This window comes from Staphylococcus sp. GDX7P312P (genome assembly GCF_008385775.1).
Classification (GTDB): Bacteria; Bacillota; Bacilli; order Staphylococcales; family Staphylococcaceae; genus Staphylococcus; species Staphylococcus haemolyticus.
Genome location: NZ_VUKI01000023.1, coordinates 1 through 57671, shown reverse-complemented (window position 1 = coordinate 57671; position 57671 = coordinate 1). Strand labels below are relative to the sequence as shown.

The window sequence follows — 57671 nt, the reverse complement described above, 5'->3', positions numbered from 1 at the left end:
CAGATCATGGTCATTGTGGTGTTATTGATGATCATACTCATGATGTAGATAATGATAAATCATTACCTTTACTTGTTAAAACAGCTATCTCACAAGTTGAAGCGGGAGCAGATATTATCGCACCAAGTAATATGATGGACGGTTTTGTTGCAGAAATTCGTCAAGGTCTAGATGATGCCGGTTATTACAATATTCCAATTATGAGTTATGGTATCAAATATGCATCAAGTTTCTTTGGTCCATTTAGAGATGCAGCTGATTCTGCACCCTCTTTTGGTGACAGAAAGACTTACCAAATGGACCCAGCGAATCGTTTAGAAGCATTTCGTGAACTTGAAAGTGACTTAAAAGAGGGCGCAGATATGATGATAGTAAAACCTGCGCTAAGTTATTTAGATATTGTAAGAGACGTTAAAAACAATACAAATATTCCTGTTATTGCTTATAACGTAAGTGGTGAGTATGCAATGACAAAAGCAGCAGCACAAAATGGTTGGATAGATGAAGAACGTGTCGTTATGGAACAAATGGTTTCAATGAAACGTGCAGGTGCAGATATGATTATTACTTACTTTGCGAAAGATATTTGTCATTACTTAGATAAATAATTAATTTTAGGAGGATTTTGATATGGGTTACGAGAAATCGATTGAAGCGATGAAAATCGCTGAAAATTTAATGCCAGGTGGCGTTAATAGTCCTGTAAGAGCATTTAAATCTGTAGATACACCAGCGATTTTTATGGATCATGCAAAAGGATCAAGAATTTATGATATCGATGGTAACGAGTATATTGATTATGTATTAAGCTGGGGACCTTTAATACTAGGACATAAAAACGAACAAGTTATAAAAAAATTACATGAGGCTGTTGATAGAGGAACAAGCTTCGGAGCATCTACCTTAGAAGAAAACAAACTTGCAGAATTAGTAATCGAACGCGTACCATCAATTGAAAAAGTGCGTATGGTTTCATCAGGAACTGAGGCAACGTTAGCAGCGTTAAGATTGGCTCGTGGTTATACTGGAAGAAACAAGATTATAAAATTTGAAGGATGCTATCACGGTCATAGTGATTCCTTATTAATTAAAGCGGGTTCTGGTGTTGCAACACTAGGATTACCAGACTCACCTGGTGTCCCAGAAGGTACTGCTAAGAATACGATTACAGTTCCGTATAATGATTTAGAAGCAATTAAAATTGCTTTCGAAAATTATGGAGATGATATCGCTGGAATTATCGTAGAACCAGTTGCTGGTAATATGGGCGTTGTACCTCCTAAAGATGGCTTCCTACAAGGGTTACGTGAGATTACAAATGACTATGGTGCGCTATTAATATTCGATGAAGTCATGACAGGTTTCCGAGTAGGGTACAATTGTGCGCAAGGTTACTTTGGTGTTACACCAGATCTTACATGTTTAGGTAAAGTTATTGGTGGTGGATTACCAGTAGGTGCGTTTGGTGGTAAAAAAGAGATTATGGACAAAGTTGCTCCAGTTGGAAATATTTATCAAGCTGGAACATTATCCGGGAATCCATTAGCAATGACGAGTGGTTACGAAACTCTAAGTCAATTAACACCTGAATCTTATGAGTATTTCCAAGAATTAGGTGATATCTTAGAAGAAGGACTTAAAAAAGTATTTAGCAAACATAATGTCCCAATTACTATAAATCGAGCTGGTTCTATGATTGGATATTTCTTAAATGAAGGACCAGTAACTAACTTTGACGAAGCAAATAAAAGTAATTTAGAATTGTTCAGTCAAATGTATCGTGAAATGGCTAAAGAAGGTGTATTCCTACCACCTTCTCAATTTGAGGGAACATTCTTATCTACAGCACATAGTAAAGAAGACATTGAAAAAACAATCCAAGCATTTGATACTGCTTTAAGTCGTATTGTATAATGTTATGAAATAGAATGAGGTTAGGACTTTCAACTCGATGACGTCTTAACCTCATTTTTAATGAAAGAAGTGGCTGCATAATGAAAAATGTATGGATCAATAACTTTATTCTATTAGTAACTGCTATTGTTATAAGTTTGTTATTACATGTTGCGCACGTTCTTTTACCATTTATGTTCGGTCCGATTATTGCATCGATAATCGTCATTAAAGTATTTAAATTAAAGGTTAAATGGCCATTTTGGCTTAGTCAAATTGGATTGATTCTATTAGGGGTGCAAATTGGATCAACATTTACGTCTGAAGTGTTGCATGATATTAAAAATGATTGGTTGATAATTGTTGTTATTACACTATTACTAATAGTTTTATCTCTATTGATCGCCTTCTTTTTCAAAAAAATTGCAAGAGTAAACACTGAGACAGCTATATTAAGTGTCATTCCAGGTGCTTTAAGTCAAATGCTAATTATGGCAGAGGAAAATAAAAAGGCAAATATTCTTGTAGTGAGTTTAACTCAAACGTCTCGCGTTATATTCGTCGTGATATTAGTACCCTTAATTTCTTATTTCTTTAGTAGTGATAGTGGAAATGAAACAACTTCTATTAAATCACCTCCATTAACGGAAGTACTAAACTTATCGCAAGTAATACTATTAATGTGTTGTATTGCAATCATTTATAGTCTTATGGCTAAAATCAATTTTCCAACTAAGCAATTATTGGCTCCTATTGTCGTGTTAGTGATATGGAATTTAACTACACATCACACATTTACATTAGATAATTATATTCTTGCTTCTGCACAAGTGATTTATATGATTAGAATTGGATTGCAGATTGCCAATTTACTTTCCGATTTAAAAGGTCGAATTGCCGTTGCAATTATTTATCAAAATGTCTTTCTAATCATTGGTTCATTTATCATGGTATATATTGTGCACATATTTACAAATAATAATATTAATGAGTTGTTTTTGGGTGGAGCGCCAGGAGGAATGAGTCAAATTGTTTTAGTTGCTATGGCAACTGGGGCAGATGTGGCTATGATTTCTAGTTTCCACATATTTAGAATCTTTTTTATTTTATTTGTAGTAGCGCCTATCATTGGCTTTTTCTTACGTGGCGGTATATCAAAATTTAATCAAAAAAGATAGGTTGTGTCATGTAAAGTTTAAGCGTTAGTAACTTTAATATTAAAGAGGGTTGATAAAACCTTCTACTTACAATTACTTTTCGACTTATTTCTTAAATTGCACTCTATGACACAACCTATATAAATTTTTATGAAGGTTTAGATGGACATCCTTTCAAATGGGCATCATATAAACCTGCCGCTTCTAAAAACGAAAAAACAGTTACTGGTCCTAAAAATTTAAAACCATATTTTTTTAAGTCTTTAGATAATTGTTTAGCACGATCATCAACAGTAATTCTTTCTGAGGCAGTCATATAGTTCAAATCTATAGGTTGAGGATTAACATGGGACCAAAGGAAATTACTAAAACTACCAAAGTCCTTTTCTATTTCAAAATAACCTTGTGCTTGTGATACAATCGCTTCTAACTTTTTACGATTATGAACAATGTTAGGAAATTCCATTAAATCATCAATATCTTTCGAAGACATCTGAGCAATTTTGCTTGGCTCAAAGTTGTGAAATGCTTGTTCATAAGATTGTTTCTTTTTTAAAATGGTTAGCCAAGATAACCCAGCATGTTGAGATTCTAAAGCCATTAATTTAAATAAGGCTTTGCTATCATATATAGGTTGACCCCAAACATTGTCATGATAATCTAAGTAAGTCGGGTCTTTTGTGCTAAATGCACATTCATTCATAAATATACCTCCAAGAGATTGACTTATCACGATTTCCATTATAATATAATTAAGTAATGAAATATATTATTGGGAAGAGTAAGTTTGAATGATAGCACAGAGAGCATATGGTCGGTGTAAATATGTATAACATTCAATCTGAAGGTAGCCCACTTGAACTTTTATTGAACCATTTATTAGTAGATAAAAGCGTGTTTGAGCGTTAATCAAATTAAGTGCAAGTATATTAATTTATACTTGAATTTAGGTGGTACCACGGAACATCCGTCCTATATTATTTAGGAGGATGTTTTTTTAATTATTAGGAGGTTTTAATCGATGAATATGGAGCCTAAGTATAATCCACGCGAAGTTGAGGCTGGGCGTTATGAAGAATGGGTAAAGAATGATTATTTCAAACCCTCAGAAGACAAATCAAAAGAGACATATACAATTGTAATTCCACCACCCAATGTGACAGGGAAATTACACCTTGGACATGCGTGGGATACAACTTTACAAGATATTATTACGCGTATGAAACGTATGCAAGGGTATGACACACTATATCTACCTGGTATGGACCATGCAGGTATTGCTACTCAAGCAAAAGTAGATGCTAAATTAAAAGAACAAGGCATTTCTCGTCATGATATCGGACGTGAGAAGTTCCTAGAACACGCTTGGTCATGGAAAGAAGAATATGCGTCATTTATACGCCAACAATGGGCTAAATTAGGTTTGGGTCTAGATTATAGCAGAGAGCGTTTTACTTTAGATGATGGGTTAAGTAAAGCAGTAAGAAAAGTCTTCGTTGACTTATACAATAAAGGCATTATTTATCGTGGTGAACGTATTATTAACTGGGATCCTGAAGCTAGAACGGCTTTATCAGATATTGAAGTTATTCATGAGGATGTGCAAGGTCATTTCTATCATTTTAAGTATCCTTACGTTGATGGTGATGGCTATATAGAAATTGCGACAACAAGACCTGAGACAATGTTAGGAGATACTGCCATAGTTGTTAATCCTAATGATGATCGCTATAAAGATGTAATTGGTAAGAAAGTTATATTACCAATTGTTGGTCGAGAGTTACCGATATTAGCTGATGAGTATGTTGATATTGATTTTGGTAGTGGTGCTATGAAAGTAACGCCTGCACACGATCCAAATGATTTTGAGATTGGTCAACGACATAGTTTAGAGAACATTATTGTCATGGATGAAAATGGTAAAATGAACGATAAAGCTGATAAATATGCTGGATTAGATCGATTTGAATGTCGTAAACAATTGGTTGAAGATTTAAAAGCGCAAGATCTAGTCATTAAGATTGAAGAGCATGTTCATTCAGTTGGTCATTCTGAACGCTCAGGTGCTGTTGTTGAACCTTACTTATCAACGCAATGGTTTGTAAAAATGAAACCGTTAGCGCAACGTTCACTTGATAATCAAAAAACTGATGATCGTATCGATTTTTATCCACCACGTTTTGAGAACACTTTCAATCGTTGGATGGAAGAAATTAGAGACTGGACAATTTCTAGACAATTATGGTGGGGTCATCAAATACCTGCTTGGTACCATAAAGAAACTGGTAAAATTTATGTTGGTGAAGAAGCGCCTAAAGATATTGATAATTGGGTGCAAGATGAAGATGTTCTAGATACTTGGTTCTCTAGTGCATTGTGGCCATTTTCAACTTTAGGTTGGCCGAATATCGATGCAGATGATTTTAAACGTTACTATCCAACTAATGCACTTGTAACTGGATATGACATTATTTTCTTCTGGGTTGCAAGAATGATATTCCAAGGTCTTGAATTCACTGACAGAAGACCATTCAATGATGTTTTACTTCATGGTTTAGTTCGAGCTGAAGACGGTCGAAAAATGAGTAAATCTTTAGGTAATGGTGTAGATCCTATGGATGTAATTGAAGAATATGGAGCAGATAGCTTAAGATATTTCTTGGCAACAGGATCATCACCTGGTCATGACTTACGTTATTCTACTGAGAAAGTAGAGTCTGTTTGGAATTTCATTAATAAAATTTGGAACGGTGCGCGTTTTAGCTTAATGAATATAGGTGATGAATTTAAATTTGAGGATATCGATCTAACTGGAAACCTTTCATTAGCGGATAAATGGATCTTAACTCGTTTAAATGAGACGATTGAAACAGTTACTAATTTAAGTGAAAAGTATGAGTTTGGAGAAGTTGGCCGTGCGCTATATAATTTCATTTGGGACGAGTTCTGTGATTGGTATATTGAAATGAGTAAAATACCAATGAATGGTGAAGATGAAGCACAAAAACAAACAACACGTTCTGTTTTAAGTTATACACTAGATCAAATTATGAGAATGTTACATCCGTTTATGCCTTTTGTTACTGAGAAGATATGGCAAAGTCTTCCACATGAAGGCGATACGATTGTGAAAGCATCATGGCCAAAGGTTAGGGAAGAGCTTGTATTTGAAGAAAGTAAGCAAACGATGCAACAATTAGTTGAAATTATCAAATCTGTAAGACAATCTCGTGTTGAAGTAAATACGCCACTTTCTAAAGCTATACCTATTTACATTCAAGCCAAAGATGAAAATATTAAAGCAACACTAATTGAAAATGAAGATTATATTCATAAATTCTGTAATCCTAGTGAATTAACGATTGATACACATATTGATATTCCTGAAAAAGCAATGACTGCAGTAGTAGTCGCTGGTAAAGTTATATTACCTTTAGAAGGTCTAATTGATATGGATAAAGAAATTGCACGCTTAGAAAAAGAATTAGATAAATTACAAAAAGAACTTGATCGTGTTGATAAAAAATTATCTAATGAAAATTTTGTTAATAAAGCGCCTGAAAAAGTTATCAACGAAGAAAAAGAAAAACAACTACGTTATCAAGAAAAATATGATGGTGTGAAAAACAGAATTGAACAATTAAAAGCATAGGAGAATCGCCAATGAATTACCTAGAGAGTTTGTATTGGATACATGAGAGAACCAAATTTGGTATCAAACCTGGTGTAAAACGTATGGAGTGGATGCTAGATCGTTTGAATAACCCTCAATTAAATATTAGAGGCATACATGTTGGTGGTACAAATGGTAAAGGCTCAACTGTAGCTTACATTAGAGCCGCTTTAGTGGAAAATGGTTATGAGGTAGGAACGTTTACTTCTCCATTTATTGAAACTTTTAATGAAAGAATTAGCCTTAATGGACTTCCAATTACAAATGACGAGATTGTTGAATTAGTCGAAATAGTTAAACCTATTAGTGAAGCTTTAGAGCAGGAAACAGAACTAGGTGGTGCTACTGAGTTTGAAATCATTACAACAATGATGTTTGTATACTTTGGACAAATTCACCCCGTTGATTTTGTTGTAGTTGAAGCGGGGTTAGGTATAAAAAATGACTCCACTAATGTGTTTAACCCAATTCTCTCAGTACTTACAAGTATTGGATTAGATCATACTGATATTTTAGGTAACACTTATTTAGATATTGCAAAAGACAAAGGTGCCATTATTAAACCTAATATACCTGTGATTTATGCTGTTAAAAATGAGGAAGCATTAAAATATATTAGAGACCTAGCTGAAAGTAGTGAGGCTAAACCAATTGAATTAGACCGTGAGATTGTGGTTGTTTCACAAGACGATGAATTTACTTATCGTTATAAGGACTATGAGCTGGAAACAATTATTTTAAACATGCTTGGTGAACATCAAAAAGAAAATGCAGCGCTTGCAATCACTGCATTGATTGAGCTATATGAACAAGAAATTATTACGTTAGATTTTAATAAGATGATTGATGCTATTGAGAGTGTTAGTTGGACTGGTCGTATTGAACAAATAAAAGAGAATCCATTAATCATTATAGATGGAGCCCACAATAACGAAAGTATTGAAGCTTTAATTGATACGATTAAGAATTATTATGATAACGAAAAAATGGACGTTCTTTTCTCGGCAATAAAAGGTAAACCAGTGCATGGCATGCTTAATAAACTTGAAGAGATCTCAAATCACCTATATTTCACTGAATTCGATTTCCCTAAAGCATTGACTAAAGATGAGTTGTCAGAACAAGTAAATTTAGAGCATATTGAATTTATTGATGATTATGTTTCTTTTATAAAAAATTATGAAGGCAATGGGTTATTAATTACAGGTAGTTTATATTTTATAAGTGAAGTAAAAAGTAAAACTGAATTTTAAATTTGAAATAGTATATCCCCGAGTCATTTAGGCTAACGTTGTACCTAAATGACTCGGGGATATTTGATTATCACTAAATTTTAGTTATTGATAATGAGAATAACAATTTTCTTAAATACTATTATATATTTATAAAATAAATAATATAACTCATTTACTTTCAAGGTGAAATAGTTATAATTAGTTTAGGTGATGCTAGTGTTATTAATATCTTATGTTTGTAGTGTTTTGTTTAGTTTTTTATACCATCTTACCAATACGAACAGTTTGAATTTGAATTATCTGGTTAGGCGTTCCAAGTGTGATCATTGCGGTCGTAAATTAGGTTGGTTCGAATTAATACCTATATTTAGCTTTTTTATTTTAAAAGGAAAATCTCATTGTTGTAGTCGAAAGTTAAAACGTCATTATATTTTTGGGGAATGCTTAGCCTTCTTAACTATCCCTTTAATAATTAATTTTGATACTAATGTACACTTCTCTCTGTTTATTACTACTTATTTATTCCTTCTTACAATGGCATTATATGACCTTCAAACGTTAACAATTAATATAGTCATGATAATTCTATATACTATTGTATGTGCAAAAATCACGATAATTTATTTTTCAACTTTTATATTCTTCACTTTAATATTTCATCTATACTATTTTCTTTTTCCAAGACAAATAGGATATGGTGATATATTACTTTTAAGTATCTTATCTTGTTTTTTCCCTTATCACTTTTATTTGATATTTCTCCTATATACGCTATTAATCGCTATTATAGTTTCTTCAATTTTATTAATAATGAAACAGCAAACTTATATTCCATTTGTACCATTCATGTTTATTGGTTTTATGATGACAAATTATTTATACCAGAACACGCTATTATACATTTAGAAAGGTTGATCTAGTTTGAGAATTAAAAGTATGGCAAAGTCTGAATTACCTAGAGAGCGTCTTATTCACAATGGAGAAAAAAGTTTATCCAATAGTGAGTTATTAGCAATTCTTATAAATACAGGAAGACACGGTTTTTCAAGTTTAGATATTGCTAATGAATTAATGATTAGCTTTAATGGTTTGAAAGAACTAAAACATTTATCAATTAATGATTTAACTACAATTAAAGGAATTGGACTCTATAAAGCAGTCATCCTTAAAGCTGCTTTTGAATTAGGTGAAAGAATGTATGCTAGAGATTTTAATGAAAAAGTTAAGATAACATCACCAAGTGATGTATCTAATATTATGATGTCAAAAATGAAAGATTTGACGCAAGAACATTTTGTAGTACTTCTATTAAACTCTAAAAATATTGTGATAAAAGAAGAAACAATTTATAAAGGGACATTAAATTCTTCAGTAATACATCCACGTGAAGTTTTCAAAGCAGCTATTAGAGCATCTAGTAATTCGATTATAGTTTTACATAATCATCCTTCTGGCGATGTCACACCTTCTAAAGAAGATATAGAAACAACAATTAGGTTAAAGGAATGTGGTGAATTACTAGGAATTCAAGTCCTTGATCATATAATTATTGGTGATCAAAAATATGCTAGTTTAGTTGAAGAAGGTTACTTTGACTTGAGTAATTGAGGGTATTATTTGTTTAAAATATTAGTAATCTTGTATAATTATGGTTGAAAAATTTTATAGAGGTGTATTATGACATTATTTTTAATAATAGGAATTTTGATACCAGTAGTTTATGTTCTAAGACTTACAATTAAAGAACATACGATTGGACTCAAAGAAATGTTCACGACAATTTTATTATCTATGATGGGGATTGTTATATTTACTGTGATAGGTGTACTGATTAGCAGTCAAAATATTAATATAGCATCATTAATTTTTGCCTCGCTAATTACAGGGGTAATATGGGGACTATTATTATCTGGTGTATATAAATTATTTAACTATCTGACACATACATTTAAAAAATAAAACTAGCCATTGCAATATCAATCCTACAAGAATTGAGACTTGGCTAGTTTAATAATTTATTGAATATAGGCTGAAAGTACTTGGAAATTTTCCATAATCCAAAGTATGCCTTGATATCCTAAATATAATCCTAATACTATTAAGGCTGCAGATATTATAAATCTAAGAATTGCAAACCCAACTCTAAATAACAATATCACAAGTAATGCAATTAAAATGATACTTACAATACTCATTATCAACACTCCTCATGAATATCCATAAACGATAATATAACCTTATTATAAAGCATCCAGGATTAATTTGGAATCATACTTTAGTACAGAGCATTATCATGCTAAAGACTGATGTTGATAAAATGTTGTTCTATTATAATGATAAAGATTACTATTGGAGGGTATTTAATGCGGTTTTTTCTTAGTATTATAAAAAATATTATTGCAGTTATAGCTATTATTTGTATTATATATTTTGCATTAAAATACGCACCATTTCTAAGGGACCAAGATTGGAATCCGATAAATCATTCTATAAACAATGAGCAGTTGAATAAATCACCAAACAATTTAGATCGTCCTCATAACATATCAACAAATGGTAAGCGATATGTGCTTGAGGATAATGATATTTTACAAAATATCCCGGCAAGTCAAACAAGAAATGTATTTAAATACATAGATAAGAAAGAGTTTATGGCGGTATCAGGCTTAGGAAGAATGGGATATAATGACAATTACATTGCTGGACAACGTAATGACGAATTCATTATTTATAAATTTGGTAGTGATCAGATAAAAGTATATCGAACTGAAATAGAAATGGAACAAGATTTAAATGCACTTGGTCAATATATTGAATTAAAGCCTTTTGATGCATATTAATTAAGTTTTCATAATTGAACTAGTTTATTTTCTACGTTATGGTTAAGTTATAAACTATATTTCAAAGGTTGGTGTGATACATGTCTGAACAATCTAAAGAAAAACAAGCAAATGAGCAAGCTAAAGCACAAAATCTTTTCGCTAAATGGAGAAAAGATGAAAAACTTTATAGTGACGATGATAAAAAGGATAAAGATAAATAACTAAATTGAGTTCATACTGAGTTTATTAAGATTAGGTACCACTAGCTATTTGACGCATTGCGTAATAGTTGTGCTATCTAATCTCTTTTTTATTCAAAGATGTTGATATAGAATGAACTTAGTGCTTTATTTCAAACAACGAGTAATATAAAATAATAAAGGATGATTTAAATTAGAATTTGTAGAGGTGTTATGAGTGCAAAAGTTTTTTAAAAATAACAAATTAATTGTTGTTTTTTGTGCTGTTATAATTTTTATTGCACTGATTGGTTTGTCCATAAGGTCACATACACAATCACCTCCTGAACAATATGTGGGGGATTCTGTTTCTCTTGGGCAAAGAGTCGTGAGCTATCCTGTCAATTTTGTTACTGGAGCGATAAATAATCTTTTTAGCTCAAATAAAACAACTGACAACAAGAAAATAAAACAACTAGAGGCTAAAAATGAAAAGTTAGAAGCGGAAAATAAAGATTTAAAAAAAGAATTAGATATGACTGATATTTCTAAATATGATCCAATTTCTGGTGCTGTAATCGCTAGAAATGCTGACCAATGGATGAATACAGTAATCATTGATAAAGGAAATAAAGACGGTGTTAAATCAAATATGGCTGTTATGACAGCTGAAGGTTTAGTTGGAAGAGTAACGAAAGTTAACCAATTTTCAGCACAAGTAGACTTATTATCTACTAACACTAGAACAGGTAAATTGTCTGTTAACATCCAACATGATTCTAAAAATGTATTTGGCTTAATCGACCACTATGATAAAAAGAATCAAGAACTAGTCATCGGCAATATCAATAATAAAGATAAGATTTCAAAAGGCGATAAGGTTGTAACTAGTGGGTTAGCCGATCAATTACCAAGTGATTTATACATAGGTGAAGTGACCAAAGTTGAAAATGATGAGTACGGATTAGCAAAAGAAGTTAGAGTTAAAACAGGCGCTAATTTATCCGATATTAGCCATATATATATCGCCAAAAAAGATCCTGACAACGCTACCGATGAAAGCAGGGACAATTGATGAGAGTATTTTTGTACTTAATTGTTGGTGTAGTACTGTTTTACATTGACAGTATCATTGGACTTCTAATCCCAATGCATCTTGGTCATTTCGAGTTTAATTTTATTCCTCACTTAATTTTGTTGTATATATTGTTGATAACGATTTATCGTGGCTTTGGAATCGGATTAATATTCGCAATTCTGTTTGGAATCGTAACTGATATATATGTCGGCAGTGTCTATGGATTATATATGTTTGGTTACTTAGCACTTGTCGTTATATTTGATAAATTTCTTAAAGTTTTTTATCGAGACTATACAATGATTTGTATTTTGAGTATTTTTAGTATTATTGTTTTCGAAATTTACGTAGCAATTATTTATGGTGTGATTGGATTCGCTAATGTTGATATAATCAATTTCATTTTATTAAGAATGATCCCAACTATTATATTAAATGTCATTTTACTTATTATACTTTTCCCAGTTTTTATAAAATTTATGAAAAAAACTCATATACAAGATTGACACCGGTATTTAGTAATGGTAAGATGCAATAGTTGAGTAGTTTTATAGCTACATACAACCGCTCAAATATAGGTTTAAGAACATTTATAATGTCACCTATATATGGCGTGACTTATTAATATAGGAGGTGCAAAGTATGTTTGCTATTATCGAAACAGGCGGTAAACAAATTAAAGTAGAAGAAGGTCAAGAAATCTTCGTTGAAAAATTAGATGTTAATGAAGGTGACTCATTCACATTTGATAAAGTATTATTTGTAGGTGGCGATTCAGTTAAAGTTGGTGCCCCAACTGTTGAAGGTGCTACTGTTACTGCTACAGTTAACAAACAAGGTCGCGGTAAAAAAATCACTGTATTTACGTATAAACGTCGTAAAGACTCTAAACGTAAAAAAGGCCATCGTCAACCATATACTAAATTAACTATTGATAAAATCAACGCTTAATTTATGATTACAGTCGACATCACTATTAATGATAGTGGAAAAGTAACAGACGTTATTATGGATGGTCATGCTAATCATGGTGAATATGGACATGACATTGTTTGTGCAGGTGCGTCAGCGGTTTTATTTGGAAGCGTTAATGCAATTCTAGGTTTAACTTCTGAGAAACCAGACATTGACTATGAGGATGATGGAGGTCATTTTCATATTAGAAGTGTAGATACAAACAATGAACAAGCGCAATTAATTCTTCAAGCAATGTTAGTTTCTTTACAAACGATTGAAGATGAATATAATGAAAATATCAGATTAAATTACAAGTGAGGTGTATCCCGATGTTAAAATTAAACTTACAGTTCTTCGCATCTAAAAAAGGGGTAAGTTCTACTAAAAACGGTCGTGACTCAGAATCAAAACGTTTAGGTGCTAAACGTGCTGATGGTCAATACGTTACAGGCGGCTCTATTTTATACCGTCAACGTGGTACTAAAATTTATCCTGGTGAAAATGTAGGTCGTGGTGGCGATGATACATTATTCGCTAAAATCGACGGCGTTGTTCGTTTCGAACGTAAAGGTCGCGACAAAAAACAAGTTTCTGTATACGCAGTAGCTGAATAATTTTGTCTAGTTAACACCAGAAGTGAATGCTTCTGGTGTTTTATTTTGTTTTAATATAAAAGTAGTAACTTTATAGTGTTAATTTTTCATGCTTTAATGGATAATGATATAATGTTGTCATTAAAGAACAAATCGTAAAAGAGGTGAGATATATGTTTGTCGATCAAGTTACAATATCTCTTAAAGCTGGTGATGGTGGTAATGGTATCACTGCCTATAGAAGAGAGAAATATGTTCCATTTGGAGGACCAGCTGGTGGCGACGGTGGTAAGGGCGCATCAGTTGTTTTTGAAGTAGATGAGGGATTAAGAACATTATTAGATTTTAGATACCAACGTCATTTTAAAGCTAAAAAGGGCGAAAATGGGCAAAGTAGTAATATGCATGGTAGAGGTGCAGACGATTTAGTGTTAAAAGTACCTCCTGGTACAATAATCAAAAGTGTGGAAACTGATGAAGTATTAGCTGACCTTGTTGAAGATGGCCAACGTGCTGTCGTAGCTCGTGGTGGACGTGGTGGACGAGGTAATTCTCGTTTTGCTACACCTAGAAACCCAGCACCAGACTTTAGTGAAAATGGTGAGCCAGGTGAAGAATTAGATGTAACATTAGAGCTTAAATTATTAGCAGATGTTGGATTAGTTGGATTCCCTAGTGTTGGTAAATCAACATTATTGTCAATAGTTTCAAAAGCAAAGCCTAAGATTGGTGCGTATCATTTTACTACAATTAAGCCAAATTTAGGTGTCGTTTCAACACCTGACAATAGAAGTTTTGTTATGGCCGATTTACCAGGTTTAATTGAAGGCGCTTCAGATGGTGTTGGATTAGGACATCAGTTTTTAAGACATGTTGAACGTACAAAAGTGATTGTTCATATGATAGATATGAGTGGGTCAGAAGGTAGAGATCCATTTGATGATTACCAAATTATAAATAAAGAATTAGTAAATTATAAACAACGATTAGAGGATAGACCTCAAATTGTGGTCGCTAATAAAATGGATATGCCCGATGCACAAGATAATTTAACTTTATTTAAAGAACAAGTTGATGATAGCGTTACGATAATTCCTGTTTCTACAATTACAAGAGATAATATTGAACAGTTATTATACGCTATAGCAGATAAATTAGATGAAGTTAAAGATATTGACTTTAGCGTTGATAACGATGAAGAAATAGGTGTTAACCGTGTACTTTATAAACACACGCCTTCTCAAGATAAATTCACTATCACTAGAGACGACGATGGTGCGTATGTAGTAAGTGGTAATGCAATTGAGAGAATGTTCAAAATGACAGACTTTAATAGTGACCCAGCAGTAAGAAGGTTTGCTAGACAAATGCGTTCAATGGGTATAGATGATGCACTGAGAGAACGTGGCTGTAGTAATGGAGACATCGTTAGAATTTTAGGTGGAGAATTTGAATTTGTAGAATAGGAGTGCTAACAGTGGACAACAAAGATTATAAAAAGTTTTACTTGATACGTGAAGATGTCTTACCTGAATCAGTGGTAAAAACATTAAAAATTAAAGATGCTTTAAAAAATAATCCAGAATTGTCCATTTATGAAGCTGTTAAATTATTTGATCTTTCACGTAGTGCATTTTATAAATATAGAGAAACAATCTTCCCTGTAGATGAAAAAATGTTAGATCATCGTGAATTTACGCTTATTCTTTATGTTAATGATATTGTTGGGATGTTAGCGCAAGTACTTAATACGGTTTCTAAATTGCAATTATCTGTTCTTACTATACATCAAAGTGTACCAATGGAAGAGAAAGCTACGATAACATTATCACTTAGCGCAAAAGATACCACCATTTCAATTGATGAAATTATAAAGGCATTAAGAAATATTGAACATGTTTCTAAAGTTGAATTAATAAGTATGAGTATGTAAGGAAGGTAACGAATGTACGCTTATATTAGAGGTAAATTGACGCAATTATTTCCAACGCATGTAGTTGTTGAATCAACTAATGGTGTTGGATATGAAATTCAGACTCCAAATTCCTATCGATTTCAAAAATATTTGGAGAAAGAATTAGTAATTTATACATCTTTAATTGTTAGAGAAGATGCTCAGTTACTTTATGGATTTATTAATGAAGAAGAAAAAGATATGTTCCTAAGTTTAATCAAAGTTACAGGTATAGGTCCAAAGTCTGCATTAGCAATTTTAGCTACTAGTACACCAAATGAAGTTAAAATGGCAATTGAAAATGAGAATGATGCATATTTGACTAAGTTTCCAGGTATTGGTAAGAAAACTGCACGTCAAATTGTGTTGGATCTAAAGGGCAAAGTTCAAATTACAAATGAAACAACTGAGACACTTTTAAGCATCAATGAAGAAAATTCAAATAACGAAAAACTAGTTAAAGAAGCATTACTCGCCCTAGAGGCTTTAGGTTACTCAAAACGAGAAATTTCTAAAGTTGAAAAAGTACTCAACAAATCAACATTTGATTCTGTTGATGAAGCAGTAAAACTAGGACTAAAAACTCTTGTGTCTTAAATTTGAAAAATCATATTATTTACAACTACTAATGTAACTGGGGGGAGAAATTATGGATGACAGAATGGTTGATCAATCTTTGCATAGTGAAGAAACTTCTTTCGAATTATCACTTAGACCAACAATGTTAAAACAATATATTGGGCAATCATCAATAAAGAACAACTTAGAAGTATTCATTAAAGCAGCTAAACTACGTGAAGAGCCATTAGATCATGTACTTCTATTCGGTCCACCAGGGTTAGGTAAAACAACACTATCAAATATTATCGCAAATGAAATGAACGTTAATATAAGAACTGTCTCAGGTCCGTCATTAGATAGACCAGGTGACTTAGCAGCAATACTATCTGGTTTGCAACCTGGGGATGTACTATTCATTGACGAAATTCATCGTTTAAGCAGCACCGTTGAAGAAGTTTTATATTCAGCGATGGAAGATTTCTTCATTGATATTATCATTGGAAAAGGTGATGAAGCTCGTAGTATTAGAATAGATTTGCCTCCATTTACGCTAGTAGGTGCGACTACACGGGCTGGAAGCTTAACTGGTCCACTAAGAGATAGATTTGGTGTTCATCTGAGATTAGAATATTATAATGAGAATGATTTAAAAGAAATTATAATTCGAACAGCAGAAGTGTTAAACACAAAAATTGATGATGAAAGTGCAACTGAGTTAGCTAAACGTTCACGAGGAACGCCTCGAGTCGCAAATCGTTTATTGAAACGCGTTAGAGATTTTCAACAAGTCAATGAAGATGAACAAATTTATATTGAGACTACGAAACAAGCTTTACAATTGCTTCAAGTAGATGCAGAAGGTTTAGACTACATTGATCATAAAATGATGAGATGCATCATTAATCAATATGATGGTGGTCCGGTGGGTCTTGATACTATAGCTGTTTCTATCGGTGAGGAGCGTATAACAATTGAAGATGTCTATGAGCCTTTTTTAATTCAAAAAGGATTTATAGAGCGTACACCAAGAGGTAGAAAAGCTACTGCATTTGCATACGAACATTTCAAAAATTTTAATAAATGAGGGATATAAAAAATGAATGTTGAGGAATTTGATTATGACTTGCCTGAATCATTAATTGCTCAGACCCCATTAAAAGATAGAGACCAAAGTAGATTGTTAGTGTTAGGTAGAAACAGTGGTAACATTGAACATAAACATTTTAAAGATGTCATTGATTACTTGGAAACTGGTGATACACTTGTCTTAAATGATACACGTGTTATGCCTGCACGATTATTTGGTTTAAAAGAAGAGACTGGTGCAAAAGTTGAAATGCTTATGCTTACTCGAATTGAGAATAATGATTGGGAAGTTTTACTTAAACCAGCAAAGCGAATTAAAGTGGGGAATAAGTTGTCTTTCGGAGAGGGTAAGATAATAGCTGAATGTATAGAGGAATTGGATCAAGGTGGACGTATCATGCGTTTGCATTATGAGGGAATTCTTGAGGAAAGATTAAATGAACTCGGTGAAATGCCTTTACCGCCATATATAAAAGAACGATTAGATGATCCTGACCGCTATCAAACTGTTTACGCTAAAGAAAGTGGTTCTGCAGCAGCACCAACAGCAGGGTTGCATTTTACAGATGAACTTTTAGATGAAATTAGAGCAAAAGGTATAAATATTGCATTTATAACATTGCATGTTGGATTAGGAACATTTAGACCTGTAAGTGTTGAAGATATTAATGACCATGAAATGCATAGTGAATATTATCAAATGACCCAAGAAACAGCTGACTTATTAAATCAAACAAAAAAAGAAGGTCATAGAATCATTTCTGTAGGTACAACCTCAACAAGGACTTTAGAGACTATTCGTCGTGATTACAATGAATTTGTAGCTGTTAGTGGATGGACTGATATTTTTATATATCCAGGATTTACATATAAAGCTATAGATGGTTTAATTACTAATTTCCATTTACCTAAATCAACTTTAGTCATGCTTGTATCAGCATTTAGTAGTCGAGAAAACATTTTAAACGCATATAAAGAAGCTGTTAAACTAGAATATAGATTTTTCAGTTTTGGAGATGCGATGTTAATTATTTAATGAATGAGAGGTATTAAATATGCCAGCAGTAACTTATGAACATATAAAGACTTGTAAACAATCAGGTGCACGTTTAGGTATCGTTCATACACCACACGGTTCTTTTGAAACGCCTATGTTTATGCCAGTAGGAACAAAAGCAACTGTTAAAACAATGAGTCCTGAAGAATTAAGACAAATAGAAGCGAAAATAATATTAGGAAATACATATCATTTGTGGTTACAACCTGGAAATGATATTATCAAACAAGCTGGGGGTCTACATAAGTTTATGAATTGGGATGGCCCTATTCTTACTGATTCAGGTGGTTTCCAAGTATTTAGTTTAAGTAATCTTCGTAAGATAACTGAAGAGGGTGTTGAGTTTAGACACCATACAAATGGATCGAAGTTATTTTTAAGTCCAGAGAAATCAATGGAAATACAAAATGACTTAGGTTCAGATATAATGATGGCTTTCGATGAATGTCCGCCTATGCCTTCTGAGTATAAGTATGTTAAGGATTCAATTGAACGCACTACGAGATGGGCTGAGCGTTGTTTAAACGCACATAAGCGCCCAGAGGACCAAGCACTCTTTGGTATTATTCAAGGTGGCGAATATAAAGATTTAAGAGAACAAAGTGCTAAGGAATTAGTTTCTTTAGATTTTCCTGGATATGCTATCGGTGGGTTGTCGGTAGGCGAACCTAAACCAGTTATGTATGAAATGGTTGAACATACAGTGCAATATATGCCAGATGATAAACCTCGTTATTTAATGGGCGTAGGTTCTCCTGATGCATTAATTGAATGTAGCATACGTGGCATGGATATGTTTGATTGTGTATTACCAACGCGTATTGCTAGAAATGGTACATGTATGACTTCAAACGGAAGATTAGTAATTAAGAATGCTAAATATGCAAACGATTTTAAACCACTAGATGAAAATTGTGATTGCTACACATGTAAGAATTATTCACGTGCTTATATCAGACATCTGATTAAAGCTGAAGAAACTTTCGGTATCCGTCTTACTACTATTCATAATTTACATTTTCTGCTAAAATTGATGGAAGATATTAGACAAGCTATTCGAGAAGATCGTCTTCTAGATTTTAAAGATGAATTCTTTGAACAATATGGGCTTAATGTAGAAAACCCTAAAAATTTCTAATAAGGAGACAACATAATGAACGTTTCAGCACTTATTTTACCTATAATTTTAATTATAGTATTTTATTTCTTTTTAATTCGACCTCAACAAAAACGTGCTAAAGAACATCGTGAAATGATTAGCCGAATCGAATCTGGTCAACGTATTACTACTATTGGTGGTTTGAAAGGAACTGTTAAAGCTGTTGATGAAACTACAGTTGTTATCACAGTTAATGGTCATGGAACAGAAATGACTTTTGAAAAACCAGCTATTAAACAAGTAGACCCTTCTTAAAGTTAAGGGGAAATGAAATTTATTTATTAAAAACTGTCGACAAAGTTCATACTATGTTGACAGTTTTTTATATTATATGTATATGCGTAATAATCTTAATTTCACTAAAAGATGTAGTATGTTAATATAGATAGGTCATGTAATAACTATGTAATTTTTAATTAACTTGCACATGGTTTATTAAAAGATTATTCTTAGTACATAAGTAAACAATGAGGTGTTCATGTGAAGAAATTTAGTAGGATAATTGCATTCATACTAATTGTAGCCGTTTTGTTCGTTGGAATGGGGCTTACATATAAGAATGTAGTTAAAAACGTAAATCTTGGATTAGATTTACAAGGTGGATTTGAAGTTCTTTATCAAGTTAAACCATTAGATGGTGAAAAAAAAATTGATGAGAAAGCCTTACAATCGACTGCTAGAACTTTGGAAAATCGTGTCAATGTTCTCGGTGTTTCTGAACCTCATATTCAAGTTGAGGATCCAGACAGAATTAGAGTTCAATTAGCAGGTGTTAAAGATCCAGATGAAGCTCGTAAAATATTATCTTCGCAAGCTAATTTAACTATTCGTGATGCCAATGATAAAGTTAAATTAACTGGTAAAGATATTGTACAAGGTTCAGCTAAACAAGAATTTAAGCAAGGTACTAATGAACCAGCTGTTACATTTAAATTAAAAGATCGTGCTAAATTTAAAAAAGTAACAGAAGAAATTTCGAAAAAACAAGAAAATATGATGGTAGTATGGCTTGATTATAAAAAAGGAGATAGCTACCATAAAGAGTTAGAAAAACCTGAAGATAAACGTAAATACGTTTCAGCTGCTTCAGTAGATCAACCTATTAATTCTGATAGTGTTGAAATTTCAGGTGGATTCCATGGTCAACAAGGTGTGGAAAGAGCTAAACAAATTGCAGAATTACTAAATGCTGGTTCACTACCTGTTGATTTAAAAGAAATTTATTCTAATTCAGTAGGTGCACAGTTTGGTCAAGATGCACTTGATAAAACAATATTTGCATCAGCGATAGGTGTAGCAATTATATATCTATTTATGGTCGGTTTCTATAGACTACCTGGTTTAGTTGCTATCATCGCTTTAACTGTTTATATTTATCTTACTTTAGTAGCATTTAATTTCATTTCTGGTGTTCTTACATTACCAGGATTAGCAGCTCTCGTACTAGGTGTAGGTATGGCTGTAGATGCGAACATAATTATGTATGAAAGGATCAAAGATGAATTGCGAATTGGTAGGACGTTAAAACAAGCCTACTCTAAAGCAAACAAGAGTTCTTTCTTAACGATATTTGACTCGAACTTAACTACAGTTATTGCTGCGGGTGTATTATTCTTCTTCGGTGAAAGTTCAGTAAAAGGTTTTGCGACAATGTTACTCTTAGGTATTCTTATGATATTTGTAACAGCTGTATTTTTATCAAGAGGTTTATTATCATTACTTGTATCATCTAATTACTTTAAGAAGAAATTCTGGCTATTTGGATTTAGTAAGAAAAATCGACATGATATTAATGAAGGTGTAGATGTTCATGATCTTAAAACTTCATATGAAAAGTGGGATTTTGTTAAATTAGCCAAACCATTAATCGGATTCAGTATTCTGATTTTGATTGTTGGTATTGTGATTTTAAGTATATTCAAATTAAACTTAGGTATTGATTTCTCTGCAGGTACGCGTGTTGATATCGACTCTGATACAAAATTATCTCAACCTAAAGTTGAACGTACGATGAAAGACATGGGATTAACTCCAGATCAAGTTCAAATTAATGGTAGTGACAATAAACAAGCAACTGTGCAATTTAAGAAAGATTTATCTAAAAATGAAGTTGTAGAACTTAACAAAAAAGTGAACAATGAATACGGTCATAAACCAACTGTAAATACAGTATCACCAATGATTGGACAAGAATTAGCTAAAAACGCTATGAAGGCTCTTATCTATGCGGCAATAGGTATTATTATCTATGTTTCACTAAGATTCGAATGGAGAATGGGTCTATCATCAGTATTAGCATTACTGCATGACGTCTTTATGATTGTTGCATTATTCAGCTTACTTCGTTTGGAAGTTGATATTACATTTATTGCAGCAGTACTAACTATCGTAGGTTATTCAATTAATGATACGATTGTAACATTTGACCGTGTAAGGGAAAATCTGCATAAAATTAAAGTCATTACCAAACCAGAGCAAATCGATGACATCGTTAATCGCTCTATCCGTCAAACAATGACTCGTTCCGTTAATACTGTTTTAACAGTAATTGTTGTCGTAGTTGCGATTTTAATATTTGGGGCATCAAGCTTATTCAATTTCTCATTAGCATTATTAATTGGATTAGTATCTGGTGTATTCTCTTCAGTATTTATCGCTGTACCTTTATGGGGTATAATGAAGAAACGACAACTTAAAAAAGCAGATAATGGTAAATTAACGGTATACAAAGAGAAAAAATCAAATGATGAAAAGATTTTAGTATAAATTATTAGGGAGTAGGACATTGCATTCAATGTTCTACTCTTTTTCTAATATCATTAATAGTTTTATCAACTTAACGTTGTTTACTTTTTATTTAGTTGAATTTTCGGTATAATGGCCTTTGGAAAAAGGGAGGATAATTACATGATTAAATCTAAATATAACTGGCTCTATGAACCTCCAACAGAATACATAAATGAAACTTTAATAAAAAAATATCAATTAACACCGATTATAAAAAAACTACTTGAAAGTAAATCGATAACTGATGATGAGTCAATTAAAGCCTTATTAGATGAAACCATCATTAACCACAATCCATGGCTATTAAGTGATATGGAAAAAGCGGTGACTCGAATCAATGAAGCAATTGATAAAAATGAGCGTATATTGGTATATGGTGATTATGATGCCGATGGTGTCACTTCTACAACTATATTAGTTAATACATTGCAGACATTAGGTGCTGAAGTGGGTTGGTATATTCCTAATCGATTTTCAGAAGGTTATGGACCAAATGAACTTGCATTTAGAAATGCCTATGATGAAGGCGTGTCTCTCATCATAACTGTCGATAATGGCATACAAGGTCATAAAGAGATTGAAATGGTACAAAAGCTAGGAGTTGATGTCATAGTAACTGATCATCATGAAATTGGACGTACTTTGCCTGAAGCGTATGCCATCGTACATCCAATGCATCCAGAGTATGAATACCCATTTCACTTTTTATGTGGTGCTGGTGTAGCTTACAAATTATCTCAAGTTTTATTAGAAAATCCTCCTAATTATTTTGTAAGTTTAGCTGCGATTGGTACTATAGCAGATTTAGTGTCAATGACAGATGAAAACCGCTCTATAGTAAAACAAGGTTTATCATTTTTAAATCAAAACTGCCCGATTCAAATTAAAGCATTACTTAACCAAGCTGGTTATAATGACACGATTAACGAAGAAACTGTAGGTTTTATTATAGGGCCGCGACTTAATGCCGTTGGTAGATTAGAGGATGCATCATTAGCTGCTGAGTTATTAATGACCGAAGATGAAGAAGAGGCTGAATTTCTTGCCGAACAAGTAGAACATTTTAATGTTGAACGTAAAGAAATAGTAGCTCAGATAACTGATGAGGCACTAGCCATTGCTGAAGAAAAAGTGAATAATGGCAATCAATTTTTACTATTAGCTAAAGAAAATTGGCATGAAGGTGTCTTAGGTATAGTAGCATCTAAAATTGTTGAGACATATGCATTACCTACCTTAATTTTGAATATTGATTTAGAACAAAATCATGCTAAAGGATCAGCTCGTAGTATAGAACAAGTTTCAATGTTTGAAATTTTGAGTGCACATCAAGATTTAATTTCTAAGTTTGGTGGTCATCATATGGCTGCGGGTATGACTATGGAAATAGATTATATTGAAGCATTAGAGCAAGGATTAAATGACTGGATGTTTAAATTATCAGAACATACGTCACTAGAACCGACGAAACATGTATCAGTTAAATTAGAAGAGAATGATATTTCAATAAATAACATTCGTGATATACAAAGACTAAGTCCATTTGGCACAGACTTTGAAAAACCATTATTGGAAATTGATGATAATGAAGTCGTTGATGTTAGAGCAATTGGAAAAGATAAAAACCATTTGAAATTAGTAACCGGTCAGTTACAATTACAAAGCCTATATTGGAAAAATGGTCAGTTAGCAACTCAAATTGAACCTGGTCAACCAATAAATCTACTAGGAAATTTACAAATCAATGAATGGAACGGAAATCAATCACCACAGTTTATTATTCAAGATATAGCAACGAATAATGAACAAATATTAGATTACCGAAGTAAACGTAAACAATTAAATATAGACCCAAACGATACTAGAGTTGCTTTTTTAATACACCCTAAAAAAGAAAAATTGAATCATAATTACTATTATTATGGTGATAAAATCGATCAAGAACACGAAGTAGTAATTTTAAGAGACTTGCCAAATGATTTAGACAGTCTTAAAGATAGTCTCAAAAACTTAAATTATTCACAACTCTATTTAGTATTGCAACATCAGCAGAGTATATATTTTGATGGTATGCCCACGTCAAATCAATTTAAAAGCTGTTTCAAAGCGCTAATGACCAAAAAAGAAACCAATCTTGAACAAGAGGGTATGTTACTGTGTCAACATTTGAATGTTAAACCTAATATTTTAAAATTTATGCTTAAAGTATTTTATGAGTTAGGTTTTGTAACAGAAGAAAATGGTATAATTAAAATTGTAGATAATGCTAACAAACAAAATATTGAAACAAGTCGTGTTTATCAATTAAGACAATCCAGAATGGAAGTTGAGAAACTTTTACTTTATGATGATTTTACGCAATTAAAAACTTGGATCAAATCACAGAAGGGTTAGTAAATAGGAGGAAATAGATATATGGATTTAAAGCAATATGTTTCGGAAGTGCAAGATTGGCCTAAACCGGGAGTTAGTTTTAAAGATATAACAACAATTATGGATAACGGGGAAGCTTATGGTTATGCTACCGATCAAATTGTTAAATATGCTAAGGAGAGAGACGTTGATATAGTTGTAGGTCCTGAAGCAAGAGGATTTATAATTGGGTGCCCTGTAGCTTATTCAATGGGTATTGGTTTTGCGCCCGTGAGAAAAGAGGGTAAATTACCCCGTGAAGTTATCCGATATGAATATGACTTAGAATATGGTACAAATGTTCTTACAATGCACAATGATGCAATTAAACCAGGACAACGTGTTCTTATAACTGATGACTTATTAGCTACTGGAGGTACTATAGAGGCGGCAATTAAACTAGTTGAAAAACTAGGAGGAATCGTCGTAGGTATTGCATTTATAATTGAACTTAAATATTTAAACGGTATTGAAAAAATTAAAGATTATGATGTCATGAGTTTAATTTCATATGATGAATAGATGACTAGAATTAAAAGACATAGTACTATGTTTTTTTATTTCTAACAACTTTTGGGAATGAGATAATGAATTCGTATAGGGATTCTATCTCATTCCCATTTTTTCGTTAAATTGTATACTTGATTTGATTTCAGCGTAACACCATTTATTTATTTAAAAACTTGTAGTATCATAGAACTATTATTTATAAAAATGTTAAGGCTTTTGTAGTTCTTTTAACATTTGATAAAATTAAAGTAATACTCGCATTTCTATATCTAAATAGATGATATACTCGGATTAATGAAGGACAATGTATGTTTTCTTAATTTTCAAAAATTCGAATATGAGTTGAGTATTTGAAATACAAATGAGTTGGGGTGTCATATATTGAATAACGAGTATCCATATAGCGCTGATGAGGTGCTAAATAAAGCTAAATCATATTTATCAACTGATGATTATCAATATGTCCTAAAAAGTTACCATATAGCTTATGAAGCCCATCAAGGACAGTTCCGTAAAAATGGTCTTCCATATATTATGCATCCTATTCAGGTAGCGGGCATATTAACAGAAATGCGTTTAGATGGTCCAACGATAGTGGCAGGTTTTCTGCATGACGTTATTGAAGATACGCCATACACATTTGATGATGTTAAAGATATGTTTAATGAAGAAATAGCTCGAATTGTTGATGGTGTTACTAAACTTAAAAAGGTAAAATACCGCTCTAAAGAAGAACAACAAGCAGAAAATCATCGTAAATTATTTATTGCAATTGCAAAAGATGTTCGAGTGATACTTGTCAAATTAGCCGATAGATTACATAACATGAGAACACTAAAAGCTATGGCTAGAGAAAAACAAGTGCGTATCTCTAAAGAGACACTAGAAATTTATGCACCATTAGCACATAGGTTAGGTATTAATACGATTAAATGGGAATTAGAAGATACTGCGCTTAGATATATAGACAGTGTTCAGTATTTCCGTATTGTCAATTTAATGAAGAAAAAGCGTAGTGAACGAGAAGCTTATATCGCTAATGCAATAGATAAAATTCAAACAGAAATGATTAAAATGGACATCACTGGAGAAATTAGCGGTAGACCTAAACATATTTATAGCATATACCGTAAAATGATGAAGCAGAAAAAGCAGTTTGATCAAATATTCGATTTATTAGCTATTCGTGTAATTGTAAATTCTATTAATGATTGTTATGCAATTTTAGGATTAGTCCATACATTATGGAAACCAATGCCTGGAAGATTTAAAGATTATATTGCCATGCCTAAACAGAACATGTATCAATCTCTCCATACAACTGTCGTTGGTCCTAATGGAGACCCTTTAGAAATACAAATTAGAACGTATGAAATGCATGAAATAGCTGAACATGGTGTTGCAGCTCATTGGGCATATAAAGAAGGAAAAACAGTTAATGAAAAGAACCAAGATTTTCAAAATAAATTAAATTGGTTAAAAGAATTAGCTGAAGCTGATCATACATCATCTGACGCACAAGAATTTATGGAATCACTGAAATATGATTTACAAAGTGATAAAGTTTACGCTTTCACACCTGCAAGTGATGTTATTGAATTGCCTTATGGTGCGGTTCCAATAGATTTCGCTTATGCAATTCATAGTGAAGTCGGAAATAAGATGATTGGTGCAAAAGTTAATGGTAAAATTGTTCCTATTGATTATGTTCTTCAAACCGGAGATATTATTGAAATTCGTACAAGTAAGCACTCTTATGGACCTAGTAGAGATTGGCTTAAGATAGTTAAATCATCAAGTGCTAAAAGTAAAATTAAAGGTTTCTTTAAAAAACAAGATCGTTCATCAAACATTGAAAAAGGTAAGTTTATGGTCGAAGCAGAAATTAAAGAACAAGGCTTTAGAGTAGATGATATTTTAACTGATAAAAATATAGAAGTTGTTAATGAGAAATACAATTTTGCTAATGATGATGACCTATTTGCAGCAGTTGGATTTGGTGGTGTAACGGCATTACAGGTTGTTAATAAATTGACCGAAAGACAACGTATACAAGATAAACAAAAAGCGCTAAACGAGGCACAGGAAGTTATTAAATCGCTTCCGATTAAAGATGATATCATCACTGATAGTGGTGTCTATGTCGAAGGTATAGAGAATGTATTGATAAAGCTTTCAAAATGTTGTAATCCAATCCCTGGAGATGATATTGTAGGATATATCACTAAAGGACATGGTATAAAAGTGCACCGTACAGATTGTCCAAATGTTAAAAATGAAACAGAACGATTAATAGCAGTTGAGTGGGTTAAATCTAAAGATTCTACTCAACGATACCAAGTAGATTTAGAAGTTAGTGCATATGATCGTAATGGTTTATTAAATGAAGTAATACAAGCAGTTAACTCTACAGTTGGAAGTATTATTAAAATCAATGGACGGTCTGATACTGATAAGAATGCAATTATCACTATTAGTGTTATGGTGCGTAATGTTAATGATGTATTCAGTGTAGTTGAAAAACTAAAACAATTAAGTGATGTATATACAGTGTCAAGAGTTTGGAATTAATGAGGTGCTATTAATATGAAAGTAGTTGTACAAAGAGTAAAAAAAGCAGCAGTTACAAATAACAGCATTCACAATGAAATCGACAAGGGTTTCTGTCTTTTAGTCGGAATAGGTAAAGATACAACGGAAGCAGATATAGATGCAGTTGCTAAAAAGATTATTAACGCTCGTTTGTTTGAAGATGAGAATGGCAAACTTAATTTAAATATCCAACAAGTTGAAGGTCAAATTTTATCTATCTCACAATTTACTTTATATGCTGATGTACGAAAAGGTAATAGACCAGGATTTTCAAATTCAAAAAATCCTGAAGAAGCCAATGTGTTATATGAAAAATTTAACACTGCTTTAAAAGCTTATGACGTTGAAGTGAAAACAGGTGAATTTGGTACTGATATGGAAGTTGAAATTATCAATGATGGTCCAGTTACTATTATTTATGAAAGTCAGGATGGCAAAATAATATGAACAAAATAGATGCATGGTTATCTAAACATGACCTTAAAAATCTGACAACATTGATTGTTGTAGGTGCTTTTATATTATTTTTAATATTATTATTTATGCTAATGAATCATAGTGATCAAGGGAGTAATAGGATTACAGTTTCAGAGAATGCTGAGTTACGAACTGGTCCAAATGCTGCTTATCCCGTGATTTATCAAGTCGAAAAAGGTGATACGTTTACTAGATTGAGTAAATCAGGTAAATGGATAGAAGTTGAAAGCAGAGATGGTTCTGAAAAAGGTTGGATAGCTGGATGGCATACAAGCTTAAATATTGAAGCGGATGCGAATAAAAAAGTAAACCCTTTGAAAAATAAGGTCATTGTCTTAGATCCTGGCCATGGAGGCAATGACCAGGGTGCATCCAGTAATACTTCAAAAAAGAGTTTGGAGAAGAACTATACTTTAAAAACAGCTAAAGAACTGAGACGTGCTCTTGAAAAAGCGGGGGCAACAGTTAAATTAACACGTTCTGATGATACATATGTTAGCTTAGATGATAGAAAACTTAATGGTGACGCATACATAAGTATACATAATGATTCTCTTGATAGTCCTAATGCTAATGGTGCAACTGTTTATTGGTATAAAAATAATCAAGAAGCTTTAGCTGAAACGTTAAATACAAACATACAAAAGAAAGCCATGTTGTCTAATAGAGGAACTCGACAAGAGAACTTCCAAGTACTCAGACAAACCAATAAGCCAGCCGTGTTATTAGAATTAGGATATATAAGTAATCCAACAGATGAGGTAATGATACGAGATCAAATCCATCGACAAGTTGTAGAAGAAGCTGTAGTGGATGGTTTAAAACAATATTTTGCCTCTTAAAGCTTGCAAACTATGCATAAACTCGTTATTATAATTAGTGAACTTTATATATAATACCGTTATGATTCTTGAAAGTATAAATGAAAGAGGTAGCAATAATTGATATTGTGAAGAGATATAATCCATGGCTGGAAGATTATACTGAGTAATTTATTATACTTTGAACACAAGAACAGGTGCTTTAATAGATTAAGCCGTTTTACGTACGTTACACGTTTTGAGTGGTAATTAAGTTTTACTAATGAATTTAATTACAATTAGGGTGGCAACACGGCAATTCGTCCCTTGTATAGCAGAAATGCTATATAAGGGACTTTTTTTATTAAAGGGAGTTTGTAAAATACAAAGAAGGAGTGATTGTGTGATTAGAATTCCTAGAGGTACACAAGATATCTTACCTGAAGATTCTAGTAAATGGCGTTACATTGAAAATCAACTTGATGAATTAATGAAATTATATAATTATAAAGAAATTCGCACGCCTATATTTGAAAGTACAGATTTATTTGCACGTGGCGTGGGTGACTCTACAGATGTCGTACAAAAAGAAATGTACACTTTTAAAGATAAAGGTGACAGAAGCATAACTCTAAGACCAGAAGGAACAGCAGCTGTTGTACGTTCATACATTGAGAATAAAATGCAAGGTATTCCAAATCAGCCTGTTAAATTATATTATAATGGGCCAATGTTCAGATATGAACGTAAACAAAAAGGGCGATACCGTCAATTCACTCAATTCGGCGTTGAAGCGATTGGTGCTGAAAATCCAAGCATGGATGCTGAAGTTCTAGCTATGGTGATGCATATCTATGAATCATTTGGCCTTAAACATTTAAAATTAGTTATCAATAGTATTGGTGATGCTGATTCACGTAAAGAATATAATGAGGCACTAATACGTCATTTTGAGCCAGTGATAGATACATTTTGTGATGATTGTAAATCAAGATTACACACAAATCCAATGAGAATACTAGATTGCAAAATTGATAGAGATAAAGAAGCGGTTAAAAATGCGCCAAGAATTACTGATTACTTAAATGACGATTCAAAAGCTTACTTTAATGAAGTGAAGACTCACTTAGATGATTTAGGTATTTCATATGTTGAAGATCCTAACCTTGTACGTGGTCTTGATTATTACACACACACTGCTTTTGAATTAATGATGGATAATCCTAATTATGATGGTGCAATAACTACCTTATGTGGTGGTGGTCGATATAATGGACTGCTTGAATTATTAGATGGACCAAATCAAACGGGTATTGGTTTCGCTTTAAGTATTGAAAGATTGTTATTGGCGCTTGAAGAAGAAGGAATTGATTTGGACGTCGAGGATACGTTTGATCTTTTTATCGTTACTATGGGAGAAGAAGCTGAACGATATAGCGTTAAGCTTTTAAATCAACTCAGAAAATCGGGTATAAAAGCCGACAAAGATTATTTACAACGTAAAGTTAAAGGCCAAATGAAACAAGCTGATCGCTTGAATGCTCAATATACTGTTGTTATCGGTGATCAAGAACTTGAAAATGAAGTGATTGACGTCAAAGACATGTCAACAGGTGAAACAGAAACTATTAACTTAAATAACTTAGTAAATTATTTTCAAGAAAAAAATAATTAATAAAAAGGAGAATATAAATGAGTAAAAGAACAACGTATTGTGGTTTAGTTACAGAAGAACTTTTAAACCAAAAAGTTACTTTAAAAGGTTGGGTTCATAATCGTCGTGACTTAGGTGGTTTAATCTTTGTGGATTTACGTGACAGAGAAGGTATCGTGCAAATCGTCTTTAACCCTGATTTTTCTGAAGAAGCTTTAAGTGTAGCTGAAACAGTAAGATCTGAATATGTAGTTGAAGTTGAGGGAACAGTAACAAAGAGAGATCCAGATACTGTGAATCCTAAAATTAAAACTGGTCAAGTAGAAGTTCAAGTTTCTAATATAACAATTATCAATAAATCAGAAACACCACCATTTTCTATTAATGAGGAAAATCAAAATGTTGATGAAAACATCCGTTTAAAATACCGTTATTTAGATTTAAGACGTCCAGAGTTGGCACAAACATTCAAAATGAGACATCAAACAACACGCTCTATTCGTGAATATTTAGATAACAATGGTTTCTTCGATATTGAAACTCCTGTTTTAACTAAATCTACGCCAGAAGGTGCCAGAGATTATTTAGTACCTTCTCGAGTTCATGAAGGAGAATTTTATGCATTACCACAATCACCTCAATTATTTAAACAATTATTAATGATTAGTGGTTTTGACAAATATTATCAAATTGTTAAATGTTTCCGCGATGAAGACTTACGTGCAGATCGTCAACCTGAATTCACTCAAGTCGATATTGAAATGAGTTTCGTTGATCAAGAAGATGTGATTCAAATGGGTGAAGAAATGTTACGAATAGTTGTTAAAGATGTTAAAGGCATTGACGTATCAGGTCCTTTCCCTAGAATGACTTATGAAGAAGCGATGAGACGCTATGGTTCAGATAAACCTGATACTCGTTTTGATATGGAACTTAAAGATGTATCACAGTTAGGTCGTGAAATGGACTTTAAAGTATTTAAAGATACTGTAGAAAATAATGGAGAAGTAAAAGCCATTGTAGCTAAAGGTGCAGCCGACAATTATACTCGTAAAGATATGGACGCATTAACAGAATTCGTAAATATTTATGGTGCTAAGGGTCTTGCATGGGTAAAAGTTGTTGATGATGGATTGAGTGGTCCAATCGCTCGTTTCTTTGAAGATTCAAATGTTGCGACTTTAAAAGATCTTACACAAGCTGAATCAGGAGACTTAGTAATGTTTGTCGCTGATAAACCAAATGTAGTAGCTCAAAGTTTAGGTGCTTTACGTATTAAAATTGCCAAAGAATTAGGTTTAATCGATGAAAATAAACTTAATTTCTTATGGGTAACAGATTGGCCGTTATTAGAGTATGATGAAGATGCTAAACGTTATGTAGCTGCACACCATCCATTTACTTCACCTAAACAAGAGGATATTAGTAAATTAGATTCAGAACCTCAAAATGCACAAGCGAATGCTTATGACATCGTTTTAAACGGTTATGAATTAGGTGGGGGATCAATCAGAATTGCAGACGGTGAATTACAAGAAAAAATGTTTGAAGTATTAGGATTTACAAAAGAACAAGCTAGAGAACAATTTGGATTCTTGTTAGATGCATTTAAATATGGTGCACCACCACATGGCGGTATTGCACTAGGCTTAGACCGTTTAGTAATGCTATTAACTAATCGTACAAACTTACGTGATACAATTGCATTCCCTAAAACAGCTTCAGCGACTTGCTTGCTTACAGATGCACCAGGTGAAGTCTCAGACAAACAATTAGAAGAGCTTTCTTTACGTATTCGTCATTAGATTTAACATATAAAATGATATAAATACATTAGTCATCAAAATCACAATGGATTTTGGTGACTTTTATTTAGCGTTTTTTCGTTTTTTTGTAGAACTATATTTAGCTGATAAAAACTATAATAATATTATGTAAACTCAATATTATTAAAATTCTGCTTCACAAAATATACATTCCTATCTAGTTCATAAGGATTTCTTTAATTAAACCTCTGTGGTAATATATAAACATAAGGTAGTCATCTGTATTGTTCGTACGTTTGCTTTTTATTTGGGCCTAACACTTTTTGATCAGGGAGCCCAATAGGTTTTCTTGCAGCGCACACGCCTCAATTGGAGGACTTGCAAAACAAGAAACAGGGCACCCACCTGTATATAGCAGGCCGAATGATCAAGCTTTTTATAACTACGGCAATCACGGACTCTACCGGTACGCAAGGCTTTATGTCTTGCGTATTTTTATTTGTCTTTTTCTGTTAACATATAGTTATCGTATTGTTTTTATAAAGGAGTTTAAAATGAAACATCAATTTTCAAGAAACGAATTAGCATATGGACAAGAGGGCTTAGATCTATTAAAAGAAAAAACAGTTGCAGTTCTTGGGGTAGGTGGTGTTGGTTCATTTGCTGCTGAAGCATTAGCTAGAACCAATATTGGTCATATTATTTTAATCGATAAAGATGACGTAGATATTACAAATGTCAATCGTCAAATACATGCACTCACTACAACTATCGGACAAAGTAAGGTCACTTTGATGGAAGAACGTATTAAACTTATTAACCCTGATTGTAAAGTAACACCACTTCACATGTTTTATACTGAGGAGACATATAAGGATTTATTTAATAATTATGATATTGATTACTTTATCGATGCAAGTGATACTATAATATATAAAGTTCATCTGATGAAAGAGTGTTTAGAACGAGGAATTAAGATGATTTCAAGTATGGGGGCAGCTAATAAAACTGATCCTACACGATTTAAAATAGCAGATATTTCTAAAACTTATATGGACCCTATGGCTAAAATTATCCGTAATAAATTAAAACGTCAAGGTATAAAAAAAGGTGTACCTGTCGTGTTTTCAGATGAAAGCCCTATTGTAATTCGTGAAGATGTAAAAGCAACCGTTGGAGATGAAAACGCCATTAATCGTAAAGGGCAAATGCCTCCATCATCAAATGCATTTGTACCAAGTACAGTAGGATTAATCTGTGCGAGTTACGTAGTAAATGACATTTTAAAAAATATACCTGTACGCCGTATTAAGGATAAAGGAAATATTTAAATAATAGACTATGAATCAAATTTAAAAGTCATTTATAATGGCTAATTGATTCATAGTCTTTTTTAGTTTTTGTTTCTTAAATTATCATAAATAGTTTTAAATTGTTGTTCACTTTTTGATGTTGATTTAGGTTCATAATAAATTTTATTTTTGAGTTTATCTGGCAAGTATTGTTGAATGACGTGTCCATTTTCATAGTTATGAGGGTACTTATAACCTATGGCACGACCTAAATCTTTAGCTCCAGCATAATGTCCATCTCGTAAATGGTCAGGAATTTGGCCAATATTACCTTTACGTATGTCACTAAGTGCACTGTCAATCGCAGTGATCGCTGAGTTGGATTTAGGTGATAATGAAAGCTCAATTACAGCTTGGCTAAGAGGAATTCTCGCTTCCGGAAACCCCAGTCGCTCTGCCGATTGAATGGCTGCAAGCGTACGTTGTCCCGCATTAGGTGAAGCTAACCCTACATCTTCATAACTAATGACTAATAAGCGTCTTACAATAGTCGGTAAATCGCCAGCTTCAATTAATCTTGCTAAATAGTGTAATGCAGCGTTTACATCACTACCTCTTATTGACTTTTGAAAAGCACTCATAACATCGTAGTGCATATCTCCATCTTTATCGCTTACGAAAGCACCTTTTTGCAAACAATCTTTAGCATCTTGAAGAGTAATATGTCTAATTTCATTTTCAACTGAAGCACTTAAAACAGCCAATTCAAGAGCATTTAAAGCACTTCTAACATCTCCTTGACTTTGCGTAGCAAAGTACTCTAATGCATCTTCATCTACTTTGGGATGATAATTAGCTAAGCCACGTTCAGAATCATTTAATGCTCTATTAATTGCGAGTCGCACATCATCATGATCCAATGAATACAGTTCGAATATTTGAGCTCTAGAGCGAATAGCTGGATTGATTGCATGATATGGATTTGAAGTTGTTGCACCAATTAGGACGATTTTACCATTTTCTAAATGTGGTAATAAGAAATCTTGTTTAGCTTTATCTAACCGGTGAATTTCATCTAATAAAAGAATGACTTGACCAGACATTTTGGCTTCTTCGACTACCATTTGCATATCTTTTTTTGAATTTGTAACTGCATTTAATTGTCTAAATTTATAATCAGTGCTACCAGAAATTGCTTTCGCAATACTTGTTTTACCAATGCCTGGTGGCCCATAAAATATCATTGATGATAATCTTTTGGTTTCAACCATTCGTCTAATAATACCTCTAGGTCCTACTAAATGTTGCTGCGAAATGATTTCGTCAATGTTAGTAGGTCTCATTCTTGAAGCTAAAGGTTCTGTAGTCACTATTTTCACACCTTTCTAATACTATCTTAACTGAAAAAATGCTAGAATGGTATTATATATTATTCGAATTAAGTGAGGTAATGTTATGAAAATATCAACGAAAGGGAGATACGGCTTAACTTTAATGATTTCCCTTGCTAAAAGAGAAGGGCAAGGATGCGTATCTTTAAAGTCAATTGCTGAAGAAAACAGTTTGAGTGATTTATATCTCGAACAATTAGTTGGCCCTTTAAGAAATGCTGGTTTAATTCGAAGTGTTCGTGGTGCCAAAGGTGGTTATCAACTTAGAGTACCAGCTGACGAAATTAAAGCAGGCGATATTATTCGTTTACTAGAAGGTCCTATAACGATAGTCGAAAGTATTGAATCAGAACCACCTGCTCAAAAACAGTTATGGTTAAGAATGAGAGATGCTGTTAGAGAAGTATTAGATAATACTACTTTAAAATATCTAGCAGACTATGTCGAAACTGATGATAAACTTGATGGTTACATGTTTTATATTTAATTTTAAAAATATGTTTATATAAAATTGTGTGTGGTAAATAATAATTGCAACAGTAAGGTACATTCTTTATTTTGTATCTCAGAATTAACATGATACTTGATCGAAAAAATATTCTTAAATTTGAAAGGAGAATTTCATTATGGGATTCATGGATAAAGCGAAAGATGCAGCAGATAAATTTAAAAATAGCGATAACGAACAAGTTGATAAAGCTAAAGACAAAATCAATGAATATACTGAGAAAAACAATGATGACAAAAAAGATGATAAATAATTAGTTTTCAAGCGATAACATTTAATGTTATCGCTTTTTTATATCAAAAGAAGTATTTACAATTTAAGTAATTCAAAACATTTATATTAAACTATATGTTGTTTTAGCACTAATAGCTAAATGTTTATAAGCACATAAAAGGAGTGAGATTAAATAATATCCCACTCCAAATTATGCCTTAATTCTCTCACTATCAATCAATATTAAATTTTAATATTGATTATTGATTCAATTTTTCAATAATATTCTGTAAACGAGTGAATGATTCAAATTGCTTTTCTTGATCATAAATATAGCTAATTCCCATGAGTTCATCAATTTCACCATATTCTTCAATAAATGCTTCTAACTTCTCTTTAACTGTTTCCTCTGAACCTATTAGCGAATCATTAAATCTTTGTTTAGCCATTTCAAATTCTCTAGGTGTTAGAAGAGCTTGTAAGTCATTTGTAGGTGGCTGTACTGGTTGCATTCTACCACGAGCAATACCAATAAATACTTGAGCTAAAGTGCTTGCTAAGTATTCAGCTTCTTCATCACTTTCAGCTACAATCGCATTCAAGCATACAATCATATAAGGCTTATCTAATACGTCAGAAGGTTCAAATAGTTCTTTATATATTTGAATTGCCTCTTTCATTTGCTGAGGTGCAAAATGTCCTGCAAAGACATAAGGTAATCCCTTACGTGCAGCTAAATGAGCTGAATCAGTAGATGATCCAAGAATATATAAAGGTACATTTTTACCAACAGCAGGATAAGCTCTTACATAAGCTTGTTTATTTCCAGGTCCAAAATAAGTTTGTAATTGTTCAACTTCTTCAGGAAACTCATAGACGCCATTATGCTGGTCACGTCTCAATGCGCTAGCTGTCATCATATCAGTCCCTGGGGCTCTACCTAAACCTAGATTAACTCTGTTTGGGAAAAGTGTTTCCATTGTTCCAAATTGCTCCGCAACTATTAGAGGAGCATGGTTTGGTAACATAATCCCTCCAGATCCAACTTTAATACGTTTCGTATGTTCAAGTGTATGTTGAATCAATAGAGAAGTTGCTGAACTTACTAAATTTGGTGCGTTATGGTGTTCTGCAATCCAGTATCTTTCATAATTAAGTGAATCTAACTTTTGAGCTAAACTGATCATATCCTCAATTGCTTGTTTATCACTCTGACCTTCTCTTATTGGAACTAAATTTAACGCAGATACCTTTAGATTACCCACAGTTTTCATCTCCTCATATAAAATTAATATGGTTCAGTTTAACAAGATATGTAGTTTAATTTATATTGAAATGCTCATAATCGATAATGTTAGTGAAAAAATATTGATACTTTAATTAAAAGTACATTTAAAAATATTTATAAGTTAATGTGGGGTTAATTTTTAAAGTGGTTGAGTGTTAAAATATAAATAATGGAAAAATTTATGTTTATGAACAATTATATAGAAAAAATTCTATACAGGTGCTATTATAGGAACATTGATAATATTGTGAGGAGTGTACTTAAAAATGGAAGTATATGCAGATTATGCTGCAACTACACCTGTCAAACCAGAAGTAATTGAAGAGATGATGACAATTTATAAATCACATTTTGGTAATCCATCGTCTATTCATTCTATAGGTAGAGATGCACGTCGTTATCTAGATGAATCAAGAAGAACAGTTGCTAAATTATTGAATGCTAAGCCTAGCGAAGTTATTTTTACAAGTGGCGCAACTGAATCAAATAATACAGCCATTAAAGGATTAGTTTACGCAAATGAACATCTTGGAAATCACATTATTACAACTAAAATTGAGCATCATTCTGTCCTACACGTGTTTGAACAATTGGAAAAAGAAGGCTATGATGTCACTTATTTAGATGTAGATGATACAGGTGCAATAGATTTAGATCAACTTAAAGAAGCATTAACGAATGACACTATTTTAGTTTCAATAATGTTTGTTAATAATGAAGTTGGAACTGTTGAACCTATGTATGATATAGAAGATATTGTTAGCGAGTCAAACGCATTATTGCATGTAGATGCAGTTCAAGCAATCGGACATTTAGATGTTAATTTTGAAGATTTTAAAATGGATACTTTAAGTTTGACAGCACATAAATTCGGCGGTCCAAAAGGTGTAGGTGTCTTATTAGTTAGAGATAAAACCCCAATTGAGTACTCTCAACTAGGAGGAGAACAAGAAACTAAACGACGTGCAGGAACAGAAAATTTAGCACAAATTGTTGGTTTGACAAAAGCACTAGAATTAGCACATAAGAATAGGGATAATAATAATTTACATTTAATGCAATTAAAAGAATTATTCTTAGTTAGCCTACAAGAACGTGCGATTCCTTATGAGGTAAATGGTTCTATGGTTGATACAACAGGACATATTCTAAATTTATATTTCCCATTCATAGACGTGGAAACTATGCTAACACTTTTAGATCTAGCTAACATTTATGTATCTTCAGGTTCTGCATGTACAGCTGGTTCAACAACACCTTCTCATGTTTTAGCAGCAATGTATGAAGATGAAGAACGTGCTAAACACTCAGTAAGATTTAGCTTTAATGAATTAACAACTGATCAAGAAATAAAATATATCGTAGCTGAAATTCACAAAATATATCATAAATTTAAGGAGGAATAAATGTGTCTAATAAAGATATACGTGTAGTTGTAGGTATGTCTGGCGGTGTTGACAGTTCAGTCACAGCTCATGTGCTAAAAGAGCAAGGGTATGATGTTATTGGAATATTCATGAAAAACTGGGATGACACTGATGAGAATGGTGTTTGTACTGCAACAGAAGACTATAATGACGTTATCGCAGTATGTAATCAAATTGGTATTCCATATTATGCTGTTAATTTCGAACAAGAATATTGGGATAAAGTCTTTACTTATTTCTTAGATGAATATAAAAAAGGTCGTACACCTAATCCAGATGTAATGTGTAACAAAGAAATTAAGTTTAAAGCTTTTCTAGAGCATGCACTTAAATTGGGCGCAGATTACGTAGCAACAGGACATTACGCAAGAATACGTCGTCATGATGATGGCCATGTAGAAATGTTACGAGGTGTAGATAATAATAAAGATCAAACTTATTTCTTAAATCAACTATCTCAACAACAATTGTCTAAAGTTATGTTTCCAATTGGAGATATTGATAAAAAAGAAGTTCGTAAAATAGCAGAAGAGCAAGATTTAGCTACAGCTAAAAAGAAAGACTCTACAGGCATCTGTTTTATTGGAGAGCGTAATTTCAAAACATTCTTATCACAATATTTACCAGCTCAAGCTGGAGAAATGCGTACGTTGAATGGCGAAAAAATGGGAATGCATAGTGGATTAATGTATTACACTATTGGTCAAAGACATGGACTTGGTATCGGTGGAGATGGTGATCCATGGTTCGTTGTAGGTAAAAATTTAGAAGACAATATTTTATACGTTGAACAGGGTTTCCATCATGATGCACTCTATAGTGATTATTTAATAGCTTCCGATTTTTCTTTCATTAATCCAGTTGATTTAGACAACGGATTTGAATGTACTGCTAAATTTAGATATCGTCAAAAAGATACTAAGGTGTTTGTTCAACGTGAAAGTCAAAATGCTTTACGCGTTACATTTGATGAACCAGTACGTGCTATCACACCGGGACAAGCCGTTGTATTTTATGATGAGGAAGTTTGTCTAGGTGGAGCAACTATCGATGATGTATTTAAAACAACAGGTCAGTTAAGTTATGTTGTTTAATTAAACAAACAAAAGATGGAGTTGTTGAGAGCCTGGGACATAATTCAATGCCTCAGGCTACAAATATATATTGGCAGTAATTGACTGGAAATATATTTTCGAAAAATATTGTTTATGTCTTGCTCCCAAATACTACTACATCTTTATTTTATAAAATACTGCGTTTCTCGTAAGATAATTTTAGGATTGGGTGGAATCATGATAACGAAACAAGATACGATTTATGAGTGGATTCAAAAGGGTCAACTTGAAGATGCTTTAAAAGCTTTATTTCAAAACATAGAAGAAGAACCGAATACTATTGAAAATTATATCAATGCAGGAATAGTATTAGCTGATATTAATGAAATTGAAAAGGCTGAGCGTTTCTTTCAACGAGCAATTACGATAGATGATAAAAATGGTGCAGTGTATTACAATTTAGCCAATCTATATTACGATCAAGGTAAATACCGTGATGCTATTAAACTATATCAATTGGCATCTAAATACAATATGGATAAAATAGATACTAATTACATGATTGGTATGTCATTTAACCAATTAGATGCTCCAAAAGAATCTTTACCTTACTTTATGACTGCAGCAGAATTAGATAATAATCAAGATGCGGAAGTTCAATTTCAATATGGTCTGGCACTATGTCATCTAGAAATGTTTAACCAGGCTATAAATCAATTAAATATTGTTTTAGCTATAGATTCAAAGCATGTCGATGCTTTATATAATCTTGGTTTAGCCACTTACATGGATACTGAAGATCTTGATTTAGCTATGTCTTATTTTGACAAGGCTATATCTATAGATCCAAATCACTTATTAAGTCAACATGCTAAGAAAACGTTTGAAGCTATAAAGAATGAGGAGGAGTAATATGTCTGACCCTACACTTTTTGATTATTCAATGATTAAAGGTACTGTAGATGCTATTTTATTTCAAAATACAGATAATTTCTATACAGTCATTAAAGTGGATACAATTGAAACTAATGAATCATTTGGTAATTTACCAACAGTTGTAGGGTTCTTTCCAAATATTGTGGAAGGGGATGTATACACTTTTAAAGGACAAGTGGTAGAGCACCCACGTTATGGCAAGCAATTGAAAGCTGACACTTTTGAAAAAGAGGTTCCTCAAACTAAGGATGCTATAATTACATATTTATCAAGTGACTTATTCAAAGGTATAGGTAAAAAAACTGCTCAAAATATTGTAAATACACTTGGTGAAAATGCGATAAATGATATTATGGCAGACGCATCAGTTTTAGAGAAGGTTTTAAATTTACCGAAAAAGAAACAAAAGCAGATTGCTGATCAAATTAACGCCAATCAAGAGTCCGAAAAAATTATGATTCGATTACATGATTTAGGCTTCGGACCTAAATTATCAATGGCGATTTATCAATTTTACCAATCCGAGACTTTAAACGTGCTCGAAAATAACCCTTATCAACTTGTTTATGATATTAAAGGAATTGGTTTTAATAAAGCTGATACATTAGCTAGAAATAATGGCATTAGTTTTAATGATCCAGAACGATTGAAAGCAGGATTATTATATACGTTAGAAGAAGAATGTATAAAACAAGGTCACACCTATTTATCACTAGATTATGCCATTGAAGTGACATTAGACATGCTAATGGATGCTCATTCCAGTGATAGCATCGATTCAAAACAGCTTGAAAATACTCTCGAATTATTAAATGAGGAACAAAAAATTATTGTAAATAATGAGCGAGTCGCCATCCCTAGTCTCTATTATTCCGAACTCAAAAGTGTTCAAAATTTATATCGAATTAAAACATACAAACATAAGCTAAAAGAAATAGAACAATCTGATTTGCAGATACATATAGGGGATATAGAGACTAGTAATAATGTGCATTATGCACCATCTCAAAAAGAGGCCTTACAAACTGCAATTAATTCTAAAATTATGCTTTTAACCGGTGGCCCTGGTACAGGTAAAACAACAGTAATCAAAGGAATCGTTGAGCTTTATGCAGAGGTACATGGTCTTTCTCTTAATTACTCAGACTATCAAGAAGATGACTATCCTATTGTCCTGGCAGCACCAACAGGTAGAGCATCTAAAAGATTGCAAGAATCTACAGGGTTAGAAGCAATGACAATTCATCGTCTAATTGGATGGAATCAAGAAACACAACCAGAAGACATTCTAGATAATGAAATTAAAGCAAAGCTCATAATTATTGACGAAATGTCTATGGTAGATACATGGTTGTTTCACCAATTTTTAAGTGCAGTTCCCCTAGATGCACAAATTATTTTAGTCGGTGATGAAGATCAATTACCTTCAGTTGGACCAGGTCAAATCTTTAAAGATCTTATTGATTCGAAGGCAATACCACGAGTTAATCTAACTGAAGTTTATCGTCAACAAGATGGTTCAAGTATCATCGATTTAGCGCATCGTATGAAACACGGTGAGCCAATAGATATTACAAAGCGTTATCATGATAGGAGTTTTATAAGTTGTAATGTCGATCAAATTCCTACAGTAGTTGAAAAAGTAGTTTCAAGTGCAGTTAATAAGGGTTATGATATGAGTGATATTCAAGTCTTGGCGCCTATGTATAAAGGTAACGCAGGTATTAAAAGATTAAATCAAGTATTACAAGATATTTTAAACCCCAAGGCACAAGATACACGAGAAATTGAATTTGGTGATATAAAGTTTCGTAAAGGTGACAAGGTTCTTCAGTTAGTTAATCGTCCTAATGATAATATCTTCAATGGTGACATAGGAATAATCGTTGGTATATTTTGGGCTAAAGAAAATGCTTTAAATAAAGATGTTATGGTTGTTGATTTCGAAGGTAACGAGATTACTTTCACTCGTCAAGATTTATTAGAATTAACGCATGCTTATTGCACATCTATTCATAAATCACAAGGGTCTGAATTTCCAATTGTAATTATGCCTATCGTTAAGCAGTATTTTAGAATGTTACAGCGACCAATACTTTATACAGGACTTACACGTGCTAAACAATCATTAGTATTACTTGGAGATTCAACCGCATTTGAGATTGGTTTAAATACGCAAGGACAATTACGACATACACAATTGCAAGAGCTAATCTTGTCATATTTTGATATAGACCATAAAGAAAGTGATGTAACAATTTCAAATACTTCTGTGAATAAAGATGAAGAATCGATGGATACAATTTACGACGTTGATACTAAAGATGATCAAATCATTTTAAGTGAATCTACGATATATCAAATCAATCCAATGATTAATATGGGTGATGTTTCTCCTTATGATTTTGCTGAGCGTTGACATTTAGTTTGAAAATACTTAAAATAAGTTTAAGTTCGCATGAAGATGAGTAGGCAATTATAACTTATATAGAGATGTACTGGTTGGTGAAAAGTGCAATGTATATTGTTGAACGCTACTTCATGTCATTTTTATATTTTAATTGAGTGATAAATGTTTTCTATCAAGCGATAATTTTTGCAGCTTAAAGATAGATTGTTTATAACTAGGGTGGTACCGCGAAAACGTTCGTCCCTTTTTTGAGGATGAACGTTTTTTGTGTTTTTTAGATAAAATATGTTGATATAGGAGTGTCGGAAATGAAAAATTTAAAGGCTAGTGAAATTCGTCAAAAATATATTGATTTCTTCGTCGAAAAAGGTCATATGGTTGAACCTTCAGCCCCTTTAGTGCCAATTGATGACGATTCATTATTATGGATAAATTCAGGTGTAGCAACTTTAAAGAAATATTTCGATGGTAGAGAAACACCAAGAAAGCCTAGAATAGTCAATTCTCAAAAAGCAATTAGAACAAATGATATTGAAAATGTCGGATTTACTGCACGACATCATACATTTTTCGAAATGCTTGGTAACTTTTCAATTGGTGATTATTTCAAAAAAGAAGCAATCCACTTTGCGTGGGAATTTTTAACTAGTGAAAAATGGATGGGCATGGAACCTGAAAAATTATATGTAACTATTCATCCTGAAGATATTGAAGCTTATCGTATTTGGAATGATGAAATTGGATTAGAAGAAAGTCGAATTATTAGAATAGAAGGTAATTTCTGGGATATCGGTGAGGGTCCATCTGGTCCTAACACTGAAATTTTCTATGATCGTGGAGATGAATATGGCCAAGATGATCCATCAGAAGAGATGTATCCAGGTGGGGAAAATGAAAGATATTTAGAAGTTTGGAACTTAGTATTTAGTGAATTTAACCATAATAAAGACAACACTTATACACCATTACCAAATAAAAATATTGATACAGGTATGGGACTTGAACGAATGGCCTCTGTTTCTCAAAACGTAAGAACAAATTATGAAACAGACTTATTTATGCCAATCATTCATGAAGTAGAAAATGTAGCTGACAAAAAATATTTAGTAAACAACGAACATGATATTGCCTTTAAAGTAATAGCAGACCATATTCGTACAATTGCATTTGCAATTGCTGATGGCGCTTTACCTGCGAATGAGGGAAGAGGTTACGTTTTACGTCGACTTCTACGTAGAGCAGTCAGATTTAGTCAAACTCTCGACATTAATGAACCATTTATGTATAAGTTAGTTGACATCGTTGCTGAGATAATGGAGCCATATTATCCAAACGTTAAAGAGAAAGCTGATTTTATTAAGCGTGTTATTAAATCAGAAGAAGAACGTTTCCATGAGACACTTCAAGAAGGTTTAGCAATTTTGAATAATTTATTAGCTAAAGCTAAATCATCTAATAATGAAATTAACGGTTCAGATGCGTTCAAATTATACGACACTTATGGATTCCCAATTGAATTGACAGAAGAATTAGCTAGTCAAGAAAACATCTCTGTGGATATGGCAACGTTTGAAAAAGAAATGGATCAACAACGTACTCGAGCTAGAGAAGCTCGACAAAGTTCACAATCAATGCAAATCCAGAGTGAAGTTCTTAAAAATATTACCACTGAAAGCAAATTTGTCGGATATGAAACTACAGATTATCAGACTACGTTAACTGATTTAATTTATAACGGAGAGAAAGTTGAATCTGCTGAACCAGGAGAAACTGTATATTTCATTTTAAAAGAAACTCCATTTTATGCAGTTAGTGGTGGGCAAGTAGCTGATAAAGGAACAGTAGGTAATGAGAACTTTGAGATTGAAGTAACTGAAGTAACTAAAGCACCTAATGGTCAAAACTTACATCAAGGCGTCATCCAATTTGGTCAAGTTACAGTTAATAGTGATGTAGATGCAAGTGTTAATAGGGATGAAAGAAAAGACATCCAAAAAAATCATAGTGCCACTCATTTACTTCACGCTGCATTAAAAGAAGTATTAGGTGAACATGTAAATCAAGCAGGTTCGTTAGTTGAAAGTGAGCGTTTGCGTTTCGACTTCTCACATTTCGGTCCGATGACTCAAGACGAAATTGATCAAGTTGAAAGACGTGTAAATGAGGAAATTTGGAGAGGTATTTCAGTTAATATACAAGAGATGCCTATTAATGAAGCAAAACAAATGGGTGCTATGGCGTTATTCGGAGAAAAATACGGAGATATTGTGCGCGTTGTTAATATGGCACCGTTCTCTATTGAGCTATGTGGTGGTATACATGTTGATAATACTGCAGAGATTGGGCTATTTAAGATTATAAGTGAATCAGGTACAGGTGCAGGCGTTAGACGTATTGAAGCATTTACTGGTAAGTCAGCATTCTTACATCTAGAAGATATTCAAAATAAATTTAATTCTATTAAAGATCAAGTTAAAGTTAAATCTGATAATCAAGTATTTGATAAAATTATCCAGCTACAAGAAGAAGAAAAGAACCTTCATAAACAATTAGAACAACGAAATAAGGAAATCACTTCACTTAAAATGGGCAATATTGAGGATCAAATAGAAGAAATTAATGGCTTTAAAGTACTAGCTACAGAAGTTGAAGTTTCTAATGCTAAAGAAATAAGACAAACTATGGATGATTTCAAATCTAAACAACAAGATGCTATTATAATCTTAGCAAGTGATTTAGGTGAAAAGGTATCACTAATAGCAACTGTACCAAAAGATCAAACAGATAAAATTAAAGCTGGAGATATCATTAAGAATATGGCGCCATTAGTTGGTGGTAAAGGTGGCGGTCGTCCAGATATGGCTCAAGGTGGCGGTACGCAACCAGAGAATATCTCAGAAGCATTACGCTTTATTAAAGATTACATTAAAAAACTATAACTTTGTAATCAACTAGTGTAAAATTGGTGTATGTAAGATAATTCGTTTTAGAGGAGTGTCGCATCTATGGATAATATTGATAAAACAATGAAGTTTGACTATGAAGAAATTCCGAAAGATAATGTTGAAACAGTGTTAAACAACGTACACCGAACTTTAGAAGAGCGTGGTTACAATGCTGTAAATCAAATTGTAGGATATTTACTCTCAGGTGATCCTGCATATATACCTCGTCAAAATGATGCTCGAAATCAAATTCGCCACATTGATCGTGACGTTATCATGGAAGAACTCGTTTCAAATTATTTAAAAGAGAACAAGAAGTAGTATATGTTAACGCACAAAATTTTGGGTTTGGATGTAGGTAGTAAAACAGTTGGCGTAGCTATAAGCGATTTAATGGGTTGGACTGCCCAAGGATTGGACACTCTAAGAATTAACGAGGAACTAGAAGATTTTGGTATAGATCAATTAGTGGCCATTATTAAAGAACATAACGTTGGTTCTGTAGTAATTGGTTTACCTAAGAATATGAATAATTCTATTGGCTTTCGTGGAGAAGCTTCGTTAAGATACAAGGAGTTACTCAAAGAAAGCTTACCTGATATAGAGATAATTATGTGGGATGAACGATTAAGTACTATGGCAGCAGAGCGTTCATTACTTGAAGCAGATGTATCTAGACAAAAAAGAAAAAAAGTAATTGATAAAATGGCAGCAGTATTTATATTACAAGGCTATTTAGATTCAATCCAATAAAGGAGTAATAAACAATGACTGAACATAATCATAACCACGATGTAGAATTAGATATTAGTAATGAAGAAGAGTTATTAACTTTATTCGATGAAAATGGTAATGAAGTTTTATATCGTAAAATGTTGGAATTTTACCATCCAGAATTTAAAAAAGAATATGTTATTTTAGCTGAGGAAGGTGCTCAATCTGACGATGATGACATGATTGAATTGATTCCAATGATTAATGAACCTGATGAATCAGGCGATGGTGGTAAATTAGTACCTATCGAGACTGATGAAGAATGGGACATGATTGAAGAGGTAGTTAACACAAACATGGAAGAATAGTTTTCTAGATTTAATTCTTAATACTAAAACAAACTTAAATTAGCTGACTGAACTGTCAATATGTGATTTAATTTATAATTCAGAACAGTAATTTTATATAAGGAGTGGGATAATGAATTCAATTCGAGTTCTATTCTGCTCCTTTTTTGATTGATCAAATCATATTTTTTTACATATTACATCTTAAATTACAATCAAATATATGATAAAATATTTAAAGTTAAATTCTTATAGGTAGACAATGAGTTTTAATAAATATTTAAATCAGTCATACATTTATAAGTATAAGTTATCCTAGCACGGTTAAGTTTATTTAAAACTTTTAAAGTTTAGCGGATAACTCCATATCGACTGGTTTATTTTTTAATGTCATTTTGTCTTTAAAAAGGAAGTAAATAAATGGAAGCTAACCAGCAGTATTTATTGGAGATACATCGTAAAACAGATAATAAAATTGAAACGTTAAGAGAATATGCGGAGCAAAATGCTGTACCAATTGTCGATAGATTATCCCTAGAGATGATTAAACAATTAATTCGGATACATCGTGCGAAAAACATTCTAGAAATTGGCACTGCAATAGGATATAGTTCAATGCAATTTGCATCCGTATCAAATGATATACATATTACGACTATAGAGCGTGATGAGAAAATGATTACACAAGCTAAATCAAATTTTGAAACTTATGGCTACTCATCACAAATAAGACTTATAGAGGGAAATGCTTTAGAGCAATATAATGAAGTCAGTGATAAACAGTATGATATTATTTTTATTGATGCAGCAAAAGCTCAATCAAAGAAATTCTTTGAATATTACACACCACTATTAAGAAATGGTGGATTAGTCATTACAGATAATGTTCTATATCACGGCTTTGTGTCGAATATAGATATCGTACGTTCAAGAAATGTTAAGCAAATGGTTAAAAAAGTTCAAAAATTTAATGATTGGCTAATTAGTCTAGAAAATTACAGTACTAACTTTATAAATATGGATGATGGGTTAGCTATATCAATTAAAGGAGAATAATTATGACGGAATTACTCGTTACTCCTAAATCATTAAGTCATTTAGAAACACTAATAGATATTGGTGCAGATGCATTTGTCATTGGTGAACAAAAATTTGGGTTAAGATTACCAGGAGAGTTTAATCGTGAGGATATTAAACAAGCAGTCAAATTAGCGCATGAGCATGATAGAAAAGTATATGTTGCTGTAAATGGCATTTTCCACAATTATCATTTAAATGCATTGGAAGACTATATTAATTTCTTACATGAAGTTAGAGTAGACCGAATTATATTTGGTGACCCTGCTGTCGTCATGTATGTCAAAAACCAACATAATCCGATACCACTAAATTGGGATGCTGAAACTATAGTAACTAACTATTTCCAATGTAACTATTGGGGAAAAAGAGGTGCCAAACGAGCACTTCTAGCGAGAGAATTAAACTTAGATGAAATAATAAATATAAAAGAGAATGCAAATGTTGAAATTGAAGTTCAAGTACATGGGATGACTTGTATGTTCCAATCTAAACGCATGTTGCTTGGGAACTATTATACTTTCCAAGATAGACAAATGAAGATTAAACGTGAAAATGATGATAAAGAATTACTCTTATATGACGAAGAACGTGATAATAAATATCCTGTATTTGAAGATTTTAATGGTACACATATAATGTCTCCAAATGATATCTGCTTAATTGAAGAACTCGAGCCACTATTTGAAGCTGGAATTGATTCATTTAAAATAGATGGAATTCTGCAAAGTGAAGAATATATAAACACTGTTACAGCTCAATACAGAGAAGCTATAGATTTATATAATGAAGATCCTGAAGCATATGAAGATGAAAAATTCATGTTAGTAGATCCAATTGAAGCAATTCAACCAGAACATCGTCCATTTGATGAAGGATTTTTATATAAACAAACAGTTTATTAAAAGGAGGCGCTAAAAAATGAAAACATTGACTGAAATTCAAACACAAGAGAAAAGTAAAATTAAAAAGCCCGAATTATTAGCGCCTGCTGGTAATTTAGAAAAATTAAAGATTGCAGTACATTATGGTGCAGATGCAGTATTTTTAGGTGGTCAAGAATATGGTTTGCGTTCTAATGCTGATAATTTTACTATGGCTGAAATTAAAGAAGGCGTTGAATTCGCAAATCAATATAATGCAAAAATTTACGTAACTACTAATATTATCGCTCATGACGAGAATATTAAAGGTCTGGAAAACTATTTAATTGAATTAGAAAAAACGGGTGCTACCGGAATCATTGTTGCAGATCCTTTAATTATTGAAACTTGTAAGCAAGTTGCTCCTAAATTAGAAATACACTTATCGACACAACAGTCATTGTCTAATACTAAAGCGGTTCAATACTGGAAAGAAGAAGGTTTAGATCGAGTGGTATTAGCACGTGAAACTGGTGCGATGGAAATGAAAGAAATGAAAGAAAATGTAGACATTGAAATTGAAGCATTTATACATGGTGCCATGTGTATTGCATATTCAGGTCGCTGTACACTTAGTAATCATATGACAGCTAGAGATTCTAACAGAGGTGGTTGTTGTCAAAGTTGTCGTTGGGATTACGATTTATTAGAAGTAGATAATGACGGTGAACTTGATCTTTATTATCAAGATGGAGACGTCGTACCATTTGCTATGAGTCCTAAGGATTTAAAATTAATTGAATCAATACCTCAAATGATGGAAATCGGTATCGACTCTTTAAAAATAGAAGGGCGCATGAAATCTATTCATTATATAGCTACAGTTGTATCAGTTTATAGAAAAGTTATTGATTCTTATGCTGAAGATCCTGAGAATTTTAAAATTAATCCTGAATGGTTAATAGAATTAGATAAATGTGCTAATAGAGATACTGCACCAGCATTTTTTGAAGGTACACCAGGATATGAAGAGCAAATGTTTGGTGTTCAACAAAATAAAAAATCACCTTACGATTTTTGTGGATTAGTAATAGATTATGATGAAACTACTCAAATTGCTACAATACAACAAAGAAATCACTTTAAACCAGGTCAAGAAATTGAATTCTTTGGACCTGAAATACAAAGTTTTAGACAAGTTATTGATGCCATATATGATGAGGAGGGCAATAGTCTAGATGCTGCTCGTCACCCACTTCAAATTGTACAAATCAAAGTAGATCATCCAATTTATCCTAAGAACATGATGAGAAAGGAAATTAGATAATGGCAAACACAACAATTATTGGTATTGCCGGTGGTTCAGGATCTGGTAAAACAACAGTTACAAACGAAATCATGAAGAATTTAGAAGGCCATAGTGTCGCATTACTTGCTCAAGACTATTATTATAAAGATCAATCGCATTTAACATTTGAAGAGCGATTAGAAACAAATTATGACCATCCCTTTGCATTTGACAATGATTTGCTAATAGAAAATTTAAAAGATTTACGAAATGGTCATGCAGTCGAAGTTCCTACATATGATTATTCTAATCATACGCGTAGTGAAGAAACCATTGCATTTGAACCTAAAGATGTTATTATCGTAGAAGGTATATTTGCTTTAGAAAATAAAACACTACGTGATATGATGGATGTTAAAATATACGTTGATACTGATGCAGATTTAAGAATTCTTAGACGGCTAGTTCGTGATACTAAAGAACGTGGTCGATCTATGGAATCAGTAATTAACCAATATTTAAATGTTGTCAAACCAATGCATAATCAATTTATTGAGCCTACTAAGAAATATGCAGATATTATCATTCCAGAAGGTGGAAGTAACAAAGTTGCAATTGATATAATGACTACTAAAATTCAAACATTGGTTAGTAAACAATAAGTAAGTTACAATATGTATCAAAAATCTATATATTTAATAACTAAACCATATTAATTGAAAAAGGAAGATGACATAATGGAAAATCAAAAACAATATCCAATGACTCAAGAGGGTTATGAACAATTAGAAAAAGAATTAGAAGAATTAAAAACAGTTAAACGTCCAGAAGTTGTTGAAAAAATCAAAGTAGCACGTTCATTTGGTGACCTATCTGAGAACTCAGAATATGATGCCGCTAAAGATGAGCAAGGTTTTATCGAACAAGATATTCAACGTATTGAACATATGCTTAGATATGCTCTAATCATTGAGGATACTGGTGATAACAACGTTGTACAAATTGGTAAAACTGTTACTTTCATTGAGTTACCTGGAGATGAAGAAGAAAGCTATCAAATCGTGGGCTCTGCAGAGTCAGATGCATTCAACGGTAAAATTTCAAATGAATCACCAATGGCTAAAGCTTTAATCGGTAAAAGTTTAAAAGATGAAGTTCGTGTGCCTCTACCAAATGGTGGAGAAATTAATGTTAAAATTGTAAATATTAAATAGATAGATTTTTTCTGAATAAAGTTTTACAAACTCTTTAAATATCTTACTATTTACATTAATAAAATGCATATTTATATTGGCTATGAAGAAATCAAGTATCAATGATTTCTTCATAGCTTTTTTAATAACCCAATAATGTTATTGTATTAATTTTAATTAAGTGATATTAAAAAAGTTAACAGCTAGAATATGATAATTTTAAGATAGAATTATACTTTATGTTACAAAAAAACATATATATTTTATCAAATTAATTTGAAAATCTGAACTTTTTCATGACAAAATTAGTTTTATATGCTTAAATAACAATGTAAATACAATTGAATCATTTGCGAATTACACTATAAAGTAAGCGATTACATTTCGTCTCGCTTTTTTTATTATTCATAATTTGAAATACTTATTAAACAACTAAGATATTATAATGTTATAATTTTTTTATACATATCAGTAAAATATGATTATTTAAAATATTGAATCATTTTTTAAGGCGCAAATATACAATTAATAAAATTAAAGGGGAGGCAATGGATTGGAAGTTAAAGTTATAAATGAGCAATCGCTATTGCTTTATTTCAAAGAAGAAATAAGTGAAGTTAATTATCAAGAGGTTGATTTAACTACACAACATATTCTGTCCAAAAATATTCCAGATATTAAAGATGTTATCCCATCATATCGAGCTATTATGATTAATTTTAATAATGATTCAATCGATTACAAACAATTGATTGAAAAATTAGAATTAGATAAGCTCAAAGTTTCAAAAGAGGATACATACTCTGAAAAGAACGTTATACATATTCCTGTACTATATAACTTAGAAATGGGACCTGATTTAGAAGAGGTAGCTAGTTATAACAACTTATCTATAGAAGAAGTTGTTCAAATCCATACAACTAATGAATACCTTGTATATATGCTAGGTTTTATGCCTGGTTTCCCATTCTTAGGTGGGTTAGATGAACGTATTCATACACCTAGAAGATCTGAACCAAGAGTTAAAATTAATGCTGGTTCAGTTGGAATAGCTAACAATCAAACAGGTCTATATCCTTCTGATTCACCTGGAGGATGGCAAATTATTGGAAGAACACCTTTAAAAGTCTTTGATCAATATTCTGAACCAATGACATTGTATGAAGCTGGTGATTATATTAAATTCTACTCGATAGATGAGAATACGTATAATCAAATTGAAAGTGAAATCAATGACGGAAGTTTTAATAAAGAAAAGTGGGTGACTCGTAGTGGGCATTAAAATTTTGAAACCAGGTCTTTTCACTACCGTTCAAGATAAAGGCCGTTTTGGATATCAACATTTAGGTTTCTCCGGGTCTGGTGCAATGGATCAATTTAGTTATAACTTAGGACGTAAACTAATCGGAAATAGCGGTCCTAGCCTAGAATTTACTATCATTGGACCTACAATGACTTTTACTCAAGCTAACACCTTTGTAATAACAGGTGGTCAATTTAATGCTAAATTAAATAATATTAATATTTCCAATAATAATGTCTTATTAGCAAATAAAGGCGATGTACTTGAATTTGGGCCAGCAATAAAGGGTGCACGTGGTTATATTTTCTTTGGTCATCCCCTTGATATTGAGATGGTTGCTGGTAGTTACTCTACGCATACAAGAAGTAAAATAGGTGGTTTTGATGGTAGAGCTTTGAAAAAAGACGATCATATTAAGGTTGTGCAAAATAGCAACTTTAAGGTTAATCTTGGAAAATCAAGCGACTATGATGCAATAGAACAAGACAATATTATTCATATTATAGAAGGTCCTCAAGTAAATGCTTTCTCCCGTGAAAAAAGAAAGACCTTAGTTGAATCGGAATATAAAATATCTGACCAATCAGACCGAATGGGATATAGACTTATCGGTGACAACATTCCACCAGATAATGGAGCTGATATCATATCAGAACCTGTAGGGTTGGGTAGTATCCAAGTTCCAAATGATGGCAATCCGATAATACTTTTGAATGATAAACAAACAGTTGGTGGTTATACAAAAATTGCTACAGTTAGTCAATTAGACCTTAAAAAACTAGCTCAATTTAAGCCAGGTGATGTGATACAGTTTAAATGGATATCTGTGGATGAAGCGAATGCTATGTTAAAAAACTTTAATCAACAATTTGAAGAGAAATTAGAATCAGTGACAAAGGCTCCAATATTTAATATGCATTCAATGCGAGCAACATCAAAAAAATTAGCAAAATTAATTGAAGAGGAGAAATAATAGATGAATATAAAAAAAATAGAAGAAGTTATTAACTTAGTTAAATCAAATGGTGTTAAACGCTTTAAATTTAAGGATAATAAAAGCGAATTAGAATTAGATTTCACTGAGGGTTATCAATCATCTAATGTGTCTTCAAACCAAAACTTAGTAAGTACAAACACTGTAAATGATGAAAATCTTCAACAAGTTCAAACGAATGCAAGTGAAGAAACTTCTAAAGAAATCTCTTCACCAATGGTGGGTACTTTCTTCTTACAAGATAGTAAAGAGTTAACTAATCCACAAATTAAAGTTGGAGATAAAATTAAAGTTGGTGACATTATTGGTTATGTAGAAGCGATGAAAGTTATGAATGAAATAACTAGCGATGTAGATGGAGAAGTTGTTGAAATAGTAGCAGATCATGGTACAAACGTTGAATATGATCAAGTACTAGTAAAAGTTAAATAAGGGGGACAGCTAAATGTATCGTTGTTTAGTAGCAAATAGAGGAGAAATTGCGGTCCGTATTATTAGAGCCTGCCGTGAAATGGGAATCGAGACCGTTGCGATATATGCTAAAGGAGATGAGCAAAGTTTACATGTTAGTTTAGCTGATCAATCAATTTGTATTGGTGAAGCAAATCCTTTAGATAGTTATTTAAATATTGAGCGAATTATTGGAGCAGCAGAAATTACAGGGGCTAATGCAATCCATCCAGGATATGGTTTTTTATCTGAAAGTACAACTTTTGCTGAAAAAGTAGAAGAAAATAATATTCAATTCATTGGTCCAAGTAAGAATACAATGGAACTAATGGGTGATAAAATAACTGCTCGACAAACTGTAGATGATGCAGGTGTTCCTGTAATTCCAGGATCTAAAGGTGCAGTTAATTCAGTTGATGAAATAAAGGAACTAGCTGAAGAAATTGGCTATCCTGTTGTTTTAAAAGCAGCAAGTGGTGGTGGCGGAAAAGGCATCCGTATAGTAAAAGAGCCAGAACAACTTGAAAAATCCCTTAAAGAAGCGAAAAGCGAAGGACAAAAATACTTTAACGATGACAGAGTTTATGTTGAAGCATTTATACCTGTGGCGAAACACGTGGAAGTACAAATTATTGGTGATGGTAAAGGTAATTATGTACATTTAGGCGAAAGAGATTGCTCGGTTCAACGTAAAAACCAAAAATTAATAGAAGAATCTCCTTGTGCCGCTTTAACTGAAGAGAGACGCCAACAGATATGCGCAGATGCAGTTGCAGTCGCAAAAGCATCAAATTATAGAAGTGCAGGTACAATTGAATTTTTAGTAACTAAGGATGCCCACTACTTTATTGAAATGAACGCTCGTATTCAAGTAGAACATACTGTTACAGAGATGCGCGCTGATAGAGATTTATTACAAGCCCAATTATACTTAATGCAACATGATAAATTACCATTTTCTCAAGATGATATTGTGTTTAATGGACATGTAATTGAAGCGCGTATCAATGCTGAAAATCCAGAAAAGAAATTTCAACCTACCCCTGGTAAAGTTAAAAAGTTACATTTACCTCAAGGTTTCAACATACGTGTCGATTCTCTGTTGTATCCTGGGTATCAAGTATCACCTTATTATGATTCGCTAGTTGCTAAAGTTATAGTAAAAGATACTGATCGTAAAACAGCTATAAACAAATTAAAAGTAGCACTTGATGAAATGGTTATAGAAGGATTTACAACAACTGCAGACTTTTTATATGCAGTTTTAAGTTACCCACTTTATGCAGATGATGACGCAAGTGAAGTAGATATTAAATTCCTTGAAAAACATCAAATAATCGAAGGAGTGGAGTTATAATGCGCATAGACTTAAATTGTGACTTAGGTGAAGCGTTTGGAAATTACTCATTCGGTGGAGATAATCAAATCATTCCATTAATTACATCAGCTAATATTGCTTGTGGCTTCCATGCTGGCGATGAAAATGTCATGTATGACACAATTAAACTTGCTAAAGATAATGGTGTAGGTATTGGAGCTCATCCTGGATTACCAGATTTAAAAGGATTTGGTCGTCGCAATATGGATATTACACCAAAAGAAATCTATAATTTAGTTGTTTATCAACTTGGTGCGTTAGATGGATTTTGTAAGGTACATCAAACACGTATTAATCATGTTAAACCTCATGGTGCACTTTACAATATGGGTGCTAAAGATAAAAACATTGCACATGCAATTGCTCAAGCTGTATATGATTTTGATTCTTCACTAATCTTAGTAGGGTTATCAAATACATTATTAATAACTGAAGCTGAATCATTAGGATTACGTACTGCATCTGAAGTGTTTGCTGACAGACGATATGAAGACAATGGTCAACTCGTTAGTCGTAAAGAGGCAGATGCAGTAATCACTAATACTGAAGAAGCCTTAGATCAAGTTTTAAAAATGGTAATTGAAAATAAAGTTGTTAGTAAAAACGGAAAAGAAATTGATTTAAAAGCTGATACGATTTGTGTGCATGGAGATGGGGCTCATGCACTAGAATTTGTATCACAAATTAGAGAAAAATTAACGAAAGAAGGCATTGATATTCAATCCTTATAAGGGGGAGCTATTATGGGAGAAAACTTAAACCAAAATCCAAATCAAGAAATTAATCCAAATGAAAAGGAATTTAAATTCACAAAAAATCACAGACGATTACTGTATGGTTCTGTATTCTTAATGGCAACTTCAGCCATTGGACCAGCTTTTCTAACTCAAACCGCTGTATTCACTGCAGAATTTTACGCTAGTTTCGCATTCGCAATATTAATTTCCATTATAATTGATATTGGAGCACAAATTAATATTTGGCGTGTGCTTGTAGTAACTGGACTTCGTGGACAAGAAGTATCTAATAAAGTTATGCCAGGTCTTGGTACTTTAATTTCCATACTAATTGCATTTGGAGGACTGGCATTTAATATTGGTAATATTGCCGGTGCTGGCCTAGGGTTAAATGCTATGTTTGGATTAGATATTAAATGGGGTGCTGCAATTACAGCTATCTTCTCAATATTAATCTTTGTAAGTAAAAGTGGACAAAAAATCATGGATGTTGTATCGATGATTTTAGGTGTTGTTATGATACTAGTAGTTGCATATGTTATGGTTGTTTCAAATCCACCATATGGAGATGCTTTAGTTCACACATTTGCTCCTGAACATCCGGTTAAATTAATTTTACCAATTATTACACTAGTCGGAGGAACAGTGGGTGGATATATTACATTTGCTGGTGCACACAGACTTTTAGATTCTGGAATGAAAGGGAAAGAATTCTTACCATTTGTAAACCGTTCTGCTATTGCTGGTATATTAACAACTGGTATTATGAGAACGTTATTATTCCTTGCAGTATTAGGAGTTGTGGTTACTGGAGTAACATTAAGCGCTGATAACCCACCTGCATCTGTATTTGAACATGCAATAGGACCTATTGGTAAAAATATTTTCGGTGTAGTTATTTTTGCTGCTGCTATGTCATCTGTTATAGGATCAGCATATACAAGTGCTACATTCTTGAAAACATTACATAAATCATTATTGACTAAAAATAATCTTATTGTAATTATCTTTATTGTTGTTTCAACTTTAATTTTCTTATTTATTGGTAAACCTATAAGTTTACTTATTATTGCTGGTGCAATAAATGGTTGGATTTTACCTATTACACTTGGAGCTATTTTAATTGCAAGTCGTAAAAAATCTATAGTCGGAGATTACAAACACCCTACATGGATGCTTATTTTCGGTATAGTAGCAGTGATTGTAACAATTGTAACTGGTATTTTCTCACTACAAGATTTGGCTACGCTTTGGAAAGGCTAAAATTTCATTAATGAGGCACACTCATAAAGCGCTTATATAATTCTTAAAGGCTATTTCTATTAAAATTTAATAGAAATGGTCTTTTTTTTTCAGGCTCTACGTCAAAACGGACTGATGAGTCCAAAAATTGAGATTAAGCAACCAAAGGTTGTTTAATATCTTTTTTTGTTGTTGAGGCAAATAGTCGCGAAGTTATA

General features: G+C 32.5%; 55 protein-coding genes, 1 other RNA gene, 2 pseudogenes and 2 other annotated features (1 of these 60 running past the window's edge). Of the genes and pseudogenes, 54 read left to right on the top strand and 4 right to left on the bottom strand.

What is annotated here, in order from left to right; genetic code table 11:
- The 3 genes from hemB to F1592_RS07300 form a co-directional block, all read left to right on the top strand.
- Nucleotides 1-608 carry the 3' portion of a porphobilinogen synthase gene (gene hemB, locus F1592_RS07310; protein WP_037536774.1) on the top strand. 367 nt of this gene lie to the left of the window's left edge, so 608 of the gene's 975 nt are visible here — the last part of the coding sequence; the start codon falls outside the window, past its left edge; its stop codon occupies nt 606-608.
- A 22-nt stretch (nt 609-630) separates the two neighbouring features.
- Nucleotides 631-1914 (top strand): glutamate-1-semialdehyde 2,1-aminomutase, encoded by a 1284-nt coding sequence (hemL, locus tag F1592_RS07305; protein ID WP_053016717.1) that lies wholly within the window; start codon nt 631-633, stop codon nt 1912-1914.
- 80 nt (nt 1915-1994) lie between these two features.
- On the top strand, nt 1995-3071 hold the full coding sequence (locus F1592_RS07300) for an AbrB family transcriptional regulator (RefSeq protein ID WP_037536770.1): 1077 nt from the start codon (nt 1995-1997) through the stop codon (nt 3069-3071).
- A gap of 127 nt (nt 3072-3198) precedes the next feature.
- Here the strand turns inward: F1592_RS07300 and F1592_RS07295 are convergent, their stop codons facing one another.
- Complete coding sequence (locus tag F1592_RS07295) at nt 3199-3753, bottom strand: DNA-3-methyladenine glycosylase I (RefSeq protein ID WP_149809640.1); 555 nt, start codon at nt 3751-3753, stop codon at nt 3199-3201.
- 56 nt (nt 3754-3809) lie between these two features.
- Nucleotides 3810-4028 (top strand) — a binding site (T-box leader).
- A 43-nt stretch (nt 4029-4071) separates the two neighbouring features.
- Between F1592_RS07295 and F1592_RS07290 the strand changes: the two genes are divergently transcribed.
- From F1592_RS07290 to F1592_RS07270, 5 genes are all read left to right on the top strand, one after another.
- Complete coding sequence (locus F1592_RS07290; RefSeq protein WP_149809639.1) at nt 4072-6702, top strand: valine--tRNA ligase; 2631 nt, start codon at nt 4072-4074, stop codon at nt 6700-6702.
- Between the two features lie 11 nt (nt 6703-6713).
- The gene (locus F1592_RS07285; RefSeq protein WP_149809638.1) at nt 6714-7976 is read left to right on the top strand and encodes a bifunctional folylpolyglutamate synthase/dihydrofolate synthase; all 1263 of its coding nucleotides are present in this window, start codon (nt 6714-6716) and stop codon (nt 7974-7976) included.
- 192 nt (nt 7977-8168) lie between these two features.
- Nucleotides 8169-8864: a prepilin peptidase gene (locus F1592_RS14030; RefSeq protein ID WP_080365595.1), complete on the top strand. Its 696-nt coding sequence runs from the start codon at nt 8169-8171 to the stop codon at nt 8862-8864.
- 15 nt (nt 8865-8879) lie between these two features.
- A complete protein-coding gene (gene radC, locus F1592_RS07275; protein ID WP_053016714.1) occupies nt 8880-9566 on the top strand; it encodes a RadC family protein in 687 nt (228 codons plus the stop codon).
- Between the two features lie 69 nt (nt 9567-9635).
- Entirely contained in the window at nt 9636-9917 is a 282-nt protein-coding gene (locus F1592_RS07270; protein WP_053016713.1) for a hypothetical protein, read from the top strand.
- 56 nt (nt 9918-9973) lie between these two features.
- Here the strand turns inward: F1592_RS07270 and F1592_RS07265 are convergent, their stop codons facing one another.
- Nucleotides 9974-10153, bottom strand: a complete 180-nt coding sequence (locus F1592_RS07265; RefSeq protein ID WP_053016712.1) for a hypothetical protein — start codon at nt 10151-10153, stop codon at nt 9974-9976.
- Nucleotides 10154-10321: 168 nt separating this feature from the next.
- Between F1592_RS07265 and F1592_RS07260 the strand changes: the two genes are divergently transcribed.
- From F1592_RS07260 to F1592_RS07145, 24 genes are all read left to right on the top strand, one after another.
- Nucleotides 10322-10798, top strand: a complete 477-nt coding sequence (locus tag F1592_RS07260; protein ID WP_053016711.1) for a DUF4930 family protein — start codon at nt 10322-10324, stop codon at nt 10796-10798.
- A gap of 80 nt (nt 10799-10878) precedes the next feature.
- Entirely contained in the window at nt 10879-11001 is a 123-nt protein-coding gene (locus F1592_RS13765; RefSeq protein WP_011275568.1) for a hypothetical protein, read from the top strand.
- A gap of 196 nt (nt 11002-11197) precedes the next feature.
- Nucleotides 11198-12034, top strand: a complete 837-nt coding sequence (gene mreC, locus F1592_RS07250) for a rod shape-determining protein MreC (protein ID WP_053016710.1) — start codon at nt 11198-11200, stop codon at nt 12032-12034.
- Nucleotides 12034-12543, top strand: coding sequence for a rod shape-determining protein MreD (gene mreD / locus F1592_RS07245; RefSeq protein ID WP_053016709.1), 510 nt, complete (start codon nt 12034-12036; stop codon nt 12541-12543). Before mreC ends, mreD begins: the two co-directional genes overlap by 1 nt.
- A gap of 46 nt (nt 12544-12589) precedes the next feature.
- Nucleotides 12590-12666: a sequence feature (ribosomal protein L21 leader region), on the top strand.
- 13 nt (nt 12667-12679) lie between these two features.
- Nucleotides 12680-12988, top strand: a complete 309-nt coding sequence (gene rplU, locus F1592_RS07240; RefSeq protein WP_002448968.1) for a 50S ribosomal protein L21 — start codon at nt 12680-12682, stop codon at nt 12986-12988.
- 3 nt (nt 12989-12991) lie between these two features.
- Nucleotides 12992-13312: a ribosomal-processing cysteine protease Prp gene (locus F1592_RS07235; RefSeq protein WP_037536746.1), complete on the top strand. Its 321-nt coding sequence runs from the start codon at nt 12992-12994 to the stop codon at nt 13310-13312.
- 11 nt (nt 13313-13323) lie between these two features.
- Nucleotides 13324-13608 carry a 50S ribosomal protein L27 gene (rpmA, locus tag F1592_RS07230; RefSeq protein WP_011275573.1) on the top strand — a complete coding sequence of 95 codons (285 nt, stop codon included), beginning with the start codon at nt 13324-13326 and terminating at the stop codon, nt 13606-13608.
- A gap of 152 nt (nt 13609-13760) precedes the next feature.
- Entirely contained in the window at nt 13761-15053 is a 1293-nt protein-coding gene (gene obgE, locus F1592_RS07225) for a GTPase ObgE (RefSeq protein WP_011275575.1), read from the top strand.
- A gap of 11 nt (nt 15054-15064) precedes the next feature.
- A complete protein-coding gene (locus tag F1592_RS07220; protein WP_037536739.1) occupies nt 15065-15520 on the top strand; it encodes an ACT domain-containing protein in 456 nt (151 codons plus the stop codon).
- Between the two features lie 12 nt (nt 15521-15532).
- Nucleotides 15533-16138 (top strand): Holliday junction branch migration protein RuvA, encoded by a 606-nt coding sequence (ruvA, locus tag F1592_RS07215; RefSeq protein WP_037550970.1) that lies wholly within the window; start codon nt 15533-15535, stop codon nt 16136-16138.
- Nucleotides 16139-16190: 52 nt separating this feature from the next.
- On the top strand, nt 16191-17186 hold the full coding sequence (gene ruvB, locus F1592_RS07210) for a Holliday junction branch migration DNA helicase RuvB (RefSeq protein WP_037536735.1): 996 nt from the start codon (nt 16191-16193) through the stop codon (nt 17184-17186).
- 12 nt (nt 17187-17198) lie between these two features.
- A complete protein-coding gene (queA, locus tag F1592_RS07205) occupies nt 17199-18224 on the top strand; it encodes a tRNA preQ1(34) S-adenosylmethionine ribosyltransferase-isomerase QueA (RefSeq protein WP_053016707.1) in 1026 nt (341 codons plus the stop codon).
- A gap of 19 nt (nt 18225-18243) precedes the next feature.
- On the top strand, nt 18244-19383 hold the full coding sequence (gene tgt, locus F1592_RS07200; protein ID WP_053016706.1) for a tRNA guanosine(34) transglycosylase Tgt: 1140 nt from the start codon (nt 18244-18246) through the stop codon (nt 19381-19383).
- Nucleotides 19384-19398: 15 nt separating this feature from the next.
- Nucleotides 19399-19659: a preprotein translocase subunit YajC gene (gene yajC / locus F1592_RS07195; RefSeq protein WP_011275581.1), complete on the top strand. Its 261-nt coding sequence runs from the start codon at nt 19399-19401 to the stop codon at nt 19657-19659.
- Between the two features lie 225 nt (nt 19660-19884).
- A complete protein-coding gene (secDF, locus tag F1592_RS07190; protein ID WP_149809637.1) occupies nt 19885-22170 on the top strand; it encodes a protein translocase subunit SecDF in 2286 nt (761 codons plus the stop codon).
- 141 nt (nt 22171-22311) lie between these two features.
- Nucleotides 22312-24585: a single-stranded-DNA-specific exonuclease RecJ gene (gene recJ / locus F1592_RS07185; protein WP_107609954.1), complete on the top strand. Its 2274-nt coding sequence runs from the start codon at nt 22312-22314 to the stop codon at nt 24583-24585.
- A gap of 21 nt (nt 24586-24606) precedes the next feature.
- The gene (locus F1592_RS07180) at nt 24607-25125 is read left to right on the top strand and encodes an adenine phosphoribosyltransferase (RefSeq protein ID WP_037536725.1); all 519 of its coding nucleotides are present in this window, start codon (nt 24607-24609) and stop codon (nt 25123-25125) included.
- Between the two features lie 369 nt (nt 25126-25494).
- On the top strand, nt 25495-27684 hold the full coding sequence (locus tag F1592_RS07175; RefSeq protein ID WP_149809636.1) for a RelA/SpoT family protein: 2190 nt from the start codon (nt 25495-25497) through the stop codon (nt 27682-27684).
- A gap of 15 nt (nt 27685-27699) precedes the next feature.
- On the top strand, nt 27700-28152 hold the full coding sequence (dtd, locus tag F1592_RS07170) for a D-aminoacyl-tRNA deacylase (protein ID WP_149809635.1): 453 nt from the start codon (nt 27700-27702) through the stop codon (nt 28150-28152).
- Nucleotides 28149-29024 carry an N-acetylmuramoyl-L-alanine amidase family protein gene (locus F1592_RS07165; RefSeq protein ID WP_037536719.1) on the top strand — a complete coding sequence of 292 codons (876 nt, stop codon included), beginning with the start codon at nt 28149-28151 and terminating at the stop codon, nt 29022-29024. Before dtd ends, F1592_RS07165 begins: the two co-directional genes overlap by 4 nt.
- A 361-nt stretch (nt 29025-29385) precedes the next feature.
- Nucleotides 29386-30657, top strand: coding sequence for a histidine--tRNA ligase (hisS, locus tag F1592_RS07160; RefSeq protein WP_037536717.1), 1272 nt, complete (start codon nt 29386-29388; stop codon nt 30655-30657).
- A 17-nt stretch (nt 30658-30674) separates the two neighbouring features.
- The gene (gene aspS, locus F1592_RS07155; protein ID WP_053016703.1) at nt 30675-32441 is read left to right on the top strand and encodes an aspartate--tRNA ligase; all 1767 of its coding nucleotides are present in this window, start codon (nt 30675-30677) and stop codon (nt 32439-32441) included.
- A 234-nt stretch (nt 32442-32675) separates the two neighbouring features.
- Nucleotides 32676-32866, top strand: a non-coding RNA gene (ssrS, locus tag F1592_RS07150) — 6S RNA.
- 90 nt (nt 32867-32956) lie between these two features.
- Nucleotides 32957-33733, top strand: a complete 777-nt coding sequence (locus tag F1592_RS07145; RefSeq protein WP_037536712.1) for a tRNA threonylcarbamoyladenosine dehydratase — start codon at nt 32957-32959, stop codon at nt 33731-33733.
- 62 nt (nt 33734-33795) lie between these two features.
- Here the strand turns inward: F1592_RS07145 and F1592_RS07140 are convergent, their stop codons facing one another.
- Entirely contained in the window at nt 33796-35064 is a 1269-nt protein-coding gene (locus F1592_RS07140; protein WP_053016702.1) for a replication-associated recombination protein A, read from the bottom strand.
- 85 nt (nt 35065-35149) lie between these two features.
- Between F1592_RS07140 and cymR the strand changes: the two genes are divergently transcribed.
- Complete coding sequence (gene cymR, locus F1592_RS07135) at nt 35150-35572, top strand: cysteine metabolism transcriptional regulator CymR (RefSeq protein ID WP_033080142.1); 423 nt, start codon at nt 35150-35152, stop codon at nt 35570-35572.
- Nucleotides 35573-35711: 139 nt separating this feature from the next.
- Nucleotides 35712-35846: an SAS049 family protein gene (locus tag F1592_RS13760; RefSeq protein ID WP_011275593.1), complete on the top strand. Its 135-nt coding sequence runs from the start codon at nt 35712-35714 to the stop codon at nt 35844-35846.
- Between the two features lie 220 nt (nt 35847-36066).
- On the opposite strand, the gene F1592_RS07130 is transcribed toward F1592_RS13760, so the two are convergent.
- A complete protein-coding gene (locus tag F1592_RS07130) occupies nt 36067-37080 on the bottom strand; it encodes an LLM class flavin-dependent oxidoreductase (protein WP_188294679.1) in 1014 nt (337 codons plus the stop codon).
- Nucleotides 37081-37360: 280 nt separating this feature from the next.
- On the opposite strand from F1592_RS07130, the gene F1592_RS07125 reads away from it, so the two are divergent.
- The 20 genes and pseudogenes from F1592_RS07125 to F1592_RS07035 all read left to right on the top strand — a co-directional run bounded on the left by F1592_RS07125 (nt 37361) and on the right by F1592_RS07035 (nt 57474).
- The gene (locus tag F1592_RS07125; protein WP_149809634.1) at nt 37361-38500 is read left to right on the top strand and encodes a cysteine desulfurase family protein; all 1140 of its coding nucleotides are present in this window, start codon (nt 37361-37363) and stop codon (nt 38498-38500) included.
- A 2-nt stretch (nt 38501-38502) separates the two neighbouring features.
- Nucleotides 38503-39615, top strand: coding sequence for a tRNA 2-thiouridine(34) synthase MnmA (gene mnmA, locus F1592_RS07120; protein WP_053016698.1), 1113 nt, complete (start codon nt 38503-38505; stop codon nt 39613-39615).
- 201 nt (nt 39616-39816) lie between these two features.
- The gene (locus F1592_RS07115; RefSeq protein WP_188294680.1) at nt 39817-40488 is read left to right on the top strand and encodes a tetratricopeptide repeat protein; all 672 of its coding nucleotides are present in this window, start codon (nt 39817-39819) and stop codon (nt 40486-40488) included.
- 1 nt (nt 40489) lies between these two features.
- Entirely contained in the window at nt 40490-42931 is a 2442-nt protein-coding gene (gene recD2, locus F1592_RS07110; RefSeq protein WP_149809633.1) for an SF1B family DNA helicase RecD2, read from the top strand.
- A gap of 299 nt (nt 42932-43230) precedes the next feature.
- Nucleotides 43231-45861, top strand: a complete 2631-nt coding sequence (gene alaS, locus F1592_RS07105) for an alanine--tRNA ligase (RefSeq protein WP_107609915.1) — start codon at nt 43231-43233, stop codon at nt 45859-45861.
- 66 nt (nt 45862-45927) lie between these two features.
- A complete protein-coding gene (locus F1592_RS07100) occupies nt 45928-46188 on the top strand; it encodes an IreB family regulatory phosphoprotein (RefSeq protein WP_011275600.1) in 261 nt (86 codons plus the stop codon).
- Between the two features lie 3 nt (nt 46189-46191).
- Complete coding sequence (gene ruvX, locus F1592_RS07095; protein ID WP_037536693.1) at nt 46192-46620, top strand: Holliday junction resolvase RuvX; 429 nt, start codon at nt 46192-46194, stop codon at nt 46618-46620.
- Between the two features lie 14 nt (nt 46621-46634).
- The gene (locus F1592_RS07090; RefSeq protein ID WP_011275602.1) at nt 46635-46949 is read left to right on the top strand and encodes a DUF1292 domain-containing protein; all 315 of its coding nucleotides are present in this window, start codon (nt 46635-46637) and stop codon (nt 46947-46949) included.
- A gap of 399 nt (nt 46950-47348) precedes the next feature.
- On the top strand, nt 47349-47984 hold the full coding sequence (locus F1592_RS07085; protein ID WP_053016693.1) for an O-methyltransferase: 636 nt from the start codon (nt 47349-47351) through the stop codon (nt 47982-47984).
- Between the two features lie 2 nt (nt 47985-47986).
- Nucleotides 47987-48910: a peptidase U32 family protein gene (locus F1592_RS07080; protein ID WP_053016692.1), complete on the top strand. Its 924-nt coding sequence runs from the start codon at nt 47987-47989 to the stop codon at nt 48908-48910.
- Between the two features lie 16 nt (nt 48911-48926).
- A complete protein-coding gene (locus tag F1592_RS07075; protein WP_053016691.1) occupies nt 48927-50195 on the top strand; it encodes a peptidase U32 family protein in 1269 nt (422 codons plus the stop codon).
- The gene (gene udk, locus F1592_RS07070) at nt 50195-50818 is read left to right on the top strand and encodes a uridine kinase (RefSeq protein ID WP_037536685.1); all 624 of its coding nucleotides are present in this window, start codon (nt 50195-50197) and stop codon (nt 50816-50818) included. Before F1592_RS07075 ends, udk begins: the two co-directional genes overlap by 1 nt.
- A 75-nt stretch (nt 50819-50893) precedes the next feature.
- Nucleotides 50894-51370: a transcription elongation factor GreA gene (gene greA / locus F1592_RS07065; RefSeq protein WP_037536682.1), complete on the top strand. Its 477-nt coding sequence runs from the start codon at nt 50894-50896 to the stop codon at nt 51368-51370.
- Between the two features lie 532 nt (nt 51371-51902).
- On the top strand, nt 51903-52631 hold the full coding sequence (gene pxpB, locus F1592_RS07060) for a 5-oxoprolinase subunit PxpB (RefSeq protein WP_053016690.1): 729 nt from the start codon (nt 51903-51905) through the stop codon (nt 52629-52631).
- Nucleotides 52621-53625 (top strand): 5-oxoprolinase subunit C family protein, encoded by a 1005-nt coding sequence (locus F1592_RS07055; protein WP_053016689.1) that lies wholly within the window; start codon nt 52621-52623, stop codon nt 53623-53625. The genes pxpB and F1592_RS07055 overlap by 11 nt, the downstream gene beginning before the upstream one ends.
- A gap of 3 nt (nt 53626-53628) precedes the next feature.
- Nucleotides 53629-53739: pseudogene (locus tag F1592_RS14025) on the top strand (acetyl-CoA carboxylase biotin carboxyl carrier protein subunit); the annotation flags it as partial.
- A gap of 108 nt (nt 53740-53847) precedes the next feature.
- Nucleotides 53848-54078, top strand: a pseudogene (locus F1592_RS14020) (acetyl-CoA carboxylase biotin carboxyl carrier protein); the annotation flags it as partial.
- Nucleotides 54079-54091: 13 nt separating this feature from the next.
- Nucleotides 54092-55453 carry an acetyl-CoA carboxylase biotin carboxylase subunit gene (locus F1592_RS07045; protein WP_053016687.1) on the top strand — a complete coding sequence of 454 codons (1362 nt, stop codon included), beginning with the start codon at nt 54092-54094 and terminating at the stop codon, nt 55451-55453.
- A complete protein-coding gene (pxpA, locus tag F1592_RS07040; RefSeq protein WP_037536671.1) occupies nt 55453-56205 on the top strand; it encodes a 5-oxoprolinase subunit PxpA in 753 nt (250 codons plus the stop codon). Before F1592_RS07045 ends, pxpA begins: the two co-directional genes overlap by 1 nt.
- 12 nt (nt 56206-56217) lie before the next feature.
- The gene (locus F1592_RS07035; RefSeq protein ID WP_037536669.1) at nt 56218-57474 is read left to right on the top strand and encodes an NRAMP family divalent metal transporter; all 1257 of its coding nucleotides are present in this window, start codon (nt 56218-56220) and stop codon (nt 57472-57474) included.
- The last annotated feature ends 197 nt before the right edge of the window (nt 57475-57671 follow it).

Bases quoted from the DNA above. Each gene is read 5' to 3' on its own strand.
- F1592_RS07130 (WP_188294679.1), bottom strand. From the start codon at position 37,080: ATGAAAACTGTGGGTAATCTAAAGGTATCTGCGTTAAATTTAGTTCCA.
- F1592_RS07290 (WP_149809639.1), top strand. From the start codon at position 4,072: ATGAATATGGAGCCTAAGTATAATCCACGCGAAGTTGAGGCTGGGCGT.
- F1592_RS07035 (WP_037536669.1), top strand. From the start codon at position 56,218: ATGGGAGAAAACTTAAACCAAAATCCAAATCAAGAAATTAATCCAAAT.
- F1592_RS07295 (WP_149809640.1), bottom strand. From the start codon at position 3,753: ATGAATGAATGTGCATTTAGCACAAAAGACCCGACTTACTTAGATTAT.
- recJ (WP_107609954.1), top strand. From the start codon at position 22,312: ATGATTAAATCTAAATATAACTGGCTCTATGAACCTCCAACAGAATAC.
- F1592_RS07100 (WP_011275600.1), top strand. From the start codon at position 45,928: ATGGATAATATTGATAAAACAATGAAGTTTGACTATGAAGAAATTCCG.
- ruvB (WP_037536735.1), top strand. From the start codon at position 16,191: ATGGATGACAGAATGGTTGATCAATCTTTGCATAGTGAAGAAACTTCT.
- aspS (WP_053016703.1), top strand. From the start codon at position 30,675: ATGAGTAAAAGAACAACGTATTGTGGTTTAGTTACAGAAGAACTTTTA.
- F1592_RS07285 (WP_149809638.1), top strand. From the start codon at position 6,714: ATGAATTACCTAGAGAGTTTGTATTGGATACATGAGAGAACCAAATTT.
- F1592_RS07300 (WP_037536770.1), top strand. From the start codon at position 1,995: ATGAAAAATGTATGGATCAATAACTTTATTCTATTAGTAACTGCTATT.
- alaS (WP_107609915.1), top strand. From the start codon at position 43,231: ATGAAAAATTTAAAGGCTAGTGAAATTCGTCAAAAATATATTGATTTC.
- rplU (WP_002448968.1), top strand. From the start codon at position 12,680: ATGTTTGCTATTATCGAAACAGGCGGTAAACAAATTAAAGTAGAAGAA.
- F1592_RS13765 (WP_011275568.1), top strand. From the start codon at position 10,879: ATGTCTGAACAATCTAAAGAAAAACAAGCAAATGAGCAAGCTAAAGCA.
- ruvX (WP_037536693.1), top strand. From the start codon at position 46,192: ATGTTAACGCACAAAATTTTGGGTTTGGATGTAGGTAGTAAAACAGTT.
- yajC (WP_011275581.1), top strand. From the start codon at position 19,399: ATGAACGTTTCAGCACTTATTTTACCTATAATTTTAATTATAGTATTT.
- F1592_RS07145 (WP_037536712.1), top strand. From the start codon at position 32,957: ATGAAACATCAATTTTCAAGAAACGAATTAGCATATGGACAAGAGGGC.
- pxpA (WP_037536671.1), top strand. From the start codon at position 55,453: ATGCGCATAGACTTAAATTGTGACTTAGGTGAAGCGTTTGGAAATTAC.
- mreD (WP_053016709.1), top strand. From the start codon at position 12,034: ATGAGAGTATTTTTGTACTTAATTGTTGGTGTAGTACTGTTTTACATT.
- F1592_RS14030 (WP_080365595.1), top strand. From the start codon at position 8,169: ATGCTAGTGTTATTAATATCTTATGTTTGTAGTGTTTTGTTTAGTTTT.
- F1592_RS07265 (WP_053016712.1), bottom strand. From the start codon at position 10,153: ATGAGTATTGTAAGTATCATTTTAATTGCATTACTTGTGATATTGTTA.
- dtd (WP_149809635.1), top strand. From the start codon at position 27,700: ATGAAAGTAGTTGTACAAAGAGTAAAAAAAGCAGCAGTTACAAATAAC.
- tgt (WP_053016706.1), top strand. From the start codon at position 18,244: ATGCCAGCAGTAACTTATGAACATATAAAGACTTGTAAACAATCAGGT.
- F1592_RS13760 (WP_011275593.1), top strand. From the start codon at position 35,712: ATGGGATTCATGGATAAAGCGAAAGATGCAGCAGATAAATTTAAAAAT.
- F1592_RS07180 (WP_037536725.1), top strand. From the start codon at position 24,607: ATGGATTTAAAGCAATATGTTTCGGAAGTGCAAGATTGGCCTAAACCG.
- F1592_RS07125 (WP_149809634.1), top strand. From the start codon at position 37,361: ATGGAAGTATATGCAGATTATGCTGCAACTACACCTGTCAAACCAGAA.
- ruvA (WP_037550970.1), top strand. From the start codon at position 15,533: ATGTACGCTTATATTAGAGGTAAATTGACGCAATTATTTCCAACGCAT.
- F1592_RS07090 (WP_011275602.1), top strand. From the start codon at position 46,635: ATGACTGAACATAATCATAACCACGATGTAGAATTAGATATTAGTAAT.
- hemL (WP_053016717.1), top strand. From the start codon at position 631: ATGGGTTACGAGAAATCGATTGAAGCGATGAAAATCGCTGAAAATTTA.
- F1592_RS07080 (WP_053016692.1), top strand. From the start codon at position 47,987: ATGACGGAATTACTCGTTACTCCTAAATCATTAAGTCATTTAGAAACA.
- greA (WP_037536682.1), top strand. From the start codon at position 50,894: ATGGAAAATCAAAAACAATATCCAATGACTCAAGAGGGTTATGAACAA.
- obgE (WP_011275575.1), top strand. From the start codon at position 13,761: ATGTTTGTCGATCAAGTTACAATATCTCTTAAAGCTGGTGATGGTGGT.
- queA (WP_053016707.1), top strand. From the start codon at position 17,199: ATGAATGTTGAGGAATTTGATTATGACTTGCCTGAATCATTAATTGCT.
- F1592_RS07085 (WP_053016693.1), top strand. From the start codon at position 47,349: ATGGAAGCTAACCAGCAGTATTTATTGGAGATACATCGTAAAACAGAT.
- F1592_RS07235 (WP_037536746.1), top strand. From the start codon at position 12,992: ATGATTACAGTCGACATCACTATTAATGATAGTGGAAAAGTAACAGAC.
- F1592_RS07270 (WP_053016713.1), top strand. From the start codon at position 9,636: ATGACATTATTTTTAATAATAGGAATTTTGATACCAGTAGTTTATGTT.
- rpmA (WP_011275573.1), top strand. From the start codon at position 13,324: ATGTTAAAATTAAACTTACAGTTCTTCGCATCTAAAAAAGGGGTAAGT.
- F1592_RS07075 (WP_053016691.1), top strand. From the start codon at position 48,927: ATGAAAACATTGACTGAAATTCAAACACAAGAGAAAAGTAAAATTAAA.
- F1592_RS07260 (WP_053016711.1), top strand. From the start codon at position 10,322: ATGCGGTTTTTTCTTAGTATTATAAAAAATATTATTGCAGTTATAGCT.
- F1592_RS07165 (WP_037536719.1), top strand. From the start codon at position 28,149: ATGAACAAAATAGATGCATGGTTATCTAAACATGACCTTAAAAATCTG.
- cymR (WP_033080142.1), top strand. From the start codon at position 35,150: ATGAAAATATCAACGAAAGGGAGATACGGCTTAACTTTAATGATTTCC.
- recD2 (WP_149809633.1), top strand. From the start codon at position 40,490: ATGTCTGACCCTACACTTTTTGATTATTCAATGATTAAAGGTACTGTA.
- F1592_RS07045 (WP_053016687.1), top strand. From the start codon at position 54,092: ATGTATCGTTGTTTAGTAGCAAATAGAGGAGAAATTGCGGTCCGTATT.
- udk (WP_037536685.1), top strand. From the start codon at position 50,195: ATGGCAAACACAACAATTATTGGTATTGCCGGTGGTTCAGGATCTGGT.